The 54690-nt window shown below is 67.2% G+C and carries 57 protein-coding genes (1 of these 57 only partly in view); 35 read left to right on the top strand and 22 right to left on the bottom strand.

The window, feature by feature from the left end; genetic code table 11:
• Nucleotides 1-176 carry the final stretch of a DUF5692 family protein gene (locus BSZ39_RS01195; RefSeq protein WP_187343220.1) on the top strand. Its footprint begins 892 nt before the window's first position, so only the last 176 of its 1068 coding nucleotides appear in the window; its start codon lies off the left edge, out of view; its stop codon occupies nucleotides 174-176.
• 89 nt (nucleotides 177-265) lie between these two features.
• Here BSZ39_RS01195 and BSZ39_RS01190 read toward each other — a convergent pair whose 3' ends face one another.
• Entirely contained in the window at nucleotides 266-1309 is a 1044-nt protein-coding gene (locus BSZ39_RS01190) for a hypothetical protein (RefSeq protein WP_073715570.1), read from the bottom strand.
• 166 nt (nucleotides 1310-1475) lie between these two features.
• Between BSZ39_RS01190 and BSZ39_RS01185 the strand changes: the two genes are divergently transcribed.
• The 7 genes from BSZ39_RS01185 (at nucleotide 1476) to BSZ39_RS01155 (ending at nucleotide 11577) form a co-directional block, all read left to right on the top strand.
• Nucleotides 1476-2846: a DUF5692 family protein gene (locus BSZ39_RS01185; RefSeq protein ID WP_073715569.1), complete on the top strand. Its 1371-nt coding sequence runs from the start codon at nucleotides 1476-1478 to the stop codon at nucleotides 2844-2846.
• Nucleotides 2847-2868: 22 nt separating this feature from the next.
• Nucleotides 2869-4974, top strand: coding sequence for an alpha/beta hydrolase family protein (locus tag BSZ39_RS01180; protein WP_158025062.1), 2106 nt, complete (start codon nucleotides 2869-2871; stop codon nucleotides 4972-4974).
• Nucleotides 4975-5091: 117 nt separating this feature from the next.
• Nucleotides 5092-5844, top strand: coding sequence for a prolipoprotein diacylglyceryl transferase (locus BSZ39_RS01175; protein ID WP_073715568.1), 753 nt, complete (start codon nucleotides 5092-5094; stop codon nucleotides 5842-5844).
• Nucleotides 5845-5853: 9 nt separating this feature from the next.
• On the top strand, nucleotides 5854-7440 hold the full coding sequence (locus BSZ39_RS01170; protein ID WP_222842826.1) for a radical SAM protein: 1587 nt from the start codon (nucleotides 5854-5856) through the stop codon (nucleotides 7438-7440).
• Nucleotides 7437-7760 carry a hypothetical protein gene (locus BSZ39_RS01165; protein ID WP_222842825.1) on the top strand — a complete coding sequence of 108 codons (324 nt, stop codon included), beginning with the start codon at nucleotides 7437-7439 and terminating at the stop codon, nucleotides 7758-7760. The genes BSZ39_RS01170 and BSZ39_RS01165 overlap by 4 nt, the downstream gene beginning before the upstream one ends.
• A 3-nt stretch (nucleotides 7761-7763) precedes the next feature.
• Entirely contained in the window at nucleotides 7764-8255 is a 492-nt protein-coding gene (locus BSZ39_RS01160) for a DUF4199 domain-containing protein (RefSeq protein ID WP_073715566.1), read from the top strand.
• Between the two features lie 46 nt (nucleotides 8256-8301).
• On the top strand, nucleotides 8302-11577 hold the full coding sequence (locus tag BSZ39_RS01155; protein ID WP_073715565.1) for a DEAD/DEAH box helicase: 3276 nt from the start codon (nucleotides 8302-8304) through the stop codon (nucleotides 11575-11577).
• On the opposite strand, the gene BSZ39_RS01150 is transcribed toward BSZ39_RS01155, so the two are convergent.
• Together BSZ39_RS01150 and ilvA are read right to left on the bottom strand one after the other, a co-directional pair.
• A complete protein-coding gene (locus BSZ39_RS01150) occupies nucleotides 11574-12092 on the bottom strand; it encodes a GNAT family N-acetyltransferase (RefSeq protein ID WP_342741788.1) in 519 nt (172 codons plus the stop codon). The two genes, BSZ39_RS01155 and BSZ39_RS01150, sit on opposite strands and share 4 nt — an antisense overlap.
• A 12-nt stretch (nucleotides 12093-12104) precedes the next feature.
• Nucleotides 12105-13370, bottom strand: coding sequence for a threonine ammonia-lyase IlvA (ilvA, locus tag BSZ39_RS01145; protein ID WP_073715563.1), 1266 nt, complete (start codon nucleotides 13368-13370; stop codon nucleotides 12105-12107).
• A 71-nt stretch (nucleotides 13371-13441) separates the two neighbouring features.
• Between ilvA and BSZ39_RS01140 the strand changes: the two genes are divergently transcribed.
• Both BSZ39_RS01140 and BSZ39_RS01135 read left to right on the top strand, forming a co-directional pair.
• The gene (locus BSZ39_RS01140; RefSeq protein ID WP_073715562.1) at nucleotides 13442-14077 is read left to right on the top strand and encodes a CYTH domain-containing protein; all 636 of its coding nucleotides are present in this window, start codon (nucleotides 13442-13444) and stop codon (nucleotides 14075-14077) included.
• Nucleotides 14064-14336, top strand: a complete 273-nt coding sequence (locus BSZ39_RS01135) for a hypothetical protein (protein WP_143180311.1) — start codon at nucleotides 14064-14066, stop codon at nucleotides 14334-14336. Before BSZ39_RS01140 ends, BSZ39_RS01135 begins: the two co-directional genes overlap by 14 nt.
• A gap of 83 nt (nucleotides 14337-14419) precedes the next feature.
• Here the strand turns inward: BSZ39_RS01135 and BSZ39_RS01130 are convergent, their stop codons facing one another.
• Entirely contained in the window at nucleotides 14420-15280 is an 861-nt protein-coding gene (locus tag BSZ39_RS01130; RefSeq protein WP_073715560.1) for a cytochrome c biogenesis CcdA family protein, read from the bottom strand.
• A 109-nt stretch (nucleotides 15281-15389) separates the two neighbouring features.
• Between BSZ39_RS01130 and moaA the strand changes: the two genes are divergently transcribed.
• On the top strand, nucleotides 15390-16457 hold the full coding sequence (gene moaA / locus BSZ39_RS01125) for a GTP 3',8-cyclase MoaA (RefSeq protein WP_073715581.1): 1068 nt from the start codon (nucleotides 15390-15392) through the stop codon (nucleotides 16455-16457).
• A gap of 11 nt (nucleotides 16458-16468) precedes the next feature.
• Entirely contained in the window at nucleotides 16469-16720 is a 252-nt protein-coding gene (locus BSZ39_RS01120; RefSeq protein ID WP_073715559.1) for a MoaD/ThiS family protein, read from the top strand.
• A gap of 2 nt (nucleotides 16721-16722) precedes the next feature.
• On the opposite strand, the gene BSZ39_RS01115 is transcribed toward BSZ39_RS01120, so the two are convergent.
• Nucleotides 16723-17148 (bottom strand): molybdenum cofactor biosynthesis protein MoaE, encoded by a 426-nt coding sequence (locus tag BSZ39_RS01115; RefSeq protein ID WP_073715558.1) that lies wholly within the window; start codon nucleotides 17146-17148, stop codon nucleotides 16723-16725.
• Nucleotides 17149-17183: 35 nt separating this feature from the next.
• Here BSZ39_RS01115 and BSZ39_RS01110 point away from each other — a divergent pair, with 35 nt between their 5' ends.
• Genes BSZ39_RS01110 through mobA form a run of 4 tightly spaced genes read left to right on the top strand, consistent with a single transcriptional unit; the run spans nucleotide 17184 to nucleotide 20347 of the window.
• The gene (locus BSZ39_RS01110) at nucleotides 17184-18050 is read left to right on the top strand and encodes a HesA/MoeB/ThiF family protein (RefSeq protein ID WP_073715557.1); all 867 of its coding nucleotides are present in this window, start codon (nucleotides 17184-17186) and stop codon (nucleotides 18048-18050) included.
• On the top strand, nucleotides 18047-19315 hold the full coding sequence (locus BSZ39_RS01105; RefSeq protein ID WP_083602831.1) for a molybdopterin molybdotransferase MoeA: 1269 nt from the start codon (nucleotides 18047-18049) through the stop codon (nucleotides 19313-19315). Before BSZ39_RS01110 ends, BSZ39_RS01105 begins: the two co-directional genes overlap by 4 nt.
• Nucleotides 19312-19785 (top strand): cyclic pyranopterin monophosphate synthase MoaC, encoded by a 474-nt coding sequence (gene moaC, locus BSZ39_RS01100; RefSeq protein WP_073715555.1) that lies wholly within the window; start codon nucleotides 19312-19314, stop codon nucleotides 19783-19785. The genes BSZ39_RS01105 and moaC overlap by 4 nt, the downstream gene beginning before the upstream one ends.
• Nucleotides 19778-20347 (top strand): molybdenum cofactor guanylyltransferase, encoded by a 570-nt coding sequence (gene mobA, locus BSZ39_RS01095; RefSeq protein ID WP_073715554.1) that lies wholly within the window; start codon nucleotides 19778-19780, stop codon nucleotides 20345-20347. The genes moaC and mobA overlap by 8 nt, the downstream gene beginning before the upstream one ends.
• Nucleotides 20348-20358: 11 nt before the next feature.
• Here the strand turns inward: mobA and BSZ39_RS01090 are convergent, their stop codons facing one another.
• From BSZ39_RS01090 to BSZ39_RS01075, 4 genes are read right to left on the bottom strand one after another with little or no spacing between them, the layout of a single operon-like run.
• A complete protein-coding gene (locus BSZ39_RS01090; RefSeq protein WP_073715553.1) occupies nucleotides 20359-21183 on the bottom strand; it encodes a hypothetical protein in 825 nt (274 codons plus the stop codon).
• On the bottom strand, nucleotides 21180-21431 hold the full coding sequence (locus BSZ39_RS14775) for a molecular chaperone TorD family protein (RefSeq protein WP_073715552.1): 252 nt from the start codon (nucleotides 21429-21431) through the stop codon (nucleotides 21180-21182). The genes BSZ39_RS01090 and BSZ39_RS14775 overlap by 4 nt, the downstream gene beginning before the upstream one ends.
• On the bottom strand, nucleotides 21400-21885 hold the full coding sequence (locus tag BSZ39_RS14770; protein ID WP_073715551.1) for a molecular chaperone TorD family protein: 486 nt from the start codon (nucleotides 21883-21885) through the stop codon (nucleotides 21400-21402). Before BSZ39_RS14770 ends, BSZ39_RS14775 begins: the two co-directional genes overlap by 32 nt.
• Entirely contained in the window at nucleotides 21845-22429 is a 585-nt protein-coding gene (locus BSZ39_RS01075) for a MogA/MoaB family molybdenum cofactor biosynthesis protein (protein WP_073715550.1), read from the bottom strand. Before BSZ39_RS01075 ends, BSZ39_RS14770 begins: the two co-directional genes overlap by 41 nt.
• Before the next feature lie 45 nt (nucleotides 22430-22474).
• On the opposite strand from BSZ39_RS01075, the gene BSZ39_RS01070 reads away from it, so the two are divergent.
• Nucleotides 22475-22810: a DUF6457 domain-containing protein gene (locus BSZ39_RS01070; protein WP_083602830.1), complete on the top strand. Its 336-nt coding sequence runs from the start codon at nucleotides 22475-22477 to the stop codon at nucleotides 22808-22810.
• A 93-nt stretch (nucleotides 22811-22903) separates the two neighbouring features.
• Here the strand turns inward: BSZ39_RS01070 and BSZ39_RS01065 are convergent, their stop codons facing one another.
• The 5 genes from BSZ39_RS01065 to BSZ39_RS01045 form a co-directional block, all read right to left on the bottom strand.
• Nucleotides 22904-23899: a GRP family sugar transporter gene (locus BSZ39_RS01065; protein ID WP_073715549.1), complete on the bottom strand. Its 996-nt coding sequence runs from the start codon at nucleotides 23897-23899 to the stop codon at nucleotides 22904-22906.
• A gap of 29 nt (nucleotides 23900-23928) precedes the next feature.
• Nucleotides 23929-25266: an ABC transporter substrate-binding protein gene (locus BSZ39_RS01060; RefSeq protein ID WP_073715548.1), complete on the bottom strand. Its 1338-nt coding sequence runs from the start codon at nucleotides 25264-25266 to the stop codon at nucleotides 23929-23931.
• Nucleotides 25267-25361: 95 nt separating this feature from the next.
• The gene (locus BSZ39_RS01055; RefSeq protein WP_073715547.1) at nucleotides 25362-26210 is read right to left on the bottom strand and encodes a carbohydrate ABC transporter permease; all 849 of its coding nucleotides are present in this window, start codon (nucleotides 26208-26210) and stop codon (nucleotides 25362-25364) included.
• Nucleotide 26211: 1 nt separating this feature from the next.
• Complete coding sequence (locus BSZ39_RS01050) at nucleotides 26212-27132, bottom strand: carbohydrate ABC transporter permease (RefSeq protein ID WP_073715546.1); 921 nt, start codon at nucleotides 27130-27132, stop codon at nucleotides 26212-26214.
• Nucleotides 27133-27193: 61 nt separating this feature from the next.
• Entirely contained in the window at nucleotides 27194-27640 is a 447-nt protein-coding gene (locus BSZ39_RS01045) for a SprT-like domain-containing protein (protein WP_073715545.1), read from the bottom strand.
• A gap of 132 nt (nucleotides 27641-27772) precedes the next feature.
• Here BSZ39_RS01045 and BSZ39_RS14015 point away from each other — a divergent pair, with 132 nt between their 5' ends.
• Both BSZ39_RS14015 and BSZ39_RS01040 read left to right on the top strand, forming a co-directional pair.
• Nucleotides 27773-27919 carry a hypothetical protein gene (locus BSZ39_RS14015; protein ID WP_169829078.1) on the top strand — a complete coding sequence of 49 codons (147 nt, stop codon included), beginning with the start codon at nucleotides 27773-27775 and terminating at the stop codon, nucleotides 27917-27919.
• Nucleotides 27920-28021: 102 nt separating this feature from the next.
• Complete coding sequence (locus BSZ39_RS01040) at nucleotides 28022-28282, top strand: hypothetical protein (protein WP_073715544.1); 261 nt, start codon at nucleotides 28022-28024, stop codon at nucleotides 28280-28282.
• 701 nt (nucleotides 28283-28983) lie between these two features.
• Here BSZ39_RS01040 and hrpA read toward each other — a convergent pair.
• Nucleotides 28984-33141, bottom strand: coding sequence for an ATP-dependent RNA helicase HrpA (gene hrpA / locus BSZ39_RS01035; RefSeq protein ID WP_222842824.1), 4158 nt, complete (start codon nucleotides 33139-33141; stop codon nucleotides 28984-28986).
• Between hrpA and BSZ39_RS14130 the strand changes: the two genes are divergently transcribed.
• On the top strand, nucleotides 33140-33532 hold the full coding sequence (locus BSZ39_RS14130) for a GNAT family N-acetyltransferase (RefSeq protein ID WP_222842823.1): 393 nt from the start codon (nucleotides 33140-33142) through the stop codon (nucleotides 33530-33532). The two genes, hrpA and BSZ39_RS14130, sit on opposite strands and share 2 nt — an antisense overlap.
• On the opposite strand, the gene BSZ39_RS13810 is transcribed toward BSZ39_RS14130, so the two are convergent.
• On the bottom strand, nucleotides 33494-33658 hold the full coding sequence (locus BSZ39_RS13810; RefSeq protein WP_158025061.1) for a hypothetical protein: 165 nt from the start codon (nucleotides 33656-33658) through the stop codon (nucleotides 33494-33496). The genes BSZ39_RS14130 and BSZ39_RS13810 overlap by 39 nt on opposite strands.
• 185 nt (nucleotides 33659-33843) lie before the next feature.
• Between BSZ39_RS13810 and BSZ39_RS01030 the strand changes: the two genes are divergently transcribed.
• The 4 genes from BSZ39_RS01030 (at nucleotide 33844) to BSZ39_RS01015 (ending at nucleotide 38441) form a co-directional block, all read left to right on the top strand.
• Nucleotides 33844-34833 (top strand): bile acid:sodium symporter family protein, encoded by a 990-nt coding sequence (locus tag BSZ39_RS01030; protein WP_073715543.1) that lies wholly within the window; start codon nucleotides 33844-33846, stop codon nucleotides 34831-34833.
• An 82-nt stretch (nucleotides 34834-34915) separates the two neighbouring features.
• Nucleotides 34916-36277: a hypothetical protein gene (locus BSZ39_RS01025; protein WP_143180308.1), complete on the top strand. Its 1362-nt coding sequence runs from the start codon at nucleotides 34916-34918 to the stop codon at nucleotides 36275-36277.
• Nucleotides 36278-36370: 93 nt separating this feature from the next.
• Nucleotides 36371-37570: an endonuclease/exonuclease/phosphatase family protein gene (locus tag BSZ39_RS13335; protein ID WP_073715541.1), complete on the top strand. Its 1200-nt coding sequence runs from the start codon at nucleotides 36371-36373 to the stop codon at nucleotides 37568-37570.
• A 61-nt stretch (nucleotides 37571-37631) separates the two neighbouring features.
• Nucleotides 37632-38441 carry an HAD-IIB family hydrolase gene (locus BSZ39_RS01015; RefSeq protein WP_073715540.1) on the top strand — a complete coding sequence of 270 codons (810 nt, stop codon included), beginning with the start codon at nucleotides 37632-37634 and terminating at the stop codon, nucleotides 38439-38441.
• Nucleotides 38442-38498: 57 nt separating this feature from the next.
• Here BSZ39_RS01015 and BSZ39_RS01010 read toward each other — a convergent pair whose 3' ends face one another.
• Nucleotides 38499-38804 carry a hypothetical protein gene (locus tag BSZ39_RS01010; RefSeq protein ID WP_143180307.1) on the bottom strand — a complete coding sequence of 102 codons (306 nt, stop codon included), beginning with the start codon at nucleotides 38802-38804 and terminating at the stop codon, nucleotides 38499-38501.
• 139 nt (nucleotides 38805-38943) lie between these two features.
• Here BSZ39_RS01010 and BSZ39_RS01005 point away from each other — a divergent pair, with 139 nt between their 5' ends.
• The 3 genes from BSZ39_RS01005 to BSZ39_RS00995 all read left to right on the top strand — a co-directional run bounded on the left by BSZ39_RS01005 (nucleotide 38944) and on the right by BSZ39_RS00995 (nucleotide 41333).
• Entirely contained in the window at nucleotides 38944-39264 is a 321-nt protein-coding gene (locus BSZ39_RS01005) for a hypothetical protein (protein WP_073715538.1), read from the top strand.
• Between the two features lie 169 nt (nucleotides 39265-39433).
• Nucleotides 39434-40528: a VIT1/CCC1 transporter family protein gene (locus BSZ39_RS01000; protein ID WP_073715537.1), complete on the top strand. Its 1095-nt coding sequence runs from the start codon at nucleotides 39434-39436 to the stop codon at nucleotides 40526-40528.
• Nucleotides 40529-40538: 10 nt separating this feature from the next.
• Nucleotides 40539-41333 (top strand): trimeric intracellular cation channel family protein, encoded by a 795-nt coding sequence (locus BSZ39_RS00995; RefSeq protein ID WP_073715536.1) that lies wholly within the window; start codon nucleotides 40539-40541, stop codon nucleotides 41331-41333.
• On the opposite strand, the gene gndA is transcribed toward BSZ39_RS00995, so the two are convergent.
• Complete coding sequence (gndA, locus tag BSZ39_RS00990; RefSeq protein ID WP_425425660.1) at nucleotides 41330-42979, bottom strand: NADP-dependent phosphogluconate dehydrogenase; 1650 nt, start codon at nucleotides 42977-42979, stop codon at nucleotides 41330-41332. The two genes, BSZ39_RS00995 and gndA, sit on opposite strands and share 4 nt — an antisense overlap.
• Before the next feature lie 108 nt (nucleotides 42980-43087).
• Between gndA and BSZ39_RS14940 the strand changes: the two genes are divergently transcribed.
• Both BSZ39_RS14940 and BSZ39_RS00980 read left to right on the top strand, forming a co-directional pair.
• Nucleotides 43088-43381 (top strand): GntR family transcriptional regulator, encoded by a 294-nt coding sequence (locus tag BSZ39_RS14940; RefSeq protein WP_073715534.1) that lies wholly within the window; start codon nucleotides 43088-43090, stop codon nucleotides 43379-43381.
• Entirely contained in the window at nucleotides 43378-43575 is a 198-nt protein-coding gene (locus tag BSZ39_RS00980) for a hypothetical protein (protein ID WP_073715533.1), read from the top strand. The genes BSZ39_RS14940 and BSZ39_RS00980 overlap by 4 nt, the downstream gene beginning before the upstream one ends.
• A gap of 52 nt (nucleotides 43576-43627) precedes the next feature.
• On the opposite strand, the gene BSZ39_RS00975 is transcribed toward BSZ39_RS00980, so the two are convergent.
• Complete coding sequence (locus BSZ39_RS00975) at nucleotides 43628-44695, bottom strand: App1 family protein phosphatidate phosphatase (RefSeq protein WP_073715532.1); 1068 nt, start codon at nucleotides 44693-44695, stop codon at nucleotides 43628-43630.
• A 124-nt stretch (nucleotides 44696-44819) separates the two neighbouring features.
• Between BSZ39_RS00975 and BSZ39_RS00970 the strand changes: the two genes are divergently transcribed.
• Genes BSZ39_RS00970 through BSZ39_RS00960 form a run of 3 tightly spaced genes read left to right on the top strand, consistent with a single transcriptional unit; the run spans nucleotide 44820 to nucleotide 47676 of the window.
• Nucleotides 44820-45827, top strand: coding sequence for a sugar ABC transporter substrate-binding protein (locus BSZ39_RS00970; RefSeq protein ID WP_083602828.1), 1008 nt, complete (start codon nucleotides 44820-44822; stop codon nucleotides 45825-45827).
• 8 nt (nucleotides 45828-45835) lie between these two features.
• Nucleotides 45836-46909, top strand: coding sequence for an ABC transporter permease (locus BSZ39_RS00965; protein WP_083602827.1), 1074 nt, complete (start codon nucleotides 45836-45838; stop codon nucleotides 46907-46909).
• Nucleotides 46906-47676: an ATP-binding cassette domain-containing protein gene (locus tag BSZ39_RS00960; protein ID WP_073715530.1), complete on the top strand. Its 771-nt coding sequence runs from the start codon at nucleotides 46906-46908 to the stop codon at nucleotides 47674-47676. The genes BSZ39_RS00965 and BSZ39_RS00960 overlap by 4 nt, the downstream gene beginning before the upstream one ends.
• Nucleotides 47677-47723: 47 nt before the next feature.
• Here the strand turns inward: BSZ39_RS00960 and BSZ39_RS00955 are convergent, their stop codons facing one another.
• Both BSZ39_RS00955 and pgm read right to left on the bottom strand, forming a co-directional pair.
• A complete protein-coding gene (locus BSZ39_RS00955) occupies nucleotides 47724-49016 on the bottom strand; it encodes an MFS transporter (RefSeq protein WP_073715529.1) in 1293 nt (430 codons plus the stop codon).
• Nucleotides 49017-49193: 177 nt separating this feature from the next.
• The gene (pgm, locus tag BSZ39_RS00950) at nucleotides 49194-50861 is read right to left on the bottom strand and encodes a phosphoglucomutase (alpha-D-glucose-1,6-bisphosphate-dependent) (RefSeq protein ID WP_073715528.1); all 1668 of its coding nucleotides are present in this window, start codon (nucleotides 50859-50861) and stop codon (nucleotides 49194-49196) included.
• A gap of 58 nt (nucleotides 50862-50919) precedes the next feature.
• Here pgm and BSZ39_RS00945 point away from each other — a divergent pair, with 58 nt between their 5' ends.
• Genes BSZ39_RS00945 through BSZ39_RS00935 form a run of 3 tightly spaced genes read left to right on the top strand, consistent with a single transcriptional unit; the run spans nucleotide 50920 to nucleotide 53563 of the window.
• The gene (locus tag BSZ39_RS00945) at nucleotides 50920-51270 is read left to right on the top strand and encodes a rhodanese-like domain-containing protein (protein WP_073715527.1); all 351 of its coding nucleotides are present in this window, start codon (nucleotides 50920-50922) and stop codon (nucleotides 51268-51270) included.
• 37 nt (nucleotides 51271-51307) lie between these two features.
• Nucleotides 51308-52666, top strand: coding sequence for a formate dehydrogenase accessory sulfurtransferase FdhD (locus BSZ39_RS00940; RefSeq protein ID WP_222842822.1), 1359 nt, complete (start codon nucleotides 51308-51310; stop codon nucleotides 52664-52666).
• A 33-nt stretch (nucleotides 52667-52699) separates the two neighbouring features.
• Entirely contained in the window at nucleotides 52700-53563 is an 864-nt protein-coding gene (locus BSZ39_RS00935; RefSeq protein WP_073715526.1) for a DUF5926 family protein, read from the top strand.
• Between the two features lie 15 nt (nucleotides 53564-53578).
• On the opposite strand, the gene BSZ39_RS00930 is transcribed toward BSZ39_RS00935, so the two are convergent.
• Nucleotides 53579-54655, bottom strand: coding sequence for a LacI family DNA-binding transcriptional regulator (locus tag BSZ39_RS00930; RefSeq protein WP_143180306.1), 1077 nt, complete (start codon nucleotides 54653-54655; stop codon nucleotides 53579-53581).
• Nucleotides 54656-54690 lie beyond the last annotated feature (35 nt).

Genomic DNA, 54690 nt, shown 5'->3' with positions numbered 1-54690 from the left:
CGCTGACGCAGGAGGTCTACTCCGATACGCCCCAGTACGTCGAGATGGTGCGCGACTTCGCGAGCGATACCGACAAGATCCGGATCGCCTCGCGCCTGGGTAAGACCCCACTTGAGCTCGGGTACGTGGACGATAAGACTTATCGTCCGGCAGCAAGCGCGTCGGTCGGAAGATAAGAGTTATCTTCCCGTTGCCCTCCGCGAGAGCTGACATCAAGGGTGGGGTGGTCGCGGGTTCGCGACCACCCCACCCTTTGCTGTCTCGGTCAGGACTTCTTCTTGCCCCAGTCCTTCAGGTAGGTCCGCTCCATCTTCTGGCGGATCTGCTCATCCCAGGAGAACTCGGGTTCTTCCCAATCCGTGAAGTAGTCTTCGTCGATCTGGCCGTGCCAGGGCGTGCCCGGGCCGGTCGGCGGCCACGACGGGTCCTTAGTGCGCGGGGGACGGATCTCCGCGACGGCGGGCTGGCGCCGACCGAAGCGCATCCACTGCGTGTAGGTGTCTTCGAATAGCGGGGTGCCATCCCAGCGACCCGCGGGAGTCTCGGAATTGAACCACCGGCCGCCGAGCACGCCGCGCATAAACTTGCCGGAGTGCTGCTGCTTTTTGCGGAATTCGGCGACGCGCTTCACGTAGATGTTCTGCATGTGCGTCATGACGCCGCCAACGAGCTCAATGTTGAGCCAGTTGATCGCCTTCGGTAGGGCCGAGTCCGGCTCGAAGCCGATCCGCCAGTGGTTGATCAACCGCGTGCGCTCGCCCTTGAGCGGCACGACGTAGAAGCACCAGGCGACGCCGAAGTGCTTCATGAAGGGGAAGCGGAAGGCGTAGCTGCCGGGAGCGGCCGGCGGGTTCTTGGTGTCGACCCACTGGACGAGGTACTTGCCCGGAACGACGTCAGCCCACTCCATTGACATGCCGTGGAAGTCGAAGGCGGCGATATCGCCAGGGACCATCGAGTCGGGCTGCTGGAATTCTTCTTGGATTTCGAAGCTGTTGTAAAACGGCAGGCGCGCGAACGTGCGCTCGAGGAACTCCGAGGAGAACGAGCCCGACTTATCGCAGCCGATCTGCTTGAAGATCCGCCAGACCGCGTAGGCAGGCGCGTCAATATTGATGGCGTACGTCGAGGAGTACGCGTTCTTGTAGTTGGCGTCGACGAGGTCATCTGCGGGGTAGCGCCACGCCTGTTCCTCCGGGGTTGCTTTGCCCGAGAGCTGGCTGAAGGCGAACATTCCACCGAGTCCGGCGAGCGCCGCGAGACCTCCCAGTTTGAGCCAGGGGAAGCCGTTTGCGTTGTTGTGTGTCATTGCTGAATCGTCCTTGATCCTTCCGTGGGCACCCCAATGTGCCCGGCGATAGCTCGACTCTACGTCTGAGACGTGAATCTCCAGGGGACCTCAGTCCTACAGATGTCGGACAGTCGGGTCTATCTTGGCTGTACTGTTACTCACTTCCACACCGGACGGTTAGACAATGTCGTCGCTTTTCTTGTGGGAGACAGGCACCCCGCTGGTTTACTTTGCCTGGATCCTCGTTTTTGTTGCTCAGGTCGCGATCGCCGAGATCAATCGGCGCTGGAACTGGACGATCTTCGCCATTTGGACGGTTGGCGGCATCATCGCCCTGCCGTATGCGGCTATCCACGGCACTCCCATGGTCGGGTGGTTCCCCTTCGGCAAGTTCGTCATCATGCTGGCGACCGCCACGATGACGGGCTACCTCCTCGTCTACGGCAAGCGCCATCCCAACAAGGCGCACCGCTATGCGATCTGGCTCGGCGTTGCCCTCTGGATCGGGCTCGCCGTGAACATCATGGAAGCGAATATCCGCGACCTCGCGATCTTCTTCGAGGCCGATAACTACTACGCGTGCGCGGCCGATCCGGAGTGCCTGAAGGGCATCAACGCGGGCCGCTCGGTCGACGTCCTCAACGGCCTTCCCGAGACGCGCGGTGTGAGCGCACCGCTGCACTCCGACGCCTGGTACGCGGCCGTCGCCGCGAACTTCCATGCGGCCGGCGTCGGCATCGATCCCGCGACCGGCTTCCGCACGATCGGCGGCTACTGGAACCTGCTGTCGGCGCTCGCGGGCCTGCTCAACATCATCACGATCACGGGCCTCGGAAAGATTTTTGTCAGCTCGCCCGGCAAGCAGAAGGTGCGCGGCCTGATCTGGGTCGACATGGTCTGGCCCTGGGTCATCGCCTACGACCTGTGGAACCACGCGTTCCTCTACAACTCGCTCGCCGACTACACCTGGTACTGCACGCTCGCGCTGCTGCTCGCCTGCACGATTCCGGCGTTCACGTGGGCCAAGGGCCAGTGGATCTGGTTCAGGTGCTTCACCCTCGTCTTTTGGATCTCCGCGAATAACCTGCTGCCCGAATTCCTCGTGATCCCGAGCGGCATGACGAACTACGCGACGATGAACCCGACCGCAAACATCGTGTGCGCCTGGGCGGCACTCATCGCAAACGTCGCGCTGTTCATCTACTGGGTCTACAAGATCAAGGCCACGAAGCGGAACCCGCTCACGAACTGCCTGTACTTCGAAATGAGCGAGTTTAAGACGGTCGTGAAGCAGCACGCCGATGACGCCGACAAGTACTGGCTCACCGACATGATCAAGGAGACCCCGCAGGAGCTCGGCTTCGAACCGGCAAGTCCCCAGCCGCCCGTCGATGGCTACGTCGGGCATATGCCCTGGTGGAAGCAGGACCGACGCTACCCGAAGCCGCGGACCCCGCTCGCGGCCGATTCAGCGCTCGTAGCGAAGGGCGTCTCCTCTGACCCGAGGTGGGACGTCGGTGTTAGCGCTCCGCAAAAAGCGATGCGGGAGTCCTAGCTCGACCCTTACGATGGGGCGCATGACTCATCTCGATGATTCTGCTGCCAACGATGCCCGCGACTTCGAAAACTCGGAGGCCGAGGACACCCCATCAACGCCCCGCACGGACGGAAAGATCTTCCACGACCTGAAGGACTTCGTCGCTGCGGCGCGCGTGACCGGCCTCGTGGCCCGCAGGGCTGACGATCTCGCCGATGCCCGCGCGATCGCGGCCGTCGCGGCACTGAACTCCAAGGGCGACGCCTATACGACGCGCCTCGTCGAGGTGGATCCCGACGGCGGCGAGCCGCTCACGCTGACGCGCTCGAAGAAGGGCGAGGCCCTCGTCGGGATCGGCGAGCGCGGCGAGCTCTACTTCTCCTCCCAGCGCGCCGACGAGGACGCGGAAGACGAGCTCGATCAGGCGCTGTGGATGCTGCCGCCGCGTGGCGAGGCCCGCGTCGTGCTGCGCCGCCCGGGCGGCGTTGACTCCGTGACCGTTGCCGGGGGCAAGCTCTTCATCACGGCATCGACGCTGCGCCGTGCGACGGATGAAGAATCCAATCGCGAGGTAGCAAAGGAGCGCAAGGAGTCGGGGATCAGCGCGATCCTGCACGAGGACTTCCCCGTACGGTACTGGGACCACGATCTCGGCCCCGCCTACCCGCGCCTCTACATCGCGGACCTGCCCGCCTTCGACGGCACCGACCAGCTCGAACTGACCGAACTCGCGCAACCCGACGGCAAACTTGCCGATGTCTCGGTCGCCGAGGACGGCTCCCAGCTGCTGCTGACGGTGACCCAGCCCGTCACCGGTACCGACTCCCGTGCCAGCGTCTACCGCCTCGTGCCCGGCGAGGAGCCGACCGAGCTAGCGATCGCGCCCGCGGTGAGCGGGCAGGACAGCGACGAGCTGCTCAACATCGAAGCGGGCACGATCTCCCCCGATAACTCCCGCGCAGTGCTGTTTGTTAGCACGGGCAACCGCGACGGCAAGCCGCTCGCGAGCTGGGCCGAGATCGTCGATCTAGAAACCGGCGAACGCCGCCGCCTGGCGCCGAGCTTTGATGACTGGCCGGGCTCGATCGAGTGGCTCGATGAGGAAGCTCTCATCATGCAGGCCGACCGGTTGGGCCGGATCAGCCTCTACCTCGTCGATCTCGCAGCGGACGGCGACGATACCGTCACCCTGCTGACCGACGATGACGCTGCGTACTCGAACGTCCAGGTCCTCGATGCCACTACGGTGCTCGCGACTCGCTCCTCCGTCATCCGCCCCGCCGCGCCGGTGCGGATCGACGTCGCGACCGGCGAGGTCACCGATCTCGCCGAGCTCGTCCCCGGCGTCGAGCCCGTCGGCACCCTCACCGAAGTGACCGCGACGGCCGAGGACGGCACGGACCTGCGCGCCTGGCTCGCGCTACCCGAGGACATCCCCGCCGAGGGCGCGCCGCTGCTCGTGTTCGCGCACGGTGGCCCGTGGGGCTCGTGGAACGACTGGACGTGGCGCTGGAACCCCGCGCCCTTCCAGGCGCGCGGCTACGCGGTGTTGATGCCGGACCCGGCGATCTCCACCGGCTATGGCCAAAAGATGATCGACCGCGGCAACGACGAACTCGGCGGCACCCCGTACACCGACATCCTCGCGCTGACCGATGCGACGATCGCGCGCGATGACATCGACGGGACCCGCACGGCGCTCGCGGGCGGCTCCTACGGCGGCTACATGGCGAACTGGATGGCCGGCCACACCGGCGACCGGTTCCGCTGTATCGTCACCCACGCATCCCTGTGGGACGTCGACATGATGGGCCGCACCACCGATAATGCCATCTGGCACGAGTGGATGAGCGAGAGCCAGTCCGAAAAGTACTCGCCGCACCGCTTCGTAGGCGAGATCGTTACGCCGATGCTCGTCATCCACGGCGACAAGGACTACCGCGTCCCAATTTCCCAGGGCCACGCCCTGTGGCACGCGCTGCTGCGGGACTCGAAGGCGAAGGGCCACAAGTTCTTGTACTACCCGGACGAGAACCACTGGATTTTGAAGCCCCAGAATTCGCGCATCTGGTATGAGACCGTGCTGGCGTTTTGTGACCACCACGTCCTTGGCAAGGACTTCGAAGCGCCGAAGGAACTCGGCTAACTCCGGCCGGCTGCGCGACCGCGTCGCCCATTTGCCACGATTGCGGGCTTTTCGGCTAGACACTAGGCTGGGCTCACGGCCCGCTGGGCCCAGTCCACGCGACGTTTGGAGGCCGCCATGTTCCCCACGCTCGGTGACCTCCTCGCCATCAACCTGCCGATTGACACCCACGCCTTCTTTGTCGGCGTCGGCGTTACCGTCGCCGCGATCTTCATGCGCCTGGGGACGTGGCTGCAGCACGCCGACTTGCGCGATAACGCGACCCTCGCCGAGCAGTGGGCCTACGGCAACCGCTCGATCATCGGCGGTCTGTTCGGCGCCTGGCTCGGCGTACACGTGACAAAACGGCTCACCGGCTACCGGCACCGCACCGGCGACCTGTTCGCCCCCGCGGTCGCCGCCGGGATGGCCGTCGGCCGCGTCGCTTGCCTCTTGACCGAAACGCCAGGCACCCCCTGCCCCATGTGCGCGCTCGGGGCGAACTGCGCCGCGAGCAACGGGGTGTGCGGCATCGGCCTCACGCTCGATCCCGCCGCAGCGGCCCGGTTCGACGCACCCGACGGGGCCGCGCTGCACGCGAGCTTCGTCTACGAGATCGTCTTCCACGCGCTCGCCTTCGCGCTGCTGTGGTGGTTCGTGCGGAAGAGACTGACCGCACCCGGGGAATCCTTCGTCCTGTATATCGCCGGGTATGCGATCTTCCGATTCTTCGTCGAATTCGTGCGCGGCAACGAGATTGCGTTCGCGGGCCTGACCCGCCCGCAGCTCGTCCTCGCGGTGACGATCCCCATCATCCTCGCCAGAATCACCTACCAGGCGCGCCGCGGCACCTACGACTCGCTGCTGCGGCCCGCACCGGCCCTCCAGTAGGCTTCGGCTATGGCGATCCGTACAGCAGGGGTTCGGCGTCACAGCGCCGGGATGCCGCTGCGGGGCGACCGCATCCACCGCTATGTCAACGCCTTTTGCCCCCACTGCCACGACGAGGACCCGAACCGTCCCCTGGCCGACGTCGAGCGCCTGTCGGGCTGGCTGTCGGTGCGCGACGGGAAGGTCTGGCTCGAGCGAGCCTGCCGCACCCACGGCTGGGTGCGCACCCTGTACGACGAGGACCCCGAGATCCTCGCCTACCTCGAACAGTGGACCGCGCCGACGAAGGTTCATATGCCCGATATTTCCGGCAATTTCTTGCCGATGCCTGAGGCCTTCGCCTACGGCCTGCCCGAAGTCCACACTCAGCACACGTGCATCCTGCTCGAAGACATCACCGACCACTGCAACCTGCGCTGCCCGACGTGTTTCGTCTCCTCCTCCCCGCAGCTCGCCGCGGTCGCGCCGCTTGCTGAGATCCTCAGAAATATCGACACGCGGCTGTCGCGCGAGAACAACCACCTCGACGTCCTGATGCTCTCCGGCGGCGACCCGACGCTCTACCCGGAGCTCGCCGAACTGCTCGAGGCGGTCACCGCCCGCCCGATCACGCGGATCATGGTCAACACCAACGGGCTGCGTCTTTCCCAGGACGACGGTCTCCTTGCCCTGTTAGAACAACACCGCGAGCGCGTCGAGATCTATCTGCAATACGACGGGAATTCCGAACACGCTTCGCGCCACCACCGCGGCGGTGACCTGCGCGCGATGAAGGACCGCGCGATTGAACGCCTCACCGGCGCCGGCGTCTTCGTCACCCTCACGATGACGGCCGCACTCGGCGTGAACGACGAGGAAATCGGTCACGTCGTGACCCGCGCACTCGACACCCCCTATATCGGGGGCGTGGCGATCCAGCCCGTCTTCGGCTCGGGCCGCTCGACGGGTATCGACCCCATGAACCGTCTCACCCACACCGGCGTCCTGAAACGGCTCGATGCGCAAACCGGCGGCCGTGTTACCTGGCGCGACCTGACCGCCCTGCCGTGCTCCCACCCGCACTGCGCGTCAGTCGGGTACCTGTTGAAGGACGACGCGGGCGTGTGGCGCTCGCTGACCACGATCATGGGCCACGACCAGCTGAAGGCCTGGCTCGACCTCGAACCCGACCTGCTCGCTAACCGCATCGCCGACGCCGAGATTCCGAAACAGCTGAAAGAGACCGTGAAGTCCTCGCTGCTGGATCTGCTCTCGGAACAGAACTCACTCACGCATCCCTCGCTCACAAGCGCGTGGCGCGACGTGTGCACCGCCTGCGACCTCGGGATTTCCACGATGGCGACGCTCGCCGCCGGAAAACTGCCGGGCGGCCGCGCTCGGATGCGGGCGCTGCTCGCCGATCGCGTCGTGCGTATCACGGTCAAACCGTTTATGGATATCTCGACGATGCTCGAAGAACGCCTCACGCAGTGCTGCGTGCATGTCGGGACGAAATCGGCCGAAGACGCGCACCAGTGCGCGCCGTTTTGCGCGGTCCAGGCGTGGGGGCCGCTGTCGAACTCACGCCTGTCGACGGCTACCGGGAGGAGATCATGACCCAAAACACGACGCCGCCGTGGCACGAAGAGATCGCGGCCATGCGTAAGGATGAGCCCTTCGACCCCTTGCGGCTGTGTATCTACACGACGGTCGCGGCGCTCGGCTGGCTGTTTGGCCCGTGGGCGCTGCTCGTCTTCGCCGCCCTCGGGTTCGCCGCCTACGCTCGCGCTCGCCGCGCGGGACTGACGCGGTCGAAATGCTATTTGCGGGACACGCGCCTCGTGCTCGCGTATCTTGGCCTTCTCGGCATCGTCGCCCTCGTCGGCATCATCATGTCGATCACCGGAACGAGTGTCGGAGAACTTTTTGGGAGGTAGCTCATGAGCGATCAGAACTGGCGACCGCCGGAGAGCTCGGGCGAACCGGATTTCGATCCGTTCGCCCCGCCGGACCCTGCCCCGACGACCCCACCGGCCGGCCAGCAACCAACCGAGCAGCCACCGCCGGACCAGCCGGCCCAACACCCGACCTCCGGCAACCCGTATGAGTACACCGGGGCCACCGACCCGCTGCAACGCTATGTCGAGCCGACGAACCTCACGCGGATGGAAAAGATCGGCCGCAGCCCCGGCTGGGGCATGCTCGCGGGCCTGCTGTGGACCGTGATCGTCACCCTCATCGCGTTTGCCATCGACCGGTTCGAATCGCTCATGCTCTTTGAGGTCATGGCGGTCGTGCTGGTGCCGCCCATCATTTTGCTGTTCATCGCCAAGTGGCGACGCTTCGCGATCGGCTGGCTGATTATCTTCGCGCTGAGCCCGATCGTCTTCGCGGGCGTCTGCATCGCCGCCTTCACGAGCATCGGCCAGTAGCCACCCCGAGTCGAAGCCCGCGCCGCTGCTGCCTTATCCTTGAGGGATGAGAATCGGAGCCAACCGCGCCACCTGGACGCGACAGTTCGCTACCGATTCCTACTCCACCCTTGCCGATGAGGACGATGTCCAGCGCGCCCGCGCCACCGCGACCGACGAGCGCGTCCGCATGCTCGTCGTCTCCGATGACGGCGCGACGATCATGGCGACGATCCGCCCGCTGTTGCACCGCAGCGTCGAAAACGTGCGCCTCACCTACGACGGAAACACGCTCGTCAGCCACTGCAGCTGCGATGGCAGTGACCGGCACGACGAGCCCTGCATCCACGCGCTCGCGGCGCTCATCGCGACCGCGGAGGCCTGCGAAACCGGGGGATCGGCCCCAGCCCCGCAACCCGATGCCCCGACGCTGCTGGACGCCAAGCCCTCGCGCGCGCTCGCGCCCGCGCGCGCGAGCCGGGCCCGCGTCGGCCTGGAATTCTCGCTCACGCCCGATGACCACGTCGAGGTCCGGCCCGTGCGCCGCGTCGGCAGCAAATGGCTCACCTCCGGCAACAGCTGGGAAGCGTTCACCGACCCCGCGGGCGCGCGGTGGGCGACGACGGAGCAGTCCGACGCGATCTTCGACCTCTACCAGGTCTTCCTCCTCGCCCGCCGCGAGGTCTACGCCTACGGCTCGCGGCGCGTCCAACTCGATGGTTTAAGCGCGCGCGTCTGGCCGCCGCTGATCGCCGCGCACGAGGCGGGCGTCGTCTTCGTTCCCGGCTCCGGCCTCGCCGACGCCGAACTCACCCTGGCCGCCGAGCCGTCCGCGCCCGTCGTCGACCTCCACCAAGACGACGACGGCCTCGACGTGCGCCTGGCGATCGGCGACCACCCTGCCGCGGGCAGCCGCCTCATCCCGCTCGGCGACCCGATGCACGGCGTGCTCGTCCTCGACAAGGCGGGCGCGATCTTGCTGCCGCTGGCGCGCGCCGCGATCGATGAGGTCCGCGACCTCGCCGCCGCCGGCCGCCGCCACGTCCCACGCACCGGCATCGCCCGGTTTTTCAGCCGCGAACTGCCGCGCCTCGCCCTGCACGTCGGCGTCACCTCGCGCGACGACACCGTCGACCTGCCTGACCTCGTCCGCCCGCGCCTGGCCGTCACTGCCACCTCCATCGCCGCGGCGCACCCGACCGTCGAGCTGTCCTGGCGCCTGTCCGATCCCAGCCTCGACGACGAGATCGCGGCCGAGCTCGGCGGCGACCTGCTCACCGGACTGCGCGCCGCGGCCCCGCGCCGCCTCGCGCGCCTGCTGCCCGAACCCGGCGAGGGCATGGACGGCCACTGGCGCCGCCGCATCGTCGGTGCGAGCGAAGTCCGCACGGTCGCGACCGAACTGCTCGATTTCCTTTCCGGCCACGACGACGTCGAGGTCGGCGACGTAGATGTCGCGACCCCCGACGCCGACGCCTCCGTCCCCACCGTCGCCATCGGCGGGCGCGCGAGCACCGAGGCGAAGGTGCCGACGCAGGCCAAGGGCTGGCTCGACCTCGACATCGACGTCACCGTCTCGGGCGAACGCGTCCCGTTCGAGGCGCTCTTCGCCGCGCTCGCCTCCGGCGCCGCCACGCTCCACCTCGCATCGGGCAAGTGGATCGCGCTCGACCACCCGAGCCTCTACCCGCTGCGCACGCTCATCGAATCCGCCCGCGACCTGCAAACCCGCACGTCCTCGGGCCGCGGCCAGCTGTCCGTCTCGACATTCGACATCGCAGCCGCCCAAGCGCTCGACGAGATTGGAGGCATCGACGACGAACGCACCGTGACCTGGGTGGAGCGCATGCAGACGCTCGCGGGCCTCAGCCTCGGGGAGGCCGACGCCACGATCGAGCTGCCTTCGACCGTGCACGCCGAACTGCGCGACTACCAGGAACGCGGCGTCGCCTGGGCGACGCACCTGTGGCGTTTGGGCCTCGGCGGCGTCCTCGCCGACGACATGGGCCTCGGCAAAACCCTCCAGCTGCTCGCCGCTATCGCCATCGCGAAGGCCGACGGCCTGCTCGACGCGCCCGTCCTCGTCGTCGCGCCCACCTCCGTCGTCGGCGGCTGGGTCGAACAGGCCGCCCGCTTCACGCCCGACCTATCGATCGCCCCGATAACGAAATCCGCGTCCGCCTCCGGCCTCGACCTGCCCGCCGTTGCCAAGGCCAGTGACGTCATCGTCACGAGCTACGCGCTCGCCCGTATCGACGCCGACGAGCTCGCGGCCCGGAAATTCTCGGCGATCATCATCGACGAAGCCCAGTTCGTGAAAAACCCGGGCTCCAAAACATTCCGGGCGCTGCGTGATATTCCGACCGACCTCGTCATCGCTGTCACCGGCACGCCACTCGAAAACTCGCTGACCGACCTGTGGGCGATGTTCGCGCTCACTGCCCCCGGCCTGCTCGGCACGCTCAAGCAGTTCCAGCGCCGCTTCAAAAAACCCATCGAGGCGGGTGCGGAGGTCGCCGACGAACGCCGTGCCCAGCTGCGCCGCCTCGTCGGCCCGTTCCTCCTTCGCCGCACCAAGGACCAGGTCGCTGCCGAGCTGCCCGAAAAACAGGACCAGGTCGCGATGATCGAGCTCGATACCGCCCACCGCCGCCGCTACGACGAACAACTCCAGCTCGAACGCCAGCGCGTCCTCGGGCTGCTGGACGACGCCGAGAAAAACCGCGTCGCTATCCTGCGCTCGCTCACCATCCTGCGCCGCCTCGCGCTCGACGTGCGCCTGTCCCCGGGCGACGACACCGCGCCCGCGACCGCCTCCCAACCCTCGGCCGCGTCGGCTAAGACCCGCACACTACTGCGCAACCTGCTGGAAATCTCCGCTGAGGGCCACCGCGCGCTCGTCTTCTCCCAGTTCACGAGCTACCTCGCACTCGTGCGCCAGGAACTCGAGGCGGCCGGCATCGACTACTGCTACCTCGACGGCGCGACCCGCCGCCGCGCCGAGGTCATCGAACGCTTCCGCGCCGGCGACGTCCCGGTCTTCCTCATCTCGCTGAAAGCGGGCGGTTTCGGCCTCAATCTCACCGAGGCCGACTACGTCTTCCTCATGGACCCGTGGTGGAACCCCGCCGTCGAAGAACAGGCCGTCGACCGAACCCACCGCATCGGCCAGACCCGGTCCGTCAACGTCTACCGCTTCGTCGCGGCCGACACGATCGAGGAAAAAGTCCTCGCCCTGCAGGAGCGTAAACGCCAGCTCTTCGACGATGTCATCGGCGACGGCTCCGAGTTCGGCAGCGGCGCCCTCACCGCCGAGGACGTGCGCGGCCTGCTCGCCGACTAGAGCCGCGCGGAGTACTTCATCTTGACGAAATCATCGCCCGCAATGGTGGAGGTCCCGCGAGTGGCCTCCTGGCGCATCCCGCACCGCTTATAAAACGCCCGGGCGCTCGCATTGTCCTTCAAAACCCACAGGATCATGCGCCGACAGCCCATCTCGCGGGCGACCTCCTTCGCGCGCGACAGCAGCGCGCGCCCGGCGCCCAGGCGGACCCGGGCCGGATCGACATAGATCGCGAACAGTTCGGCGTCGTCGGTGGAAGAATCCTCATCGCGGGCGGGGCCGACGGTCGCGAACCCGACGACCTGGCCGTCACTTTCGGCGACGATCGTGCGCACGGGACCGACCTGGCGCAGCGAGCGCGTGAGCTTCGCGGTCCGCTCGCTGATCGACAGCGAATCGAGAAAGCGCTGCGAGACCAACCCCCGGTAGGCGTGTTGCCATGCCGCCACATGGATTTTGGCGACCGCCGCGGCGTCCGCAACGGTCATGGGCCGTACCTGTAACTCGGATCTCACAGAGGCACGCTACTACAGGACGAAGCCGAATACCGGCGAGTCCGGGCTGAGCTTCTCGATCGCAAGCGGGGAGGCCGCCATCCGATCGAGCAGCGCCGGCAGCGCGCCGGGCCCCGCAATATCGATGCCGACGAGCGCCGGACCGGTCTCGCGATTGGTCTTCTTCGTGTACTCAAACAGGACGATGTCATCGTCCGGGCCGAGGGTGTCGTCGAGGAAATGTCGCAGCGCGCCGGGCTGCTGCGGGAACGTCACGAGGAAATAGTGGCGGACCCCCTCGTGCACGAGCGAGCGTTCGAGCACATCCGCATAGCGCGACACGTCGTTATTGCCACCGGAGACGATGCAGCAGATCGCCTCGCTCGCCTTCGACGTGCGGCCAAGGCCGGCGATATAGCGGCGCGCGGCTGCCGAGGCGAGTGCCCCTGCGGGTTCGGCGATGATGCCCTCGGTCTGGTACAGGTCGAGCATTTCGGTGCACACGGCCCCGGCGGGCACGGAGACGACGTCGTCTACGAGATCTCGCACGACCTCGAACGTGTACTGCCCTGCCTTGCCGACGGCGGCGCCGTCGACGAACGGGTCGACCTGCTCGAGCTTGACCGGCGATCCCTTGCGCAGCGCCGCCTGCATCGAGGCGGCCCCGGCGGGTTCGACGCCGACGATCCGGATCGACGGGTCGACGTGCTTGGCCCACAGCGCGACGCCGGATATCAGCCCGCCCCCGCCGACCGGCACGATGATCGTACCGATCTTCTCGCCCGCCTGCTCGAGGATCTCGGCGGCGACGGTGCCCTGGCCGATGATCGTGCGCGGGTCATCGAACGGCGGAACATAGATCGCGCCCGATTCGGCCGCGAACCGCTGCGCGGCCTCGGAGGACTCATCGAAGGTCACGCCCGTAATGACCTGCTCGACCCACGGGCCGCCAATGTCCTGGATCCGATCCCGCTTTTGGCGCGGCGTCGTCGTCGGCAAAAACACCCGGCCCTTAATCCGCAGCTGGCGACACGCGAACGCGACCCCCTGGGCGTGATTTCCGGCCGACGCGCACACGATCCCGTGTGCGCGCTCTTCATCGCTCAGCGACGAGATCAGCGTGTAGGCGCCGCGCACCTTGTAGGACCGCCCCATCTGCAGGTCCTCGCGCTTGAGATAGACGGGCGTGTGCAGCTGCCCGGACAGCCGCAGCGACATCTCGAGCGGCGTGCGACGAATCGTCTCGGAAAGTCGCTTCGCCGCGTCCGGGATGGTCAGGGGATCCAGATCAGCGTGCATGAGCGCTATTGTGGCACCCGCTCGGCGCTGCGGCGGGGCTGTTTCGCCATGGGGACGGTTACGCTAGTGGCATGGAACACGAGAATTTCGGCGACTTCGAGTTTGAGCGGCGATTCTTCGTGTCCGAATTACCGACGGACCTCACGGGTGCGCAGCGCCCGTCGGTCATGGTCCAGTCCTACCTTCTCGCCTCCGACGGTTATGCCGTGCGCGTGCGCGCGCAGGCGACCAACCCGTCGCGCCTTCCCACCCCGGCCGATGGCGCCGACGAGGTCCTGGAGATGATTGCCGACGACGTCGACTTTTGCGGCCTGACGGCCAAGGGTCCCTACGTCGGCGGCACCCGGTATGAGGCCGAACGCGAGCTCGACGTGAGCGTCGGCCTGGAGATGGTGCGCCGCGGGTCCGCGAAGGTCGCGAAGCTGCGCTACAGCGTGTGGCTCGGCGAGGACGGCTGGGTGATCGACCAGTTCACCGGCGCGAACGCCCCGCTCATCATCGCGGAGGTCGAACGCGGCGGGCCCGTCGTCGACCTGACCATTCCGTCGTTTTGTACGCACGAGTTGACCGAGGATCCCCGCTTTTCCAACGACCGGCTCTCGGTCAACCCCTACCGCGCCTGGGTGTACCGCTTCCACGAGGAACTCGCCCGCAGCGGGGGAACGTTTGCCAGGAGCTTTGGAGACAATCGGCATGAATCCAGGTAACGACCGCACCCTCATGACGCTCTCGATCGCACAGCTTGTTCTCGCTGTCGCGTTCTTGAGCCTCGCGATCTACTCATTTTGGAATCGGAGCGTGTTCTATCCGGTGCTGATCCTCGGCGTGCTCTGGTTCGCGTCGTTCTTCGTCATCAAGACGCGCGAACGCAAGGTCGGCGTCACGCCGTTTAAGGAGCGCCTCGAGGCCTCGCGCGCGCGGCGCGACGAAGAAAAGGCGGCCGAAACCGACACCGAGGGCCGTTAAATGGAAGCCCTCGCCGTCATCGTCGCCGTCGTCTCGACGATCTACCTCATCCACACCGCGGTGCGGGTCTTTCTCATCCCTGCCTAGGAGCGGGTGCGGGTTTTTTCCCGACGGATCGCCCACACGAGGGCGACGATCACGAGGAGCAGAGCGATGACGAGTAGGACCAAGAGGTCCGGAATTCCGCTCGTCACGTTCGTGACCGACGATTCGACCCCGATCTGCTGATCGGGCGAGAGCAGGCCGCCGAGGTTCTGCGTGCCGTTCGTCGTGAGCAGCAGGATACCGATCCCGATGAACAAGATGCCGCCGATGAAGGAGGCGAGCGTCGTCTTGATCGGGCCGATCGAAAGCGGGCGGGGACGCAGCCAGCCGCGCTCACCGATCTTGAAGCGATCCCACAGGGCCGCAAGGATCACGAGCGGCACCAGCATGCCGAGGGCGTAGACCGCGAGCACGAGCGCGCCGTAAGCGGCCGAGCCGCCCAGACCCGCGAGCGCCAGCACAGAGCCGAGGATCGGACCCGAGCAGCCGCCGGCCACGCCGTAGGTCGCGCCCATGACGTACACGGCGATCCACCCGGCCGGGTTGCGGTCGCTGCGCGTCGACTCCGCGGTACTTGCCCGATCGGCCATCGTCGCGCCGGGCAGGCGGAAGGTCACCCCGAGCGCCATGAGGATACCGAGCACGATTACGAGGACCGCGCTTCCAGTAATGAGCCAGTGACGATACGTGAGCAGCAGGCGTCCGAGGCCACCCGCAATCGCGCCGAGCGGCACGAGAGTCGTCAGCAGACCGAGGTAGAAGACGCCGGTTTTGGCGAGGAGGTTCGTGCGAGACGCGAAGGCGTACGCGAAGAATCCGGGCAGTAGCATGGCGGCGCACGGGCTGAGGAGAGTCGCAATGCCCCCGAGAGCCGCGCCGGCGAGTCCAATATCAGTCATCGCCCGTCACCATACCTGACGAGTGGGGTGCGGTCGACGTGCGATAGCCGACAGCGAAGGCGTCTCGCAATGTGCTGGCGTCCGACATAGGGTAGGCGATGTGTCCAGTATCACGCGGAAAAAATCGGACACCGCCGACGTCCCCCGGGATGCCGACGGTCGCCCCGTCCTGCGTGACGCCTACGGCCGGATCGCCCGCGACCTGCGGGTTTCGCTCACCGACCGCTGCAATCTGCGCTGCACCTACTGCATGCCCGCAGAAGGGCTCGACTGGCTCCCGACCGACGTGACGCTCGCCGACGACGAGGTCTCCCGCCTCATCCGAATCGCGGTCGAGATCCTCGGAATCGAGGAGATTCGTTTCACGGGCGGCGAACCCCTGCTGCGGCGCGGACTGGAAAAGATCATCGCCGACGCGGCCGCACTCACCACCCACCGCGGGGGCGCGCCCGCCCTATCGATCACGACGAACGGCCTCGGCCTCGACAAGCGCGCCGCCGCCTTGAAGGCCGCGGGACTCTCGCGCGCCAACGTCTCGCTCGACACGCTCGACCCCGAACGCTACGCGACGCTCGCGCGCCGCGACCGCTTCCACGACGTCATCAAGGGGCTCGAGGGCGCGAAGGCCGCGGGCCTCGGCCCGATCAAAGTCAACACCGTCCTCATGCGCGGCGTGAATGAGGACGACGCCGCGCCGCTGCTGCTGTTCTGCCTGCAACACGGTTACGAACTGCGCTTCATCGAACAGATGCCGCTCGGCCCGCCGCACACGTGGCAACGTGCCGATATGGTCGGCGCCGACGAGATCCTGCGTCGGCTATCCGAACGCTTCGAGCTCTCCCAAGAGCCCGCACCCCAGGGCAGCGCGCCCGCCGCCGTCTGGCAGGTCGTGCCAGGCGCGGACCATCCCGCCGGAAACGTCGGCATCATCGCCTCGGTATCGCGGCCATTTTGCGGCGCCTGCGACCGCACCCGACTGACCGCCGACGGCCAGATGCGCACCTGCCTGTTCTCCCGCACCGAGACCGACCTGCGCACCCCGCTGCGCGACGGCGCAAGCGACCTCGAAATCGCCGAACTCTGGGCGGGCGCCATGGCCAAGAAAAAGCCGGGCCATGATATTGACGATCCCACCTTCATCCAGCCGGGCCGAACGATGTCCGCCATCGGCGGCTAAAAGGAGCACCCATGACCGACCTGCGTATCCGCTACTTCGCCGGCGCGGCCCAGGCCGCGGGCACCCACGAGACGACCGTCGCGGTCGCCGACGGACAGACCCTCGCGAGCCTGTGCGACACCCTGGCCGCCGGAAACGAACGACTCGAAAAAGTTTTGGCCGTCTCCTCATTCGTGATCGACGGCGTCGTCACGAAGGACCGAAATGCCCTAGTCTCCAAGGCCGCCACGCTCGACATCCTGCCCCCATTCGCCGGGGGATAACGCTACGGGCAGTTCGACCACTCGTCGGTGCCGTCCGAAAACTTTTGCAGCTTCCAGATCGGCAGCCGCGCCTTCACCTCGTCGACGAGCTGAATGAGGCACGCGAATGCTTCGGCGCGATGCGAGGCGGCGACGACCGCAACCAGGGCGTCATCGCCGATCCCGAGTTTCCCGATGCGATGGATGACGCCGAGCGCATGTACGTCGAACGCGTCGGCCATATCGCACGCGACATCCCGTATGATCTGATCGGCGCTCGGATGACCCGAGTATTCGATCGCGTCGACCGCGCGCCCGCCGTCGTGATTGCGGACGGCGCCGCAAAACGTCAGGATCGCGCCAGCCTCCTTGCGGGTAACCGCGTGCTGCAAGGCGGCGACATCAATGGGGTCGGAGGTGACCTCAGCGGTAACAACGCGGGCGGACATACGATGGAACTCCCAGGCAGACGTGAAAGGAACGGATGACCATCACCGTACCGCTCAAACGCGCAACAGTCCCCTTGCGCGCCGAGCAGCACGACCGCTACCTGCGCACGCTGCTCGTCCCCGGCATCGGGGTGGCCGGCCAACAACGCCTCCTCGCCGCGAATATTCTCGTCGTCGGCGCGGGCGGGCTCGGCTCGCCCGTCCTGCTCTATCTCGCGGCCGCGGGCGTCGGTCAGATCACCGTCGCCGATACCGACGTCGTCGACGTGACAAACCTCCAGCGCCAGATCGTCCACTCCCGCGAGAGCGTCGGAAGGCGAAAAACTGCCTCCGCCGCCGGCCGGATCTGCGGCCTCAACCCCGATATCGCCGTTACCGAGCGCGGGTTCTTGACGAGCGAGGATATCGACGAGGCGGTCGCGAGCCACGACCTCGTCATCGAATGCTCCGACACCTTCGACACGAAGTTTTTAGTCGCCGACGCGTGCGCTTCCGCCGGGGTCCCGCTCGTGTGGGGCACGATCATCTCGACGACGTACCAGGTCGGCGCGTTTTGGACCCGACCTCCCACAGGGCTGCCCGCGACCAGCCTGCGCGACCTCTACCCGGCCGCACCGCCCACGGGATCGACGCCGTCGTCCGCGGAAGTCGGCGTCCTCGGCGCCGCCTGCGGCCAGGCCGGCAGCGCGATGGCGACCGAAGCCGTCAAACTCATCACCGGCCTCGGCGAGCCGCTGATCGGCCGCATCCTCATCGCCGACGTCGCCGCTGCCCGGTGGAATACGGTGGAATACGTGGCCGCCACCCGCGGCCAGGAAGCCGAAATCGCTCACGCCGAAGCGATCATGCGCACCGACAAGCCCGCCATGCCCGATGACGACCTGACCGAAAGGCTGCCATGAGCTCCATGATTACCGTCGAAGACCACCTCAGCCAGGTGCTGACCGGCGCGCAGGCGCTGCCGACCGAGACCCGGCCGATCGCCGACTGCCACGGGTTCGTCCTCGCGACCGACTGCGCCGCCCGCCTCGCGGTCCCGCCGTTCACGAACTCCGCGATGGACGGCTTCGCTGTGATCGCCGACGATGTCGCCGCCGCGAGCAAGGACACCCCCGTGCAGCTGCGCGTGACCGCCGACATCCCCGCGGGCGCCGCCCCCGACAGCGAGGTGGTCGCCGGCACGGCGCAGCGCATCATGACCGGCGCGATGCTGCCCGCGGGCGCGAACGCCGTCGTCCCCGTCGAACTCACGAACATCCCGGCCGGCCCGCACGAGCTACCCGAGACGATCGAGGTGTACGAGCCCGTCACGCCCGGGCGGCACGTGCGCTCCATCGGCGACGACGTGGCTGTCGGCGCCGAGATCGTCACCGCTGGCACGCGCCTATCCGCGGCGGCGCTGTCCTCGCTCGTCTCGGTCGGCTACGGCGAACTCGAGGTCTACCGCCGCCCCCGCGTCGCCGTCCTCGCGACCGGCGAAGAACTCGCCGAACCCGGCGAGACACCCGCCCCCGGCCATATCCCCGACTCCAACACGACGCTCGTCGCAGGGCTGCTGCGCGAAGCCGACTGTGAGGTCGCGCGCGTCGCGCGCACCGGCGACACCCCCGCCGACCTCTTCGCCGCACTGCAGGACGCCGCCGCCAGCGCCGACCTCGTCATCACGACCGGCGGCGTGTCCGCCGGCGCCTACGACGTCGTGAAAGAAGCGACGGCCGGCGCGGGCATCACCTTCTCCAAGGTCGCGATGCAGCCCGGCAAACCGCAGGGCCACGGCCTCATCGAAGCCGCCAACGGCCGCCGCGTCCCCATGCTCTGCCTGCCCGGTAACCCCGTCTCCGTCTTCGTCTCCTTCCAGATGTTCGCGCGCCCGATCCTCGCGCTGCTCGCGGGCCAGGGCCTTGCGGCGGCGACGCATATTCACGCCCGACGGATGGCGACGACGACCGTCGGCTGGAAGGCGCCTGCGGGCCGCCGCCAGCTCGCGCCCGTCCGGCTGACCGAGGCCGAACGCCCCGGCGACCTGCCGACGATCATCCCGACGCATCGCCTCGGCTCCGGCTCCCACCTCGTCGCCTCGCTCCACAAGGCCAACGCACTCGCCGTCGTGCCCGAAGAGACCGACGAAGTCGCCCCCTGGGATGTCCTGGAGGTCATCGAGCTGTGAAATTCACGCATCTGAACGAGGCCGGCGCCGCCTACATGGTCGACGTGACCGCAAAACAACCGACCGTGCGCGAAGCGACCGCCGTCGGCGAGGTCACCGCCTCGAGCGAGGTGCTCGACGCGCTGCGCGAGGGCCGCGTGCCCAAGGGCGATGTGCTCGCCGTCGCCCGCATCGCCGGCATTGCCGCCGCCAAACGCGTCCCCGACCTCCTCCCGCTCGCGCACACGATCGGGGTGCACGGCTGCGAGGTCGGCGTCGAACTCCTCGCCGACCGCGTCCGCATCACCGCGACCGTCCGCACTGCCGACCGCACCGGCGTCGAAATGGAAGCGCTCACGTGCGTCACTGTCGCGGCGCTCGCGGTCGTCGACATGGTCAAGGGCGTCGACCGCTCAGCCGCCATCACCAACTGCCGCATCACCCGCAAATCCGGGGGACGCTCCGGCGACTGGGTGCGTCCCGGTGAGTAGCTTGCACGTGCTCATCCTCGGCGGCGGCACCGCGCGCCGGTTGGGCGGGGTTTCCAAGCCCGACGTGACGTATCAGGGCCGACGCTTGCTCGACCACGCGCTCGCCTCGCTGCCCGACGCGGTTACTGGCCGACGCGTCGTCGTCGCGCCGGAGACCGTCGCGGTGCCGGGCGACGTGCTGCGCACGCTCGAAGACCCGCCCTTCGGCGGGCCGGTTGCCGGCATCGCCGCGGGGCTTGCCGCACTTGCACCCAAGGACGACGACCTCGTCGCGATCCTCACGTGCGACGCACCCCGAGCGGGCGAAGCGGTCCCGACACTCCTCGCGGCCCTGACCGACGCCGACTGCGCGATTGGACGCGACGCGAACGGCCGCGAGCAGTACCTGCTCGGCGTCTACCGCGTCGCTGCGCTCACCGCCCGCATCGAGCAGTGGGGGAGGGACGACCTCGCGGGCGCCCCGGTGTGGAAGTTCATCTCGGCCCTGCGCGCGATCGTCGTCGACATGCCCGCCGAACTCACGCACGACATTGACACCCCCGACGACCTCACGGCGCACTAGCCGCGGCCCAGCTACTTTCGCCACAAGCCAATCGTCGCTTCGAACCGGTTCGCCACGTTGGCGACGATCCCATTCGACGCCAACGCCCGTTGAACATCGTCGTCGGACACTGAGCTGTCGCTCTCGCACCATTCCACGAGCCTCGCAGCCTCGCCTGCGAACTCGGGCTCGATCTTGCGCGAGGGCGCGTGCGCGCGCGTAGGCGAGAGCGACAGCACCTGCGTCGGACACGCCTTCACACACGTGCCGCACGCGACGCACCCGCACGACTGCAGATCGAGCGCGGGGGAGGCGACGTCACCTTCGGCCCGACGCGCCCGCCACGCCTCTTCGAGCAACTCGGTATCGGAGCGTGGCCCCGCGGACTCGCCGCCCGCAGCGACCCGCAGCAGCGACCGACGCGAGCGCGGCATCGCCGTCGCATCGAGCACCTCGACCTCGCGGCGTGACCGCAGCCGCGCGCGCAGCGGCAGCCCGACCTCACCCGGCGAAAAACTTTTTGGCCCCGCGGCAGGCTCCCAGGCGGCGACGACGGTCGCGACCCGCTCGGGCAGCGCCGCCTCGCCTGCGACGTACCAGCGAACGTGGCGAGCGGTTAGCATCTCAAGCCACGTGCGCTCACCGATCGTCTCCGGCCCGCCGGGCACCGCGACGACGACCGCCTCGGCGCTCGGCAGCTCCCTGCGCGCGGGCGCGCGCGCGATAGCTTCGTCGCCGACGAGCCACACGTCGGTATCCTCGACGAGCTCCGCCGCCCACCGAGTGAGCGAGCCAAACTCAGCGCGCCCCGCCTCTTCGGCGTGACGTGCCTCCTCGACGTCGCCCTGCTCGCTCACAGCGGCGCCGCGGCGATCGTGAGCCGACCGAGGTAGGCAATCCCGCGATGGTAGTGCGTCGCCGCAGCCTCACCGAACCGCGCAAAATACCGCGGCAGCCACTGCCCGGCATGCTCCGCCAAAAACTTTTCGTAGCCCGCCAAGAACCGTTCCGCCGGCTCCCCGCGATCGATCCGCTCTAGCGCCTCGGACAGCAAGAATGCGAGAAACTCCGCCTCAATCGCGACGTGATCCTCCGGCACCTTCATGAGCAGCTTGGACTGCAGCCCAAACCTCCCGATACGCCGCCCGCACCTGCCGCGTCTGTTCATCGAAGACGAGCCCGTCACGCGAGCGATGCACCGACTCCCACGGCGACGGATCGACACGCCCCGGCCAGGTCATCATCCGCTGATGCGCGAGCCGCAGCGCCGCCTCAGCTTCTGCCGTCTCGGAAAGCGCCGCGCTCATCCCGAACTCCTGGCACGCCGCCGCAAAATCCGCTCCCTGCAGCGGCCACTCGGCGAGCTGATGCGCATCGCGCAGCGCCGCGAGCGTCTGCACCTTCAACGAATCGGCAAACGCCGCAGAAATGACCGTCCACGCGATCGCGCGGTCAGCAATATCGGCCGGATCTACCGCCGACCAGTCCCGCGCAGCGTCTCCGGTTGTCGCGGTCTCACTAATCGGTGCCGACCTCCTTGGCACCAGCGCCCCCGGCACCGGCCTCCTCGTTCGCAGCCTTTTCATGCGCCCGCCCAGCAAGCTGCCCCAAAATATGACCGACGAGCGGCCCGACGACGCCAATCGTGTCCTTCACCCCACCGGGCGACCCGGGGGCATTAACAATGAGCGTCGCACCCTCCCCGCGCGCGGTCGCGCCAATGAGCCCCCGCGAGAGCGTCGCAAGCGGCGTCGCCGCAAGGCCCGCGAGTCGCACCTGCTGCGCAAGCCCGTCGAGCGGAAGCGAAATGAATGGCTCGCTTGCCTCGGGCGTGACGTCGCGCGGCGTAATCCCCGTCCCCCCGGTGGTGACGATGACCCGCGAGCCCGCATCGATCGCCTCCTGCAGCGCCGCCCGGATCAGTTCGACGTCATCGGGAACGACGACGACACGGTCCACCTCGACGGAAAACTTTTCGAGCTCGGTTACCGCGAGCGGACCCGAACGGTCCTCTGCATCGCCGCGCGAACAGCGGTCCGACACCGTAATAACCGCCCCGGGAATCGTCGTCGTCACATCGTCCTCGTGGTGTTCATTCGTCATACCTCGAGCCTACGCTGCGAAGCAGAAGGGCGATAACGTAGGGCCATGGAGAAACTCAGCGAAGAAGAAAAAATGGCCATCATGCACACGTGGCTCGACGACGTGTGCACCACCCTTGACCTCGACCGGACCATCCTCGACCGGATGACCCCCGAGATGCTCGACCTCATCCGCATCGTTGCCCACGGGCCCTCCCGCCCGGGCGCCCCCATGACCGCATTCCTCGTAGGCCTCGGCGCGGGTCAGCGATTCGGCCGTGCCGAAGCTGGCGCAACGGGCGAAGGCGGCGCCGCCGACCCGACCGAGGCACTGGCGACGCTCGTGCACGAGAACATCGACGCCGTGACCGCGCTGGTCCGCGCCAAGGAGAATGACGCCTGACGCGATGCCCGACCGGGGGCCCGACGCCACGACCGCGAACTCACTCGTGAACCTCACGCTGCACGACGACATCACGACCTACCTCGAGGTCACCTAAACGTCGAGGCCCTTGGCCACCCCAATGAGCACGGCCCCGATCCCGAGCGCGAGCGCTCCGGCAAAAATCGCCCGGCGCTCGCGCTCCGTCTTTGGCTCCTTCAGCCAATACAGCGCTCCGATCGTCGAGATCACGACGCCAAGCTGCGAGAGCGGGAATGCCGTTGCCACCCCAATGTGCTCGTTGTTCCAGACGAGCTGCGCGACGGCGGCAAGCCACAACGCACCGAGCCCGACGAACCCAAAGTATTGCCGACTCGACAGATCAGTCCGCCACGAACGCACGGGCACGCCGAGCGCGTGCAGGTGACCGCCACCGCGCGCGAGCGCCTCATCAAACCGGCCGCCCGGCAGCAAAGCGACAAGCGGCCGATCACCGACGCGCGCCGCGGTAAAGAACAGCGACCCGGTCAGCAGCCCGAGCGCCTGCGGGGCAATCGTGCCGAACCCGGACACGTTCGCGACCCGCATCATCGCCGGGTACCCGATGAAACACGCGGTCGCGAGCAGGATCGCGGGCAGTCCGTAGCGCAGGGCGATCACGGGATAATCCACCACGTCGCCCTCGCGCCGCGCGCCGCGATCCTCCCAGCTGATCGCCGCCGTCCCCGCGGTGATGATGGCGAGCGCGAGCCCGCCCACGAGGCGCGCCGACGTCGTCGCCCATTCCCCGTACCCGATGACCCCGAACAGGGCGAGCCCGACGAGCTGCATACCGGTCGTGAGCGGCAGCGCCCGCGAAATCCCCACGGCCTTAAACGCCCACAGCAGGAAGTAGAGCCCACCGGACATAAGCAGCCCCGACACGTACGCGACCGCTGCCCCCGCGGGCGTCATCTCGGGCCGCACGAGCGCCACCACGACGACGGACAGCGCGAGCGCACCGGTCGACATCCCGATGAGCTGTTGGCGCAAATTGCCGCCGATCCACGGCGTCAGAAGGTTCGTCAGCCCCCACATGAGCGAGGGAAGGAGCGCGAGGACAAACGTCACCAGCCCATTTTACGTACGCCGCGCGCCTCCTACTTCATCGCGTTGTTGCCGTCGTCCTGAGCCTTCTTCAAGGCTTCCTCGACGGGCACCGACCCGAGGAACATTTCCTTCAGCGTGTCGTTGAACGCCATCATGCCGGCGTTGACCTTCGCGCCGACGGGAGCCGGAATCGTCTTGCCCTCCGTAGCCTTCTGGAACTCGGAGACGTCGACGCCCTTTTCCTTCCAGAACGCCTCGTACTCGGCCTGCGCGTCGACGACGGCCGGGAATGCGGCACCAGAATCGGCGAGCGCGAGCTGGCCGTCCTTCGACGCGAGCCACTTCAGGACCTTAATCGTCGCTTCCTTGTTCTTCGTCTCGGCATTACCGAGCGCGGCGACGGAGTGCACGACGGACACGCGGCCCTCCGGCCCCGCCACCATCGGGGCGATGCCCCACTCGAAGTCGGCGTTCTCGCTGATCTGCGGCAGCGAATATGGGCCGGACTGGAAGAGCGCAAGCTTGCCCTGGACGAACAGGTCGCGCGCGAGATCACCGTTCTGGTTGGTATCCGCCGCGGACGGTGCGACGTGCTCCTTGTTCACGAGATCGACGAGGTACTGGAACGCGCCCACACCCTGCGGCGTATTGAACGCGAAGTTATCGCCGTCCTGGAACTTGGCGCCGGCCTGGCCGAGCCAGTCGATGTAGATCGCCTGCAGGTCGGCCTGCGAGTTGAAGCCGAACTGGGCACGCTTGTCCGGGTTGAAGCCATCCTCGCCGGGATGCTTACCGGCATCGTCCTTCGTGAGCTTCTTCGCAGCCGCGATGAGCGTATCGCCCTCGCCGCCACCCGGCGCCCACGTGAGGTTCGCGGGGTCAACGCCCGCTTCCTCGACGAGCTTCTTGTTGTAGAACAGCGCGATCGAGTCCCAAATCTGGGGCACACCCCACAGCTTGCCGTCGCGCTCATAAAGCTTCGCGGTCGATTCCACCCACGCGTCGTGATCGTTGCCGACGGCCTCCCCGATATTGAGCAGGTTGCCGTTATCCGCGAGCAGACCGAAGTTCGACGAGTTCGTCCAGAAGATATCGGCCATGTCGCCGGACTGGATGTCGAGCGGGAGCTGCTCCCAGTACTGACCCCACGGGATGACCTCGACGTTGACCTTAATGTCCGGGTTATGCGAGGTAAACGCGTCGAACGACTCCTTATATGCCTTTGCGGCATTCTCGTCCCACAACCTAAACGTCACCGTCGTCGCGCCGGTTGAACCTTCCTTTTCCCTACCCGTCGTCTCCTTCGACGAGGACGATCCGGGTGAGCACGCCGCGAGCCCCAGGGCTAGTGCGGCGAAACTCGCCGCGATCACTTTAGATGTACGCATGTGTCAACCTTCCACTCGTCTTGTGCTCTTTCGATCTTCTCCCACTTCACGTCATCGGTGTACCCAAAGTAGGCAACGTTTGCGCAACAATTGTGCTAACGCAGTCCCGACAAGCCAATCGAGCGCGTGATCTGTCGCTGGAAGATGAGGAACAGGATGATGAGCGGCAGTAGCGCGATCGTCGTTGCGGCCATGACGAGGGTCCAGTTCGACGAGTACTGTGTTTGCAGGCTCGCCGTCGCGACCGTGAGCACGTTCCATTCGCGCTTCGGGGCGATCACTTTCGGCCACATGAAGTTGTTCCAGTGGCTGACGACGGTGATGAGGAGCAGCGTGGCGAGGATCGGCTTGTTCATCGGCAGCATAATGCACCAGAGCCGACGCAAGATTCCCGCGCCATCGATCCGCGCCGCGTCCATGATCTCCGTCGGCATCGAGCGGAAGTTTTCCCGCAGCAAAAAGATCGCATACGGCGACCCAAACATGAAGGGCACGACGATGCCCCAGAACGTGTTCTTCATCCCCGCCTGCGTCACCATGACGTACAGCGGAATGATCGTGACGACGGCCGGCACCATGAGCGTGGCGAGATACACCCAAAACAGCGCATCGCGCCCCGGGAACTCGAGCGTCGCAAACGCATAGGCCGCCAGAATCGAGGAGAACATCTGCCCGATCACCATGACGGCAACGACCTGCGCCGTCACCGCGATCGGCACGACGAAATTGTGCGAGCCCGAAAACAGCTGCGTGAAGTTATCGAACGTCATCGGGTTCGGGGGCGTGAGCGGCGGCTCGGTCGCGAACTGGCGAGGCGTCTTCACCGCCGTCATGACCGACAGCAGGAACGGGCCGATCACCATGAGGACCGACGCGATCAGCATGAGGTACGTGAGCGCATTCGCGGCCCACGTCGCGCGCGATTTCGAATGATTCTTAGCCATATCACGTCATGTCGTAGGTGATTCGGCCGGAGAACCAGCGCTGTTGAATAAGGGTGACGACGACGAGCACGACGAACAGGCAAAATGCCATCGCCGACGCGTGGCCGATGTTGTTGGAGACGAACGCATCCTGGTAGATCCGCGCCGCGATGACATCGGTGGACCCGGCCGGATACCCGGTCGCCGACCCGGTCAGACCGTAGACGAGGTCGAACACCTGGAACGAGGAGATCACCGACGTCACCGTGACGAAGAACGTCGTCGGCATGAGCAGCGGCAGCGTGATCGACCACAGCGTCCGCACCGGCCCGGCGCCATCGAGCTTCGCCGCCTCGTACACGCTCGACGGGATCTGCTGCAGCCCCGCGAGGAAGAACAGCGAGATATACCCGACGGTCGACCAGACGGACACGAACGCGACGGCTGGCAGCGCGAGGCCCGGATTACTCATCCACTCGATACGCCGCCCGAGGATCGTGTTCAGCGCACCTTGCGACGGGTCAAACACCCACCGCCACACGACGCCGAGCGCGAGCGGCACACACACCCACGGCAGCACGAAGATCACACGCATCCAGCCGGTGCCCGGCAGCTTGCGATTAATCGCCACCGCGAGCAGCAGCCCCAAAATGATCGACGTCGGAATCGACATGAGGACGAACGTCAGCGTCACCCAAATGGAGTTGATGAGCTTGGTGTCCGAAAAAAGGGAGACGTAATGATCGAGCCCGACGAACGTCGGCGGCGAGATGAGGTTCCAGTTAAACAGCGACAAAATGACGACGAGAATGACCGGAACGACGAGAAAAAAGCCCACCCCAATGAACGAGGGGATGAGCAGTGCATAGGCCGACGCCGTTTGTCTGCGTCGCGCGCGGCGATAGCCGGGGCGGTCTTTCGCTTCGATAGCGGCTGAACTCATGGACACTCCTTAGCTGTCCACACAATACCGCCGATAGTGAGACGCTGCACACGGCACGGCGCTAGCCGGCGCGCTTAAACCACATGATCTCACCAGGCATTCCTGCCAGCGCGCAGGCCTTGCACAACAGCCCCTCGCGCGGCAGCCGCATCCGGTGGAATTCGCGCCCGCATGCGCACACGCCGCGGTACTTCGGCGGGACGCGCGGCGCGTCCCGGCCGACGCTGACCGAGGCGGTGCCGCCGAGCGAGCGCGCCACGTGTTTCCAGATCGGGCCGTGCCCGGCCAAGGGTCCCGCGATCGCGTGCGCGACCTCGTGAATAACCGTGTCCTTCGCTTCGGCCTCCAAATACAGGCGCATGAGATGGCGCGAGACCGTGATCTTGTGGTGCGTGTAATTGCACAGCCCGGCTCGCCGGGTGGCGCGGTCGTAGCCGAACGTCCAGCCCTGCAAGTCATGCTCGCGCATGAGGGTGAGGGCGAAGTCGCGAAGTTCGTTCAGGTCCACGCCGCTACGCTAACCCCTTGGAGCCCAGGCCCTGCAGGTTATCCACAGCGGTGTCGTACACATGTCATCTTTCGACGTGCGCCCCCACACTTGGTGTCTGATTAATTGGAAGTACTCAAGAAAGGAATCGATATGGTCACCCTTGGTCTTATCCTTCTCATCCTCGGCCTGCTCCTGAAGGGCATGTCTATCCTCGTCACGATCGGCCTCATCCTCCTGGTGGTGGGACTGATCCTGAACCTGGTGCCGATTGGCGGCTCCACCCGCAGAGTTTGGTAGCTGCCCCCGCAGCACTCTCAAACCCCTGTCCACTGGAGGCCCCGACGATCATCGTCCGGGCCTCCAGTGGTAAATCGCTCCGCCCCCTGGCAAGATGGCTGCATGGATACTGCACGTGCTGATCGCATCGAAGCCGCTTTACGTATCACTGGGATTGCCATCATTGTGTTGGGATGGTTGCTCAGTGTTTTTGGTGCCAACGTCGACAGCATGCTCGCAGGCTACGCTCAGGGGAACAATCCCATGGGGGCCTCGGCTTTGTCGTCGATCTATTCGATCCTTGGCCCCGTTCTCAACACCGTTAATGGTGTCGTTCTGGTCGCCGCGTCTCTCGTCATTAGGGCGCTGAAACCCAGTTCGTGACCGTCGAGTGATCAGCGAGATTCGTAGTTCTGCGTGCGCGCATTCTGGGTCCAGTAAGGGAGTACTGCGGCAGGTTGCAGGAGATGTAATCCTGGTGTTTGTCGATGTTGGCTGGCCTGAACGGGGCGTTTGTCTGTGCTTGGATAAAGGTAGCCCGACAGAATCGAGCACGATACTTCTGGGCTAATTCGGACTTCGTGGACACTTGCGTTAGTAGGCCAGCGTTCGCGGAAAGGTGGCTAAGAGCAGACCAGAGTCAGAGCAAGAAACGTCGTGCTTAGACGGCGGAGCATCGACGGGAGGTGGCTCGGCTGGTAATCGAGAGTCAACATCCGGGGACGCAGGTCGGTCGCGAGCTGGGTGTCGGTAAGCAACACTTGGAATGCTTGATTCATGTTGAACGGCCTCGGTAGGCCGGGGAGACAGCCGATGGGCTTTTCCGCAAATTGTGTATAAGTGGCTTTTGTGTCGCTCTCTAAGGTCAGTGATTCGATTATGCGGTGGCCATGGTTTACGGGTCACTCGTAGCCGTCCGCGGTGTCGGTGTCGGTTGTAGACATCCTCGATCCACCGGGGTGTCCCTATGCTGGTTGTCTAGCCGCTGCAGAGATTCGAGACTCGTATAGCGTGCCTATTCTCGATGCGGTTCGTCCCGCGGCAACGAGGCCGGCAGCAATGAAGGCTGCTCCGGCCGAAGGCGCTTAGAGCGCTGCGAGCTTTTTCCTGATGCGCTGGGCGCTGACCTTGCCGCGGGTGCCGAGTTGTTGGGCGAACAGTGAAATCCGCAGCTCTTCGATCATCCATCGGACTTCGCTCAGGGTGCGTTCGCGCTGCAGATCGATTGGCAGGCCTTCGGCGGTGCGCACAGCTTCGTCGTACTCGTCGACGATTTGGGTGACTTGCCAGGCAGCGGTCTGATCGCCGTGGACGTTGGACTCGGCTCGCTTAAGGCGTGCGGCGGCGCCGTTGAGGTAGCGGGCGATATCACGGATGCGATCGGCGCCCGTGGCGGAAATGAAGCCGGGGTAGACGAGGTCGGCAACCTGCTCGCGCACGTCCTGGACGGTGTGCAGCAGGGCGAGGGAGTTCGCGGCTTTGACGGCTGCCAGCACCTCGCGCTGAGCGTTGAGCACCTCGACGACGCCGCCGAGCACGCGGTAGAGCTCATCCTCGATACGCGCCTTGACGTGGGCGAGGAGGGACTCGAAGTCCGAGCGCGTCATGGGGGAGCGGGGCACGCCGTCCGGGGCTGTTTCGATGAGGTGGCTGGCGGCGGCGAGCTGGGCGTCGGCGACGAGCGCCTCCGTGCTGGCGTAGGGGGAGGCGGCCAGGGCGAGGGCCTCGGCGCCTGTCCAGCGGGAGGTGACGCGCCCGAGCGGGAGCGCCGAGTTCAGGGCGACGAGGCGCGCGATGCCGGCGGCGTGGCGGGCCGCCTGCTCACCCGCGTCGGCGAGGATGCGCAGGTTCGCGCTGTAGGGTGCTTCGCCCTTGATTGGCCCGGCCGCGACGAGGGCGGGATAGCCGCGCACTCGCATCCCGTGGGCCGTGGTCGTCTCCACGTGTACGGGCAGCGTGGGGTAATCCGCCGGCCACTGCGTGAGGCCAACGATCTCGTCGATGGCGGACTGGTCGGGGGTGGCCGGTGCGGCGCTCGCGTTCGATGCCGCAGGGGCCTGCGCGGCAGGCTGCTCGGCGAAGGCCGCCCGCACCGCCGAGGCAACAGCGTCGCGCGAGGCCGGAGCGAGCCGCCGTTGCAGATCGGCAAGATCCGTCCCTTCTTCGAGCACCGCACCGCGCTCGGAGATGACGCGGAACACGACCCTCAGGTGGCTCGGCAGCCGCTCGACGTCGAATGAGTCGACTGGCACCTCAATCCCGCTCACCTGCTGGGCGAGCCGCGCCACCACCTCGAAGAAGCTCGGTGTCTCATTACCGTCGGCGTCAATCCCTCCCGACACCTCGTCGTAGTCCGGCAGCAGCGAGCGCAGCGTGCGCGCCGTCTCGGGCGCGGGCACGAGGTGCTTGCGAATGGGCTTCGGCAGCGCGCGAATCGCCGCGACCGTGAGTTCCTCCCAGTAGCCCGGCACGACCCAGGTGAACGGGTTCGGCCGTACCTGCCCGAGCACCGCCGCAGGAATCGTCACCGTGATCCCATCGGCATGCGCCCCCGGCCGGAACTCATACGACAGCGGCAACGTAATGTCGCCCTGCGTCACCTCGGTGGGGAAGTCCGCCTCGTCGATCTCATCGGCATTGGGCAGCAGGAGCGACGTCGGATAGTTCAGCAGCTCCGTGTCCTCGCGCCGCGCGCGCTTGAACCACGCGTCGAAATGCCGCGTAGAGACGATATCGTCGGGGATCCGCTCGGCGAAAAACTTTTCGCGGGTCTCCTCGTCGGCGAGCAGATCTAGGCGCCGCGTGCGTTCGGCGAGTTTCCGGGCGTCGGCGAGGACCTCCTCGTTGTGCTTGACGAACGGGTGGAAGGTGCGCCATTTCCCGTCGACGAGGGCCTCGCGGATGAACATCTCGCGCGCGATCTCCCGCGCGGCATCCGTCCCGACGCGCGTGAGGGGCACGACGCGGTCCGCGATGATGGTCAGGCCGTAGAGCATCACTTTTTCGTGCACCATCGCCGCGCCGCGCTTGGCCGACCAGAACGGCTCCGAGTACTGGCGTTTGATGAGGTGCTCGCCGCACTCCTCGATCCAGGATTCGTCGATGCGAGCGACGGTGCGGGCGAACAGCCGGCTCGTTTCCACGAGCTCGGCCACCATCACCCACGAGTAGCGCTTCTTCGCGAGGCCAGAGCCCGGCCAGACGATGAAATGAGTGCCGCGCGCACCGAGATAATCGCGTTTTTTCTCATCCCAGCTGCCGACGTTCGACAGCAGGCCGACCAGCAGCGAGCGGTGGATCGCATCGGCGCTGGCTGTGTGTTCTGCCGCGGTGGTGGCGATGCAGGCCATGGCGACGTCGCCGCCGGCCTCGATGATGTCGCGCGAGCTCGGCAGCGACAGCTGGTGCAGCCGCAGGCCGAGCGGGCGGGCGAGCTGCTGCAGCTGGCGCACGACATCCTGCCATTCGCGGAAGCGCAAATAGTTGAGGAACTCGGCGCGGCACAGGCGCCGAAACGCCGAGCTGGACAGCAACTGCTGCTGTGTGCGCAGGTAGCGCCACAGGTTCAGGTAGGCGAGGAAATCCGACGTGGGGTCGGTAAAGCGGGCGTGCAGCGGGTCGGCGACGTCGCGCTTTTCGGTGGGGCGTTCGCGCACGTCCTGACACGACAGGGCGGCTACGATGACGACGATTTCGCTGACGCAGCCGGCCTCCTTGGCCGCGAGCACCATGCGCCCGAGGCGCGGGTCGATCGGCAGCCGGGCGAGCTGCTTGCCAACGGGCGTGAGGCGCGCGGGCGAGCCGGGGGCGCCGTCAGCGAGCGCGCCGATTTCCGTCAGCAGCTGGACGCCGTCGCGCACGGCCTTCGCGTCGGGCGGATCGACGAACGGGAAATCGGCGACGCGCCCGAGCCCGAGCGAGGCCATCTGCAAGATGACGGATGCGAGCGAGGTCCGCAGGATTTCCGGCTCGGTGAACTCCGGGCGGGAGTCGAAATCCGCGCGCGAATACAGCCGGATGGCGATACCGTCGGCGACGCGGCCGCAGCGCCCCGAGCGCTGGTTGGCGCTGGCCTGGCTGACCGGCTCGATCGGCAGACGCTGGACCTTCGTGCGGCTGGAAAACCGCGAGATGCGGGCGTTTCCGGGATCGATGACGTAGCGGATGCCGGGGACGGTGAGCGACGTTTCCGCGACGTTCGTCGCGAGGACGATGCGTCGCGATTCGTGCGGCTGGAAGATCCGATGCTGCTCGGCGCTCGACAGGCGCGCATACAGGGGCAGAACCTCGACGGCGTCGGGACGCCGGCCGCGCTGGCCGCCCTGGCCCGCCGGAAGATAGCGGTCTTTCAGCATGTCGCGCAGGGCCGCGTCGGCGTCGCGGATGTCGGCCTCGCCGGCGAGGAAGACGAGAATATCGCCCGGGCCCTCGGCCATGAGTTCGGTGACGGCGTCGCAGATCCCGGTGACCTGGTCGACGTCCTCTTCCTCGCGCACCAGCGGCCGATAGCGGATCTCGACGGGATACGTCCGCCCCGAGACCTCGATGATCGGCGCGGGTCGCCCGGCGGCATCGGCGAAATGTTCCGCGAAACGCTCCGAGTCGATCGTCGCGGAGGTGATGATGACCTTCAGGTCGGGCCGACGCGGCAGCAGGCGCGTGAGGTAGCCGAGCAGGAAGTCGATGTTGAGGCTGCGCTCATGGGCCTCGTCGATGATGATCGTGTCGTAGCGCCGCAGGTCTGGATCAGACTGGATTTCGGCGAGCAGGATGCCGTCGGTCATGAGCTTGAGCAGCGTCGCCTCCGAGACCTGCTCGGTGAAGCGCACCTGGTAGCCGATGACGCCGCCGAGCTGCGTGCCGAGCTCATGCGCGATGCGTTCGGCGACGGAGCGCGCGGCGATGCGCCGCGGCTGCGTGTGGCCGATCAGGCCGGTGATGCCGCGCCCCAGCTCGAGGCAGATTTTCGGCAGCTGCGTCGTCTTACCGGAGCCGGTCTCGCCGGCGACGATGACGACCTGGTGATCGCGGATCGCCGCGGCGATATCGTCGCGGCGGGCGGATACCGGCAGCTCGGCGGGGTAGGTGATCTCGGGGATCGCCGCGGCCCGAACGCCGAGTTCCTCGGGGGTGAATGCTCGCGGCCCGGTGGGGGCAGAGCGGCGCCGACGCGATCCGCGCCCGCGCCCACGACCGCGCTGCGGTTCGCGGGCACGCTCGGGGGACGGCGGATTGTCGGGCATGCGCTCCAGTCTGCCACGTACGCCGGGCAGGCGCGGAACTCTTTTTCTCGCCCGTACCTGCGCCACGCGCGGGGACGCGTGGCAACGATTCTTCGAGCTCAAGCAGGCCCAGTTCGTCGAGGAATTCGGCAATGCGGACCTGCTGCCCGACGATGCTCCGCCCGACGTCAGATTCGCCGACGCTGCGACCGCCGAGGATTTCGAGGCTCTCGACCCCGCACGCCTCGTCGGCACGTCCGGAATCAATCTGCCGCTGGTCGCCAACACCACGAGCGCTGACCTGCACGTCTGGATCGACCCCGCCTGCCGCGGCCGCGGCCTCGGCTCGGCCATCATCGCCACCGCCAGCGCGTCACTCGTCGACGACGGACGAACGCGCCTCACCGCGTAGACGTGCACCGCGCCCTGCGATCCCGCCGACCCCGACGCCGCGCGCCTCGCCGAGCTGACCGAGTCCAGCAGCGCGCTGGCCGCCGCCATCGCCGATGCGCATCGCGACGACTACGAGCTGTGCCACTGGCAAAGCCCGGCCCCGGACGACCTCCTCGCCGCCGTCGCGGAGAAGCGGAAGGGGAGTGGCGGTCCTTTTTCTACGACGACGCCTGGCATGCGAGCCGCCAGCCGACGGTGACTAACTGACCACGCAGTCTCACGTGGCGGGCGATTAAGCGGAAAAACCTTTGTGCGGACCACACTGCCGCCATGAGCACCAGCACGTCGCACTCCTCCTCGACCGCTCCGGCCGGCTCCGACGCCGCGACCGAGCACAACGCCAAACTCGCCGTCAGCGTCTTCCCGGTCCTCGTGATCCTCGGCGCCGTCGTCGCCTATCTTGCCCCCGGCTCGATCGCCCCCGCGCTCGGCCCATGGGTGACGACGATGCTCGGCGTCATCATGTTCGCGATGGGCCTGACACTCACGCCGCCGGACTTCGTGCTTGTCGCCAAGCGCCCCGTGCCTGTGCTGCTGGGCGTCGTCGCGCAGTACGTCATCATGCCGCTCGCGGGCTGGGCGATCGCGACCGTCCTTGCGCTCCCGCCAGAGCTCGCCGTCGGCGTCATCCTCGTCGGCTGCGCGCCCGGCGGCACATCGTCGAACGTCGTCACCTACCTCGCGAAAGGCGACGTCGCCCTGTCGGTGACGATGACGTCGATCTCGACGCTGCTCGCCCCGATCTTTACGCCGCTGCTTGCACTGTGGCTCGCCGGCCAGCGGATGGACGTGAGCGGGTCGGCGATGGCGCTGTCGATCGTCAAGGTCGTCCTCATCCCGGTGATCGCGGGCCTCGTGCTGCGGCTGCTCATCCCGCGCGTCGTTGCGGCCGTGCTGCCGGCGCTGCCGTGGCTGTCGGTCGCGGGTATCACGGGCGTCGTCATGGCCGTCGTCGCAGGTTCGGCCGACAAGATTGCCGCCGCCGCGGGCATCATCATGCTCGCCGTCGTCCTGCATAACGCGCTCGGCTACGGGCTTGGCTACGGGCTCGCGAAGGTCACCTGCCAGCGCGAGGCGGCCTGCCGCGCGACAGCCGTCGAGGTCGGCATGCAGAACTCGGGTCTGGCGGCGACGCTCGCGGCGACGTTCATCTCGCCGCTCGCCGCGCTGCCGGCCGCGATCTTCTCCGTCTGGCACAACCTGTCGGGGGCGCTGCTGGCCGCGATCCTTCGCGCACGTCCCATCACCGACGAGAAGTAACGCGCGGGCGGTCAAGCGATGGCCCGGCCCGGGGGCGATAATCGCTTGAGAGCATGCTTTGCCGCGCTCTAACCTGGCCAGTATGACGACAACTGTGCGCCTTGTGCGCGTGCCCGCGGGCGACCAGATCAACCTCGACGTCCCGCTGTCGGGCGCCTGGCAGCGCTACTACGACGCGCAGCGCGCGCGCATGATTGAGGCCCTCGGCCACGCCGACTTCATTTCGGCGGACGCCGAGACGTACCGCAAGAACAGCGCCCAGCCGGTCTCGTCGATGCAGCAGGACCTGAGCTACGTCGTCGTCCTCGCTGATGACGTTGGCGCAGGTGGGGCCGGCGAGCGTGCGGCCGGCGAGCTAGGTGCCGACGACCTTCCGGCCGAATCACCGGCCTTCGTCGTCGAAGCGCCCGAGGTTGCCGAGGAAGCAGGGAACGACGCCGACACGTCGTCCGTAGCAGCCGAGTTCGACGCTTTGGATCCCGCCCACATCGTCGGCCTCATGGAGGTTGTCTTGCCGCTGGCGAGCAACCTCGACCAGGGCTGGCTCGACGTCTGGGTCGACCCGGTTAGGCGTCGCCGCGGCCTTGGCAGCCGGCTGATCGACGTCGGCCGGGACATGATTCTTGCCGCCGAGCGCACCCGCATCGGCGCCTGGACCGTCGGGAAAACCATCGAGGTCGACGCGCCGAACGCGGCCCGGCCGCTGCAGGGCCCCGGCGCACTGGATTGCGAGGCAGGCGCGACCGGTTTCCTGCTGCGGCGCGGCTTCGGCCTCGTCATGGTCGAGCGGTTCTCGGGCCTTACCAAATTGGACGACCCCGACCGTCGAGCCGCCCTGACCGAACACATGCGTGAACTCGCCGACGGTCTTGCCGACCATTACCGCGACGAATACGAGCTCGTGCACTATTCGGGGGCGACGCCGGACGAACTCGTCGACGATGTCGCCGCCATGTACACCGAGTTCTCGGCCGATATCCCGAAGGGCGATGACGAGGAACCGACGACGTTTACGGCCGAGAAAGTGCGCGAGATCGACCAGCGGATGTTGACCCGCAACCTAACGTCGTACACGACGGCGGTGCGGCACGTGCCGAGTGGGCGGCTCGTCGCATACACGACGATTGTGCGGCGCACAACGTCCGTCGGGGCAACCCAGGAGGATACCTGGGTGCATCGCGAGCATCGCGGTCATCGGTTGGGGATGACGATCAAGCTCGCCAACCTGGAGCGGTTCCTCGCGGTGAGCGCCGAGGAGGCCCAGCAGCGCGGGTTGCCGGTGGAACGCCTCGTGACGTGGAATGCCGAGGTGAACTCCCACATGTGGGCGATCAACGAGCAGCTCGGCTTCGAGGTGCTCGGGGCCGAGGGGTCCTGGTCGACGTACTACCGCGACGGCAGTTGGCACTCGACGCGAGACTCATCGTCTCTCGCACGCGCCTGAATACACACGTGCAGGCAGGCTCGTTCACCACTCGCGGCTGCGTGCGCGCACCATCGTCGCCTGCATGTCGTCCCTCTTGGTTACGCTGGTCACATGTCCGAGCCACGCCGCTCTCCCCTCAGGCTGCTCCGGGTCGCCGCATGGTGCCTCGCCGGTGCGCTGTCGTTCGGTGCCCTCAGCACGACCGCGCCCGACACGCTCACGCCGAACCTCGCGAAGTTCGGCTCGTCGACGGCCTTCCCGTACTCCCAGCTCATTGACTTTCCGATCATGACCGGCGTGACGCTGGCGCTGCTCGGGATTATTTTTCTTGGCGTCGGCGTCTGGCGCGTGCGGGCCGGGGGCACGGCGGCGCTGCTGGTGTTCGGGCTCGCCGCGGGGCTCGCTGGTGGGGTGCACATCTATCGGGCGGTCGACGCGGGCCTGACGAGCCCACCGCGAGTCGTTGCTGCGGAGGCGACTGCGGCGCCGACCCAGGGCGAAGTTGCCGACGGCGAGGGCGCCACCGACGGAGCGAACGCCGAGGGGGAGAAGCCCGACGGCGAGAGCCGGGCAGAGGGGGAGAAGCCCGACGGCGAAGGCGCGGCCGAGGGCGAGGGTGCGGCCCCTGCGGTGCCGACGCGGCTCGTCCTCGCCCAGCTCAACGTCGAGGGCGATACCGCCGTTCACGATGCCATCGTCCGGGACCTCGTGCGCGCCGCCCCCGACGTCGTCGTCATCGCGAACGCCGGAGAGGGCTACGCCCAGGCGCTTGTCGACAAGATGGTCGAACGCAAACTCGGCCCCTTCGATATTCAGCCCAACACAGGGAATCTGTTCGTCATCAGCAACACGGCGACGACGAACTTCCGGGTTGCCTCGACGGGCAGCATCTCCAGCGACCAGAACCTCGGCGCCGTGACGCAAGGCGGCGCGCTCGTCCTGACCGACGGGGCTGGTACCTCGCTGTACGCCGTCGCCGTCGCCGAACGCGATCGCAAGGACATGGCGCCGTTCCAGCGCGATATCGCGGCCGTGGGCAGTATGTGCGACAACTCGGGACTCATCGTCGTCGGGGACCTGTCCACCTCCATGGCCTCGGGTCCGCTCAAGCACTCGCAGTGCCGTGATGCGGCGACGGAGCTCGGGCACGGGGCGGCCGGGACGTGGCCCGCGTCGGTGCCGGCGTGGCTCGGCGTCCCGCGCGCGCACGTGCTGCTCAGCAGCGACACCGTGTGGCAGCCCGCGGCGATTGCGTCGTTCGAGATCCCGCGCTCGGCCCACCGCGGCCTCGTCGTCACGCTCAGCCGCTAGTTGGTCAGGGACGCTCGTGAGGTGAGTTCGCCGGGGCTATTACTCGGCTAGGCTGGCCGTGATGAGCCTGCCACGATTGATCGCTACCGACCTCGATGGGACGTTCCTGTCGCCCGATTCGACGATCAGCGCGACGAATCTCGCCGCTATCGAACGTGCCCAGGATGCGGGCATCCCCGTCATGTTCGCCACCGGCCGGCCGCCGACGTGGCTCCATGTCATCGACGACGTCACTCTCGCCGACTCGCGCGTCGTCGCCGCCAATGGCGCCGTCCTGATCGACGTCGCGACGCGCACCGTGCTCGAGGACCACCCGATTCGTCCGGCCGTCGCCGCAGAGGTGGCCGACGAACTGCGGGCGGCGATCGACGGCGTGGCGTTCGCGGCGCAGTACTCCGAGTCGTTCGGTCACGAGGACGGCTTCATGACCGAGATTCCGCCGCAGATGCGCGGCGACATCCACGTCGGCGAACTTCCGGACCTCCTGCATGTTGATCGCGTCATCAAGCTGCTCGTGCGGCACACGCGGATGGGGGCCGTCGAGCTCGCCGAGAGGGCGAATGCCGTGATCGGCCAGCGCCTCACGGTGACGTTCTCGATGAGCAAGGACTACGGACTGCTCGAGCTGTCGGCGCCCGGCATCACGAAGGCGCATATGCTCTCGCAGCTGGCCGCCTCGCTCGGGATCGATGCGGCGGATGTCGCCGCGTTCGGGGATATGCCAAACGACTATGCGATGCTCGAGTGGGCCGGGCGGCCGCACGTCATGGGAGATGCGCACCCGCTGCTTTCCCAGCTCGACGCGACGCGGATCGGCACGAATGCCGAGGACGCCGTCGGGCGCACCATCCTGTCCTGGTTCGGCGACTAAAACTGCCGAGGTTTCGGCGACTGAAACTGCCGAGGTTTCGGCGGGTGCGGGCCGCCGTTAGGACACCGCGTCGGCGCGGCGTTCCTTCTTACGGATCATGTCGATCGCGAGCAGCGCCCCAATCGTCACCGACCGCACCGTCTCATCGGCGCCCGGCGCGAACGACACGAGGAACGTCTCCTTGCTCAGCAGGAACGTCGGCAGATCGCCGAGGCTGCGCGTCACCTGCGCATAGACCGTCCCGCTTTCCGCGTCGGTCACGTCGAGACTGAACTCGAGCGCGCTGCCCTTCAGCGTCAGCTGGCGCCCGTCGGCGGAGTGGATCGTGTACTCGTCGTCGACGAAGGTGCGCACCTGGCGCATGACAATGGTGTCTTCAGCGAGCAAGCCTATGGCACCAGCCTACGGGACGATGCCTTCCGTGTTTCCGGCTTAACGTGCACCCGCGCGCGGAACGCTTTAGGCTTTTGGTCAGGTAGTCGGTCGACCAAAGGAGTCAGACATGGGTAAGAAATCGTTCATCCTCGGCGGCATCATCGGGTTCGTCCTCGGTAGCCGTGCTGGCCGTGACCAGTACGAAAAGCTCAAGGCGATGAGCCAGGATCTGTGGCAGTCCGACGCCGTGCAGCATGGCGTCGCGAAGGTCGAGGACACGGTCGGCGCGGCCGCGCGCAACCAGGCGTCGAACCTCACCGACAAGGTCGCCGACCTCGTGAAGGACAAGATCCACTCGGGCAAGTCCGACAAGGACGCGCACTTGGATTCCTACGTCTCCGGTGGCGATAAGCCGATGGCGCCGGCCGAGCCCGGCCCGAAGGCCTAGCGCCGATTAAACTCTTTTGCGCCGTTCGCGGCGCAGCCACCCGCACTACCCCCGGCGTGGCTTCCTGCCCGACCGAGCATCCCGCACCCGCTCGGTCGGGCATTTTTCTGCGATTAATCACGTCCGCTTCCACTTTCTGTTCGGCGCCCACCTGTGCCACGCTTGGGTGGTGACCGCATCCCCCTCAACTCCGCACGACGCGTCGCGCGCCCCCGAGCCGACGCCGCAGCAGATCCGCCGGTGGCGCAAGGCGCTCGCGGAAGAACGCGCCGAAGCCCGCATCTATCGCGACCTCGCGCGGCGGGCGTCGGGCACCGAGCGGGCGGTCCTGACGGAATTGGCCGACGCGGAGCGGCGCCACGAGGCGCACTGGGAGCGGCTGCTGGGGGAGCATGCGGGGCCGACGCGGATGCCCGTTCGCGTCGCGGTCCTCGGTTTTCTCGCGCGCATCTTCGGGTTCGTGTTCGTCCTCGCGCTCGTGCAGCGCAGTGAGGAGCGCTCGACTTATGGCGTCGACGCTGATGCGACCGATCAGATGGCCGCCGACGAACGCATCCACTCCGAGGTGATTCGCGGGCTCGCCGAACGCGGCCGCGCGGCCATGAGCGGCTCGTTTCGGGCGGCCGTCTTTGGCGCGAACGACGGGCTCGTCTCCAACCTCGCGCTGGTGCTCGGCATTGGCGCGGCGAGCGTCGCCGATGGCACCGTCCTTTTCACCGGCATCGCGGGGCTGTTCGCGGGCGCCCTGTCCATGGCCGCGGGCGAATACGTCTCGGTGAAGTCGCAGGTCGAGCTGCTGGCCGCCTCGCGCCCGGACCCGCGCGCCGCGGACGCCGTCGGCGCCCTTGACGTCAACGCGAACGAGCTTGCGCTCGTCTATCGCGCGCGCGGGATGGACACCGCCGAGGCCAATGCGAAAGCCGAACGGGTGCTGTCGGACCATGCCGCGTCGCTCGATCCCGCCGAACCCGGCGGATATGACGGGGTGGGCTCGCCCATCATGGCCGCGGCCTCGTCGTTCATCTTCTTCGCCTCCGGTGCGCTGCTGCCGATCCTGCCGTGGATTTTTGGCCTGTCGGGCCTGCCCGCGATGATCGCCGCGGCCCTGATCGTCGGGCTGGCGCTGCTCATGACCGGCGGCGTCGTCGGCGTGCTGTCCGGGTCCTCGCCGCTCGCGCGGGCGCTGCGGCAGCTCGCGATCGGCTACGGCGCGGCGCTGGCGACGATCATCCTCGGGCGCCTGTTTGGCGCGAACCTCAGCTAGCGGGGTAGCGGTGGACCTCGACGTCGCCGGCACCATCGGCATCGGCCTACCCGACCTGTTTCGCGCCCTTGACCTCACGGGCGTGTTCGTCAATGGCATCCTTGGCGGCATGATCGCGCGACGCAAGAAGTTCGACGCCGTAGGCTTCGCGTTCCTCGCGATCATCTCCGCGCTCGGCGGGGGCATGCTCCGCGACGTCATGCTGCAGGCCGGGCCGCCCGTCTTCCTCACCGATACGGCCTACCCGCTGACGGCGCTCGCGGGCGCGGCCGTCGCGTTTGTCGCGAAGCTCGATCGCAAATGGTGGAACCGCGCGTTCATTCTGGCCGACGCGCTCGTGCTCGGCTGCTGGGCGGCGACGGGCGCCGCGAAGACGCTCGGCGTCGGGCTCGGCTGGCTGCCCGCGATCATGCTCGGGACGATCACCGCGGTGGGCGGCGGCATGATTCGCGACATTTCCGTCGGGCAGATTCCCGCGATTTTTGGCGGGACGACGCTCTATGCCACGGCCGCGATGGCGGGGGCGGCCGTCATGGTGGCGCTTGCGCCGTATTTCACCGTCAACCTCGCGATGCTGTGCGCGACGATCGTCGGGTTCGGCCTGTGCGTGATCGCGCGGTGGCGGCGGTGGAAGTTGCCGGAGCATAACGACTGGACGATCACGCTGTCGTCGTCGGATCTGCGACGGATTTTGAAGCCGACGGCGAAGCGCGCGAAGCCGTCGCGCAAACGTGGAAAGTCCGGGGTAGTACGTGGCCCCGCCGACGATGCCGACGGGGCCAGTAGCGAGCGCGGGCGACGTTAGCTGGCCGGGACCTCCGTGCCGTCTTCGGCCCACTGCGTATGGAACATACCGGGCTTGTCGATGCGCGCGTACGTGTGCGAGCCGAAGAAGTCGCGCTGACCCTGAATGAGCGCGGCCGGTAGGCGCTTCGCGCGCACCCCGTCGTAGTAGGCGAGCGACGCCGCGAATGCGGGCACCGGAACGCCGGCGAGCGCAGCCTGGGCCACGACGCGGCGCAGCGCCGGGATGCATTCTTCGACGGCCTCGCGGAAGTGCCGGGCGGCGAGCAGCAGCGGGACGGGGTTTTCGCCGCCCGAGGAGCCCTCGGCGTCCTCGGTGCGCGCGCCCGGGGTGGACGTGCCCGAGTGTTCGCCTGCGGCGCTCTCATCATCGACGCTGGCCTCGTTGGTCGTGCCCGCGCCATCGCGCGAAACTTTCGCGTCGTTCGCTTCTGCGGCGCCGTGCAGATCGGCGGCCTGATTTCCGGTCCGCTTCGCGGCTCCAGCATAGGCGGCGGCGATCTCGTCGAGGAACGCCGCGCGGATGATGCAGCCCTCGCGCCAAATCTTCGCAACCGCGGCGAGGTCGATCTGCCAGTCGTATTCGACGGCGGCGGCGTAAATCTGGTCAAAGCCCTGCGAGTAGGCGACGACCTTCGACGCATACAGTGCCTTGCGGACGTCTTCGGTCACGGCGTCGGCGTCGTCGACCTGCCACGCCTCGGCGAGAGCCGCGAGTTCCTGGCCAGCCTCACGCTGCGGCACCGAGCTCGACAGTGCCCGTGCGAACGTCGCCTCCGCAATCCCGGTGACCGGCACGCCGAGGTCGAGCGCGTCCTGCACCGTCCAGCGGCCGGTGCCCTTCTGGCCGGCCTGATCGAGGATGACATCGACGAGCGGCTTGCCGGTTTCGGCATCCACCTGGTCGAGCACTTCGGCCGTGATCTCGATGAGGTAGGACTCGAGTTCGGTCGTATTCCACGCGCGGAAAACCTCGGCGAGCGCCGCGGGCTCGAGTTCGAGCGCCCCGCGCAGCAGCGAATACGCTTCGGCGATCAACTGCATATCGGCGTATTCGATGCCGTTGTGCACCATCTTGACGTAGTGGCCGGAGCCGTCGGTCGAAATATGCGTGCAGCAAGCCTCGCCGTCGTCGGCCTTGGCGGCGATGGATTCGAGCATCGGCCCGACGCGGCCGTAGGCCTCATCGGAACAGCCCGGCATGATCGACGGGCCGTGCAGTGCGCCCTCGGCGCCGCCGGAGACGCCCGCGCCGACGAACAGCAGGCCGTCCTCGCGCAGTTCTTTTTCGCGCCGGATCGTATCGGTGTACAGCGAGTTGCCGCCGTCGATGATGATGTCGCCCGGCTCCAAGAATTCCTTGACGTTGCCGATGACCTCGTCGGTAATGGGGCCAGCGACCACCATAATGAGAACGACTCGCGGACGTGTGAGCGATGCAACAAAATCGGCGAGCTCGGCGGCCGGGACGAACGTGCCTTCGTCGCCGTGCTCGTCGAGGACCGCCTGAGTTTTTGCGGTCGTGACGTTATAAATGCCGACTGCATGGCCGTGACGCGCGAGATTCCGGGCGAGACGAGAGCCCATCACCCCCATCCCGATGACGCCGATATCGGCGGTGGTGGGCGAGGGTGCGGCAAATGAAATGTCAGTCATGCTTCTCCTAGCGCTGGACACTGACTCCATTGTGACGCCCAAACAGGGCAACTGTCTCGACAGCTGGAAGTTTGGTCTACCGAAAAAACTCAATCGGATATGGCGGGGGAACTTGTAACTGAACTTGGGATGCGGATCGCAAACCATGAGTTGCCAGCAGGCACGACGTTCACCATTGCAGAGGTATGCGATGAGTATGGCGCGTCGCGCACCGTAGCTCGCAAAACGATGCGGGTGCTCGAAGATAAAGGGATGCTGCAGCCGCGTCGGCGCGTCGGTCTACAGGTGGCACCGATGGATCATTGGTCGCCGTGCGATTGCGACATCCCGTGCGACGGACAACCGCGTCTGGGAGGGCGTTGCGAGCCTCATGGGGGGATGCCATCCGCATGACGTATTGCGATACACCGGAAAAGATCTTGCAAGATAAGTCGGTGGGGGAGCCCTATCACGCTCTCGCGGCGGCGATTCGCGAGCGAGATGCCGCGCGCGCTCGTGACATCATGATCGACATCTTGCACCATTTCGGTTTCGAGGCCTGTGCGGGCTTCGTTCCGAACGGCGCGACGAACGAGGCCGACGCCTAGGCTGCGTCGGCGTGGAGTGGGATCGCGCCGACGTGGAGCGGGCTCGCGTCTGCTAGGAGACGGGGCGGGAGTGTTCTTCTAGCACCGGCAGGATCTGCGTCGCGAGCGCCCGGCCGTCGGGCCCCGTCACGACGTCGACGGGAGCGGACATCTCGTCTTCGCATACCTCGGGGTGGCTGCGGTCGCCCGGACCGGTGTCGGGCGTGCCGTGGGCAAGGACCTGCTGTGCGGCCGTGAGCTGACGGATGCCGATGAGCAGGACGTCGTCGGGGAACTCCGCGGCGAATTCGCCGTAGATTTGCGGGTCGTGCTGGCCGTCGTCGCCGATGAGGATCCACTTCACGTGCGGGAAGCGGGTGCGCAGTCGGCGCAGCATCGTGCGTTTATGCTCCTGGCCGGAGCGGAACCAGCCGGTTTGCGTCGGTCCCCAGTCGGTCAGCAGTAGCGGCCCGTCGGGGAAACCGTTCTTTGCGAGGAACCGGCGCAGGACGCTGAACGTGTTCCAGGCACCCGTCGAGAGGTAGAAGACGGGCAGGTCGGGCCGGCGCACGCGCATCGCGGTATAGAGCTCGGCCATGTGGGGAACGGGCTTGCGCGTCGAGGTGTGGCGGACGAAGGAATTCCAAAACGCGAGCAGCGGGCGCGGCAGCATCGTGATGAGGATGGTGTCGTCGATATCGGAGACGAGGCCGATGCGCTGGTCGTCGCCGATGATCTCGACGTCGGCGCGCGAGACCTTGCCCTCGGGTGTTTGCAGGTAAGCCGAGTGGCGGCCGGGCGGCAGGCCGTGGCCGGTGAACTCGACGTCGAGGTAGCCGTTACGGTTCGTATGCGCGGTGACGAGCGCGTCGCCCACCTGAATTTTCACGGGCAGATCAGCGGCGTGCACGGTCATGAAATTGCGCCAACCGCGGCTGGCCTTATCGATCGGGGCCGGCAGGTTGGGCGCCGAGCGCGAGGGGCGCGAGAGCAGCACGCGGGCGAGCACCCGCGCGGCATCCGTCGTGCCATACCCGAGGTATCCGATCACGCGCGGCCGAAATCCGAGCGCGCGGACGGCGGGCTCCACCCGCGCATGAATGGCGTCTTCAAGGAGCGATCCGGTGCGAGAAAAACCCATAAAACCAGCCTACGGGACAACGTGGCGCGGGACGACCTGGCAGGTGATGTGCCCCACAGGCTAGGCTACGGGTCAGTATCGCGCGCACCCAAGCGCGCGGGACATGCCTTTGGAAGGGGAGACCATGCGCAAAATTCTTGCCGCAGCCGCCTGCGTCGTCGGGCTCACCATGACGGCCTGTACGAACGAAGTCCCGGCCGGTAAAACCACCCCGAGCGGCGGCGCCGACCAAAGCGCGTCCGCGCCCGCGGGCTCGGACGACAAGGCGGACGGCAAGTACACCTTTGCGATGGTCACGCACTCCTCGGCCGGCGATGCGTTTTGGGACATCGTGAAGTCCGGTGGCGAAGACGCCGCCGCGAAGATGGGCGTGACGATGACCTATCAGGCCGATCCGGACCCGGCCCAGCAGTCCATCCTCATCACGAATGCGATCGCGCAGGGCGTCGACGGGATCATCGTGTCGATGGCGAATCCCGACGGGCTGAAGGAGGCCATCGGCAAGGCCGTCGAGGCGAAGATTCCCGTCATTACGATCAACTCCGGCATCGAACGGTACAAGGAGTTTGGCGCGATGACGCACGTCGGGCAGAGCGAAGAGCTCGCCGGTGAGACGGCCGGCGAACAGTTCAAGGCGGCCGGCAAGTCGAAGATGATCTGCGTCATCCACGAGGCCGGCAATATCGGCCAGGAGCAGCGCTGCGCGGGCGCCGCCAAGACGTTCGGCGGCAGCGCCGAAAACCTACAGGTCGACATTGCCGACCTCGCCGCCGTCCAGAACACGGTGACGGCGAAGCTGCAGGCGGATCCGTCGATCGACGCCGTCTTCACGCTGAACGGCTCGGTCACGACGGCCGCGCTCAAGGCCATCGAAGGCGCGGGCAGCGAAGCGATGCTCGGCGGGATCGACCTCGACGCCGACGTCGTCACCGCGATCAAGGACGGCAAGGTTAGCTTTGCCGTCGACCAGCAGCCGTACGCCCAGGGCTGGCTGCCCATCGTCTTTTTGACGCAGAAGGTATCCGATGCGATGGACACCGGCGGCGGCCAGCCCGTCTACTCCGGCCCGCTCGTCGTGACGAAGGACAACGTCGAGCAGATCGCTGACGCCATTTCCCGTGGCAAGCACTAGGGGCGGCGATGACCGAGGCCTCCGCAGCACGTTCTGCTGAGGAGCGGCCCGCCGCGCCGGTTGCGCGCGACGAACGCTCCGTCGGCAATACGGCATTCGCGACGCTCATGCGTCGACCCGAGATCGGCGCCGTCATCGCGGCGCTCGTCGTTCTCATCTTCTTTTCCGTCAACACGACGACGTTCCTCACGCCCGCGGGCGTCTCCACGTGGCTGGAATCGTCCTCGACCATCGGGATCATGGCCGTCGCGGTCGCGCTGCTCATGATCGGTGGGCATTTCGACCTGTCCGCGGGCGTCATGACCGGCACGAGCGCGCTGTTCGTCGGCGTGCTGGCCGGGACGTACGGCGTCAACCTGTGGGTTGCCGTCGTGCTTGCGCTCGTGCTTGCGCTCGCGATCGGTGCCGCCAACGGCGCGATCGTGCTGCGGACGGGGCTGCCGAGTTTCATCGTCACCCTCGGCACGTTCTTCATCCTGCAGGGCGTGAACCTCGCCGTGACGAAGATGCTCACCGGCACGGTCGCGCTGCAGGGCATCGACCAGATCCCCGGGTTTTACGCCGTGCGCCAGATCTTTGGCTCGACGCTGATGCTCGGGCCGTTCGCGATTAAGGCGCCCGTCATCTGGTTTGTGGTGGCGACGATTGCGGCGACGTGGGTGCTGCAGCGCACGCGAGGCGGCAACCATATTTTCGCTGTCGGCGGGGACCGCACAGCGGCGCGGGCCGTCGGCGTGCGCGATGTGCGGACGATCATGGCGCTGTTCATGACGACCGCGGGGGCCGGCTGGCTCGTCGGCATGCTCGCGCTGTTCAAGGTCGGCACCGCGCAGGCGACGACCGGCGTCGGGCAAGAATTCATCTACATCATTTGCGCCGTCGTCGGCGGATGCCTGCTGACCGGCGGGTTCGGCTCGGCGATCGGGGCGGCGTTCGGCGCGCTGATCTACGGCATGACCTACCAGGGCATCGTCTATGCCGGGTGGGATAACAACTGGCTGCGCACGTTCCTGGGCATCATGCTGCTCGCGGCGGTGCTTGTGAACTGGTCGGTCGCGAAGCGGGCAGGAGTGCGGTCATGAAGCCGATTATTGAGGCGCGCGGCGTCGGAAAAACGTTTGCGACCGTCATCGCGCTGCGCGATATCGACCTGGCGGTGCGGCCGGGCGAGGTCACGTGCATCCTCGGGGATAACGGCGCCGGCAAGTCGACGCTCATCAAGATTCTTGCGGGCGTGCATGCCCATTCCAGCGGCGAATTTTTGATCGACGATAAGCCGCGCAAGTTCAGTTCGCCGCGCGATGCGCTCGACGCGGGCATCGCAACGGTCTATCAGGACCTCGCGATGGTCCCGCTCATGAGCGTGTGGCGCAATTTCTTCCTCGGCAACGAGATGGTCGGCCTGCTCGGGTCGCTGAAAATTGGCGAGATGAAGCGGATGACGCGCGAGGAAATGGGTTCGATGGGGATCGACGTGCGCGACGTCGAGCAGCCCGTCGGCACGCTGTCCGGCGGCGAGCGGCAGTCGGTGGCGATCGCGCGGGCGATTCACCGCGGGGCGCGCGTGCTCATCCTCGACGAGCCGACCGCGGCGCTCGGCGTGAAGCAGTCGGGCGTCGTGCTGAAAAACATTCAGGCGGCGCGCGAGCGCGGCATTGCCGTCGTGTTCATTACGCACAATCCGCAGCACGCGTACCTCGTCGGCGATCAATTCCTCGTGCTCAACCGAGGGGCGTCGCTTGGCACGTACACGAAGGCGGACATCAGCCTGGAGGAGCTCACCCACCTCATGGCGGGCGGCGCGGAGCTGGAGAAGCTGAGCGAGGAACTCGGGGCCGACGCGAGCTAGCTTGCGTCGGACTGTACGAGCGAGGCGGTTGCTGCCGAGCTGTCGCGTTAGAGCTGGGCGGTGCTGATCGCGCGGCGGATTGCCGGCAGCGTCGCGAGGACGAGAACCGCGGCGCCGGCCGCTCCCGCGACAACGACCCAGAAGCCGGCGTGCCCGCCGCGCGCATCGATGACGACGCCCGCGAGCGCGCTGCCGAGGGAGGCGCCGGCCGCAGTCGCGGTCGACATCCACGTCAGGCCCTCGGTCAGGCGGGTCGGGTGGACGACCTGCTGGACGACGGCGTTCGTGTTGATGAACGTTGGCGCGATCGCGAATCCCGTCGCGAACATGACGGCCGCGAGGAGCGTGAGGGAGTCGATGAAGAGGAACAGCGAGGCGCCGCCCGCGAGACCGATGACGCCGACGGCGAGGCGGACGGGCAGCGTCGCGCCCCAGACGCGCGCGCCGTAGATGAGGCCGGAGATGAGCGAGCCGAACGCGAAGATCGCGAGGACGACGCCGGCCATCGCCTCATAGCCGAGGTCCTTGGAGAAGGCGACGGTCGCGACGTCGGTCGCGCCGAAGATCACGCCGACGCAGAGCATGACGCCGATGAGACACCACATCGCGGGGATGTAGAGGATGGGTCTCGCGCGCGCGGGCACGTGCGCGCGCGTGGGCGCGAGTGCGTGGGTGTCGGTGGTGGGGAGTGCGTCGGGGTCGACGGCCTCTTCCCACAGCTCGTGCGGGCGCGACGTCCGCAGCTGCGCCGGCGGCTCGGTGTCGCGCAGGCTCAAGAACCAGAAGCCGCCGACGAGCGAGAACGCCATCGCGGTGAGGATCGCGACGGGTCCGGCGATCATCGTCGCGAGCATGGTCGCTGCGACCGGGCCGATGACGAAGACGACCTCATCGAGCGCCGATTCGAGCGCGTAGGCGGTGTGGAGCTCGCCAGCATCCTTGACCGTGATCGCCCAGCGCGCCCGCACGAGCGCCCCGATGGAGCCCGTCGCTACACCGGCGATTGCGGCCGCCGCGAACAGCGCGGGCGTCGGCGCGCGCAGCACCGTCGCCAGCACGAGTGCGCCCAGCCCGAGGTTGAACGTCGCGAGCGCGGGGCGCATGATACGCGCCTGCCCGTACTTATCGACAAGGTTTGCCAGGACGGGAGCGGCCGCCGCCATTCCAACGACGTAAATCGCCGAGACCGTCCCCGCGAGCGCGTAGGAACCGTAGGCGTGCTCGATCATGAGAACGATCCCGAGGCCCGTCATCGCGAGGGGTAAACGCGCAAGCAGCCCCGTCGTCGAAAAAGCTAGCGCCCCGGGGTGAGAGAGGATCTGCGAGTAGGGGTTTCCCACTCGCCGATCGTCTCACACCGGGAGCCGCTCGTTGGCTGGCAAGCGGTACTCGCCGTTGTGGTGTCAGCGACCGCGGAGTCCAGCGGATTTGCGGCTTCGTGGGCAGTAGCGGATCTGCGGCGGCGTGAACGCTCGTGGACCTGCGTATGGTGGCGGGCCCGCGGCGGTGAGGACGCGTTAGCTGCCGAGGGCGTCGTCGACCACCTGCTTGGCGTCCGTTTGCACATGCTTGAGGTGGTCGGCGCCGCGGAAGGACTCCGCGTAGATCTTGTAGACGTCCTCCGTGCCCGACGGGCGCGCCGCGAACCAGGCGTCGTCGGTCCTGACCTTCAGGCCGCCGATGGCCGCGTCGTTACCGGGCGCGCGCACGAGCTTCGCCGTGATCGGATCGCCCGCGAGCTCGGTGCTGGTGACGTCCTCGGGGGCCAGTGCTTTGAGCGCAGCCTTCTGCTCGCGTGTCGCCGGGGCGTCGATGCGCGCGTAGACGGACTCGCCGAATTCGGCGACGAGGTCGCGGTGGATCTCCGAGGGCGATTTGCCCGTCGTCGCGAGGATTTCGGAGGCGAGCAGCGACAGGATGATGCCGTCCTTATCCGTCGTCCACACCGTGCCGTCCTTGCGCAGGAACGACGCGCCCGCGCTTTCTTCGCCACCGAATCCGATCGAACCGTCGAGCAGACCTGGGACGAAGTATTTGAAACCGACGGGCACCTCGACGAGGCGGCGGCCGAGGGCTGCGACGACGCGGTCGATGAGCGAGGAGGAGACGAGGGTCTTGCCGACGCCCGCGTCCGCCGCCCAGCCGTGGCGGTGCGAGTACAGGTAGTGGATCGCGACCGCGAGGAAGTGGTTCGGGTTCATCAGGCCGTCGCGCGTGACGATGCCGTGACGGTCGGCGTCGGCATCATTACCCGTCGCGATGTCGTACGGTGCGTCGCCTTCCATCGTCTGGCGCAGCGACGCCATCGCGTACGGCGAGGAGCAGTCCATCCGGATCTTGCCGTCCCAGTCCAGCGTCATGAACGACCAGCGCGGGTCGACCTCGGGGTTCACGACGGTGAGGTTCAGGCCGTAGCGCTCGCCGATCGCACCCCAGTAGTCGACGGAGGCGCCGCCGAGTGGGTCCGCGCCGATGCGCACCCCCGCGTCGCGGATGACGTCGAGGTTGAGGACGGTCGAAAGCTCGTCGACGTACTCGCCAAGGAAATCATGCCCCTTCGTCGTCTCGGCGGCTCGCGCCTGCTCGAGGGACACACGCTCCACGTTCTTCCAACCCTCCCGCAGGATCTCATTCGCGCGGTTGGCGATCCAGCTCGTCGCGTCGGTATCGGCGGGCCCGCCATGCGGCGGGTTGTACTTAAAGCCGCCGTCGCGCGGCGGATTGTGGCTCGGCGTGATGACGATGCCGTCGGCGCGGCTCGGCCCATCGAGCTTCACCCCGGTGGCGCTGCCCGCACCGTTCGCCCGCAGGATCGCGCGCGAGACGGCCGGCGTCGGCGTATAGCCATCGGCCGAATCGATCCGGACCTCGACGCCTGCCGCGGCGAGCACCTCGAGCGCGGAGTCGAACGCCGGCTTGGACAGCGCATGCGTGTCGCGGCCCATGAACAGCGGGCCGTCGGTGCCCTGACTGCGGCGGTATTCGACGATGGCGGCCGTCGTCGCGACAATATGCGCCTCATTGAAGGCCGTGTCGAGCGAGGAGCCGCGGTGGCCGGAGGTGCCGAACGAGACGGCCTCGTCGGGGTTATCCGGGTCGGGCTCGCGATCGTAGTAGGCCGCGAGCAGAGCATCGACGTCGATGAGATCGTCCGGGCGAGCTGGGGTACCTGCGCGTTCATGCATACCTCTATTGTTGCCCCCGCGCGCGCATTTCGTCCTCGCATCGTGGCACGATGAGCGCATGGCAATTCCAGATACGCCCCAGACCATTACGATCGCCGACCTCGATGCGAACGATCCCGTCCCCGACGGCTACGTCGTGCTCGACGTGCGCGAGGACGACGAGTGGGAGGCCGGGCATGCGCCGGGCGCCCTGCACATTCCGATCGGCGAGCTGCCCGACCGGCTCGATGACCTGCCCGAGGAGGACCTGCTCGTCGTGTGTCGCGGCGGCGGTCGATCCGCGCGCGCTTCGGCATGGCTGAACCAGAACGGTTTCAACGCCTACAACGTCGACGGCGGCATGTCCGGCTGGCATCGCGCGGGCCTGCCCGTGACGAGCGAGGACGGCTCGGTCCCCGAGATCCTGTAGGCGAGCGGCGTGATTGCCGACACACTACAGTGAGGGAATGGACGACCAGTACGACGACCCGAAGGTCCGGCCCCGCAAGCGCGCGGCCGCGGGTTTCGGTGGGATCCAGCATGCGATGGATTTCGCGATCCGCGACCGGGCGCTGCTGTCGCTTATCACGCTGAACAAGCCCGGGGGAGTGGACTGCCCTGGCTGTGCGTGGCCGGATCCGAAGCCCGGCGAGGAAGGCATCGTCGAGTTTTGCGAAAACGGCGCGAAAGCCGTCGCGGAAGAGACGACGGGGCGCAGCGCCGACGCGGAGTTTTTCGCGACGCATTCGCTCGCCGAACTGCGCGGCATGACCGACTATGAGCTCGGCCGGGCGGGGCGTATCACGACGCCGCTGCGGCTCGGGCCGTGCGATACGCATTACCGGCCGATCAGCTACGAGCAGGCCTTCGACGAGATCGCCGCCCACGCGCGCGCGAGGACGGAAGACGTGCCGGTCCGGATTGAGATTGGGGGCCGCGCGGACGTCGTCGGCGTCGAAGAACCGCTCGAAATCCGGGTCGCCGGCGAGCAACTCACGACGACGATGCGCACGCCCGGCTCCGACGTCGAACTCGTGCACGGGCTGCTGTTCGCCGAAGGGTTCATCACCTCCGGTGCCGATATTTCGCAGGTGCGCTACTGCGGGGGAGTGTGCGGGCAAAACGAGAACACATTCAACGTGCTCGACGTCGACCTCGCGCCCGGCATCGCGCCCCCGGATGCCGCGGCGCGCCGATTGCTGCCGACGACGAGCGCGTGCGGGGTGTGTGGGACGACGTCGGTCGAGCAGATCATGGCGCGCATTCCGGGGCGTTCGCCGGCAGCTGCGACGTTGTCCACCGCAGCCGACTCTGCACGCCGGGCAGACACTGCTGGCCACGTCGGTGCATCCGCTGCTCCGACGTGCGCCACACCCGAGCTGACGCGCTTCGATCCGCGGGTCCTGCTCGAGCTGCCGGCGGCGCTCACGAAGGAGCAGGCGGCATTCCGCACGACGGGTGGCATGCACGCCGTGGGGATTTTTACCGCCGACGGGCGCGCGCTCGCGATTCGCGAGGACGTCGGGCGCCACAACGCCGCGGACAAGGCGATCGGCCACCTGCTCATGAGCGGTGCCCTGCCCGCGCCGGCTCCAGCTGCGCAGGGTGATGACGCCGATGCGCCCGCGATCCTCGCGCTGTCCGGCCGCGCGTCGTTCGAACTCGTGCAGAAATCCGTGATGGCTCGCCTACGCGCCGTCGTCGCCGTCTCCGCCGCGTCGTCGCTCGCGATCGACCTCGCCGCCGACGCCGGAATCCTGCTCGCAGGTTTCACGCGCGATGGCCGCATGAACGTCTACACCGGCGCCGAACTGCTCGCGAGTTAACGGCGCACCGCGAAGCTGCGTATCCTGGTCGACATGGGAAAAAAGAACCGCAAGAAGGACGCCGCCGCCAAGCCGAAGCGGCAGGAAGTGCCCTTCGTCGAACGGCCCTTTGAAGGTCTGAAGGGTGAAGCCGACCTCGTCGCGATGCGCGAGCTGCTGCCGTCGGCCTCCGCACCCCTGACGCTCACCGGCGAGCTCGCCGACGTGCCCGTCCTGCTCGTCACGCTGCTGCCGGAGATGTGGCCCGCGATCCGCCGCGAGGACGGCACCGTCGTCGTCGCGATGCAGGCCTCCACCCGCTCCGGGGATGCCTCCCGCGACGTCGCGCATGCGATCGAAGCGGCCGCGAAGCTCGAGCCCGGCACGCCGCTGCGTCACCTCGAACTGCCCGAGGTCGGCGCGCGCCTGCAGGATCTCGTCGACCCGAAGGCCGACTGGGAGCTCACCGTGCACGGCGACTTCCACTACTGGGCCGATCCGGCCGCGGAGAAGTCCGCCGAGCTGGACCAGGCGCTGGAGCAGGCCGCCGAACACATCGTGCCGTCGAAGGCGGTCGAGGGTGTCAGCGCCGCCTACTGGTGCCGGATGGGCAAGGAGTACCTGCGCTGGGTGCGCACCGAGGATGAGTATGAGCTGCTCGACGCGCTCGCCAAGCTGCATGCCGCGGACGAAACCCCGCTGGAAGACGGCACGCGCCTCATCGGCTTCTTCCGTAGCTGCGGCCTCATGGTCCCGGTCTGGGAGCTGAACGCGGGCACCGAGGCCGATGAGCTCGCGGGAGTGGCGAAGAAGTTCGAGGATCGCCTGGCTAAGGCCCTCGCCGACGACGCCTCGCTCACGCCCGAACAGCGTCGTGCCCGCTCGGGCCTGATCTCGCGCGAGGTCACGCTCCGCTAGTTCGCGCGCTTTTTTCTACAGCGCGGTTGACGCCCGCTCGATAATCTCGGGCGCGGGGTCGAATATCGTTCGTGCGCCGTCCTCGATCCGCTTGCGCAGCAAGTCCGTGATGAGGGCGGCGCATCGTTCTCCGAACTCGGCCGGGTCGCGTCGTACCGCAGTCACGGCCGGAGCCATGACCTCACACAGCTGCGAGTCTTCCAGGCTCAGCAGCGCGACCTCGTCGGGCATGGCCACGCCCTGCCGGGCGAGCTCGCGCGAACCGCCGAGGCACAGCACCTCGTTATCGAAGACGATGAGCCGCGGCATGCCTGCGGTCGCGAGTTCCCGCACGGCCTCGTGGCCCGCCACCCTCGAGTATTCCGCCGCCGCGGTGCCGATGCCGCGCACGCCCGCGCTCGCCGTGAGCGTCTCGAATGCCGCGAGCCGGCGCCGCGAGTGGACGATCGTGCGCGGGCCCGCGACGTAGCCGATCGAGTCGACGCCGATCTCGCGCGCATAGGCGACGACGGTCTCCATCAGCGCTTCCTCGTCGCTCAGCAGCGCGGCCCCGTAGCCCGGGTCGTCGCCCGCGAACACGGCGGGAATGCCGAGGCTGCGCAAGAACTCCGGGCGCGGATCGTCCTGCAGCAGGTCGACGACGATGACGGCGTCGACCCGGCGTTCGGCCCACCAACTGCGGTACGTGTCGAGTTCGTCGTCCATCGTCGCGGAGGCGTGGAAGACGAAGGAATAGCGCTCTTCGGAGAGTTTGCGCTCGATGCCGGTCATGAAGTGGAAGAAGAAACGCTCGGCGGCGACGCTGCGCGAGGGGCGGCCGATGACGAGCCCGACGGCACGCGAGCGCTGACTCGACAGGGCGCGGGCGGCGATCGAGGGCGTCCAGCCGAGTTCGCGGGCGAGCCGCAAAATCTTTTCGCGCGTCGCATCGGAGATGCCGGGTCGGTTGTTCAAGGCGAAGGAGACGGCAGCGGTCGACACGCCAGCTTCGCGCGCAATATCGCGAATTGTCGGGCGAGCATCGGTTGCCATGGAGTTGAGTCCCTCATAGTGGTGTAGCGGGGTGGTCGTGCTGGACAGCAGGGCGGTCACCGCGTGATCCTCGAGTTCATCTTCCACAACTCACT

The sequence above is a fragment of the Bowdeniella nasicola genome, from assembly GCF_001907295.1.
Classification (GTDB): domain Bacteria; phylum Actinomycetota; class Actinomycetes; order Actinomycetales; family Actinomycetaceae; genus Bowdeniella; species Bowdeniella nasicola.
The sequence above is the reverse complement of the archived record's forward strand: the minus strand, read 5'-3'. Positions and strand labels throughout refer to the sequence as shown.

What these genes read in the sequence shown, in the direction of transcription:
- BSZ39_RS00980 (WP_073715533.1), top strand. Translation starts at nt 43,378, where the DNA reads ATGACGTATTGCGATACACCGGAAAAGATCTTGCAAGATAAGTCGGTG.
- BSZ39_RS01130 (WP_073715560.1), bottom strand. Translation starts at nt 15,280, where the DNA reads ATGACTGATATTGGACTCGCCGGCGCGGCTCTCGGGGGCATTGCGACT.
- pgm (WP_073715528.1), bottom strand. Translation starts at nt 50,861, where the DNA reads ATGCATGAACGCGCAGGTACCCCAGCTCGCCCGGACGATCTCATCGAC.
- BSZ39_RS01075 (WP_073715550.1), bottom strand. Translation starts at nt 22,429, where the DNA reads ATGACGAATGAACACCACGAGGACGATGTGACGACGACGATTCCCGGG.
- BSZ39_RS14015 (WP_169829078.1), top strand. Translation starts at nt 27,773, where the DNA reads ATGGTCACCCTTGGTCTTATCCTTCTCATCCTCGGCCTGCTCCTGAAG.
- BSZ39_RS00965 (WP_083602827.1), top strand. Translation starts at nt 45,836, where the DNA reads ATGACCGAGGCCTCCGCAGCACGTTCTGCTGAGGAGCGGCCCGCCGCG.
- BSZ39_RS01170 (WP_222842826.1), top strand. Translation starts at nt 5,854, where the DNA reads ATGGCGATCCGTACAGCAGGGGTTCGGCGTCACAGCGCCGGGATGCCG.
- BSZ39_RS01015 (WP_073715540.1), top strand. Translation starts at nt 37,632, where the DNA reads ATGAGCCTGCCACGATTGATCGCTACCGACCTCGATGGGACGTTCCTG.
- BSZ39_RS14130 (WP_222842823.1), top strand. Translation starts at nt 33,140, where the DNA reads ATGCGCTCCAGTCTGCCACGTACGCCGGGCAGGCGCGGAACTCTTTTT.
- BSZ39_RS01185 (WP_073715569.1), top strand. Translation starts at nt 1,476, where the DNA reads ATGTCGTCGCTTTTCTTGTGGGAGACAGGCACCCCGCTGGTTTACTTT.
- BSZ39_RS01025 (WP_143180308.1), top strand. Translation starts at nt 34,916, where the DNA reads ATGACGACAACTGTGCGCCTTGTGCGCGTGCCCGCGGGCGACCAGATC.
- BSZ39_RS00960 (WP_073715530.1), top strand. Translation starts at nt 46,906, where the DNA reads ATGAAGCCGATTATTGAGGCGCGCGGCGTCGGAAAAACGTTTGCGACC.
- BSZ39_RS00940 (WP_222842822.1), top strand. Translation starts at nt 51,308, where the DNA reads ATGGACGACCAGTACGACGACCCGAAGGTCCGGCCCCGCAAGCGCGCG.
- BSZ39_RS01105 (WP_083602831.1), top strand. Translation starts at nt 18,047, where the DNA reads ATGAGCTCCATGATTACCGTCGAAGACCACCTCAGCCAGGTGCTGACC.
- BSZ39_RS01055 (WP_073715547.1), bottom strand. Translation starts at nt 26,210, where the DNA reads ATGGCTAAGAATCATTCGAAATCGCGCGCGACGTGGGCCGCGAATGCG.
- BSZ39_RS01135 (WP_143180311.1), top strand. Translation starts at nt 14,064, where the DNA reads ATGAATCCAGGTAACGACCGCACCCTCATGACGCTCTCGATCGCACAG.
- hrpA (WP_222842824.1), bottom strand. Translation starts at nt 33,141, where the DNA reads ATGCCCGACAATCCGCCGTCCCCCGAGCGTGCCCGCGAACCGCAGCGC.
- BSZ39_RS01005 (WP_073715538.1), top strand. Translation starts at nt 38,944, where the DNA reads ATGGGTAAGAAATCGTTCATCCTCGGCGGCATCATCGGGTTCGTCCTC.
- BSZ39_RS00970 (WP_083602828.1), top strand. Translation starts at nt 44,820, where the DNA reads ATGCGCAAAATTCTTGCCGCAGCCGCCTGCGTCGTCGGGCTCACCATG.
- BSZ39_RS00975 (WP_073715532.1), bottom strand. Translation starts at nt 44,695, where the DNA reads ATGGGTTTTTCTCGCACCGGATCGCTCCTTGAAGACGCCATTCATGCG.
- BSZ39_RS00945 (WP_073715527.1), top strand. Translation starts at nt 50,920, where the DNA reads ATGGCAATTCCAGATACGCCCCAGACCATTACGATCGCCGACCTCGAT.
- BSZ39_RS01110 (WP_073715557.1), top strand. Translation starts at nt 17,184, where the DNA reads ATGACCATCACCGTACCGCTCAAACGCGCAACAGTCCCCTTGCGCGCC.
- BSZ39_RS01040 (WP_073715544.1), top strand. Translation starts at nt 28,022, where the DNA reads ATGGATACTGCACGTGCTGATCGCATCGAAGCCGCTTTACGTATCACT.
- BSZ39_RS14775 (WP_073715552.1), bottom strand. Translation starts at nt 21,431, where the DNA reads ATGAAGGTGCCGGAGGATCACGTCGCGATTGAGGCGGAGTTTCTCGCA.
- ilvA (WP_073715563.1), bottom strand. Translation starts at nt 13,370, where the DNA reads ATGCACGCTGATCTGGATCCCCTGACCATCCCGGACGCGGCGAAGCGA.
- BSZ39_RS01120 (WP_073715559.1), top strand. Translation starts at nt 16,469, where the DNA reads ATGACCGACCTGCGTATCCGCTACTTCGCCGGCGCGGCCCAGGCCGCG.
- BSZ39_RS01050 (WP_073715546.1), bottom strand. Translation starts at nt 27,132, where the DNA reads ATGAGTTCAGCCGCTATCGAAGCGAAAGACCGCCCCGGCTATCGCCGC.
- BSZ39_RS01070 (WP_083602830.1), top strand. Translation starts at nt 22,475, where the DNA reads ATGGAGAAACTCAGCGAAGAAGAAAAAATGGCCATCATGCACACGTGG.
- BSZ39_RS01115 (WP_073715558.1), bottom strand. Translation starts at nt 17,148, where the DNA reads ATGTCCGCCCGCGTTGTTACCGCTGAGGTCACCTCCGACCCCATTGAT.
- BSZ39_RS01155 (WP_073715565.1), top strand. Translation starts at nt 8,302, where the DNA reads ATGAGAATCGGAGCCAACCGCGCCACCTGGACGCGACAGTTCGCTACC.
- BSZ39_RS00935 (WP_073715526.1), top strand. Translation starts at nt 52,700, where the DNA reads ATGGGAAAAAAGAACCGCAAGAAGGACGCCGCCGCCAAGCCGAAGCGG.
- BSZ39_RS14940 (WP_073715534.1), top strand. Translation starts at nt 43,088, where the DNA reads ATGGCGGGGGAACTTGTAACTGAACTTGGGATGCGGATCGCAAACCAT.
- BSZ39_RS13335 (WP_073715541.1), top strand. Translation starts at nt 36,371, where the DNA reads ATGTCCGAGCCACGCCGCTCTCCCCTCAGGCTGCTCCGGGTCGCCGCA.
- BSZ39_RS01180 (WP_158025062.1), top strand. Translation starts at nt 2,869, where the DNA reads ATGACTCATCTCGATGATTCTGCTGCCAACGATGCCCGCGACTTCGAA.
- BSZ39_RS01175 (WP_073715568.1), top strand. Translation starts at nt 5,092, where the DNA reads ATGTTCCCCACGCTCGGTGACCTCCTCGCCATCAACCTGCCGATTGAC.
- BSZ39_RS01010 (WP_143180307.1), bottom strand. Translation starts at nt 38,804, where the DNA reads ATGCGCCAGGTGCGCACCTTCGTCGACGACGAGTACACGATCCACTCC.
- BSZ39_RS01060 (WP_073715548.1), bottom strand. Translation starts at nt 25,266, where the DNA reads ATGCGTACATCTAAAGTGATCGCGGCGAGTTTCGCCGCACTAGCCCTG.
- BSZ39_RS01165 (WP_222842825.1), top strand. Translation starts at nt 7,437, where the DNA reads ATGACCCAAAACACGACGCCGCCGTGGCACGAAGAGATCGCGGCCATG.
- BSZ39_RS01140 (WP_073715562.1), top strand. Translation starts at nt 13,442, where the DNA reads ATGGAACACGAGAATTTCGGCGACTTCGAGTTTGAGCGGCGATTCTTC.
- BSZ39_RS01190 (WP_073715570.1), bottom strand. Translation starts at nt 1,309, where the DNA reads ATGACACACAACAACGCAAACGGCTTCCCCTGGCTCAAACTGGGAGGT.
- BSZ39_RS01160 (WP_073715566.1), top strand. Translation starts at nt 7,764, where the DNA reads ATGAGCGATCAGAACTGGCGACCGCCGGAGAGCTCGGGCGAACCGGAT.
- BSZ39_RS01030 (WP_073715543.1), top strand. Translation starts at nt 33,844, where the DNA reads ATGAGCACCAGCACGTCGCACTCCTCCTCGACCGCTCCGGCCGGCTCC.